This window comes from Akkermansia sp. 54_46, assembly GCF_001917295.1.
GTDB lineage: Bacteria > Verrucomicrobiota > Verrucomicrobiia > Verrucomicrobiales > Akkermansiaceae > Akkermansia > Akkermansia muciniphila.
Genome location: NZ_MNUD01000032.1, coordinates 57,335 through 115,005, shown reverse-complemented (window position 1 = coordinate 115,005; position 57,671 = coordinate 57,335). Strand labels below are relative to the sequence as shown.

Here is a 57,671-nt window from a genome sequence, read left to right as displayed (position 1 = left end):
CGCGCCCGCGTGACGGGAATTATTCAGGAACGCTGCTATCAGGAAGGGCAGACGGTCCGGCCGGGCGATCTTCTTTTTAAAATAGACCCGGCTCCGCTTCAGGCTGTCCTGGATGAATGCAAGGCTGCAGTGGCTCGTGCCAGGGCCGTTCTGTCGGATGCGGAGGACAAGGCCGCCCGGTATTCCTCCCTGGTCGCCAAGGGCGCCGTCAGCATACGTGAGCATAAGCAGGCCAGGGCGGAGGAAGAACGGGCCAGGGCGGAATATGCCGCCGCGGCCGCCTCTCTGGAGCAGGCGCGCCTGAATCTGGAATATACCCGGGTGGAGGCGCCCATCTCCGGTCGCGTGCGCCGTGCCCTGGTGACGGAAGGGGCGTTTGCCAACCAGAACGAATTCACCCACCTGACCACCATTGAACAGATTGACCCCATTTATGTCCGCTTCAGCCAGCCGGCCTCCCAGTACAGCAGCCTGCGCCGCGCCGTCGTATCCGGATTGTGGAAGGGTGTGCCGCTGGGCGAAATCAAGGTGCGCCTGCTGCTCTCCAATGGGGAGGAATACCCCCATTCCGGCAGGATCATTTTTTCCGACATGGCGGTGGACCCGAATACGGATACTATTGAAATGCGGGCCCTGTTCCCCAACCCGGACCATGAACTGCTGCCCGGCGCCTATGTGCGCGTGGTATTTGACAGGGCGGTGCGGGACAACGTCTTCGCCATTCCCCGGGATGCCGTCATCCGCACCGCGCAGGGCGCTTCCGTCTTTGTTGTGGGGCCGGAAGGAGTGCTGGAAGCGCGCCCCGTCAGGGCGGATACGCTGAACGGCCGGGAATGGCTGGTTTCAGAAGGCCTCCGGGATGGGGACAGGGTTGCCGTCAGCCACACGATGTCCCTCCGCCCCGGCATGAAAGTCCGCAGCGCCGCCGCCCGGCCGCAACCCCATGCCCAGCAATAAACCGCCATGCCTGATTTCTTCATACGCCGCCCCATTTTTGCCTGGGTAGTCGCACTCCTGATTTCCCTGATGGGCCTTCTGGCCATCCCCAGCCTGCCCATTGCCCAGTATCCGGACATTGCTCCCCCGGTCATCACCCTGCGCACCACATATCCGGGGGCTTCCGCCCAGGATACGGAGGAAGCCGTGACCGCCGTCATTGAAAAGGAAATCAACGGAGCGCCCGGCCTGATGTACATGTCCGCCACCAGCAGCTCCGACGGAGCCGTGGAAATAGCCGCTACGTTCACGCAGGGCACGGATCCGGATATTGCCGCCGTAGAAGTGCAGAACAGGCTGAAAATCGTGGAATCCCGCCTGCCGGAATCCGTCCGGAGAGAAGGCGTGTTCGTGGAAAAATCATCCAACAATATTCAGGCGATGATCTCTCTCTCTTCTACAGGCAGCCTGAATGATACGGAGCTGGGGGAATGGGCTTCCGCCCGCATCATCCCGGAACTGAAGCGTGTGAAAGGCGTCGGGCGTGTGGAGCTTTTCGGTGCGGAGACATCCATGCGCATCTGGCCGGCCCCGGAAAAACTGGAGGCGCTGGGCCTGACCCCCACGGATATTGTCAATGCCGTGGCTGCCCAGAGCGAGCGCATCATCATCGGGGACATCGGGGGGGCGTCCGTTCCCGAATCCGCCCCCATCAACGCCGGCGTGGTAGCGGAGGACGCTTTCCGTACGCCGGAGGAATTCGCCTCCATTGCGTTGAGGACGCTTTCAGACGGTTCCTCCGTCAAACTGGGGGACGTGGCGAGGGTGGAGCTGGGCGCCAACAGCTACGCGTTCTTTTCCCGCTGCAACGGCCAGACGGCCACCGGAATGGCCATCAAGATGGCTCCCGGCTCCAATGCCGTGGAAACCATGGGCCTCCTCAAGGCCAAGATGGATGAACTGTCCAGGGATTTCCCGCCCGGAGTCTCCTACCAGATTCCCTATGAAACCACCCACTTCGTGGAAATCTCCATCCAGAAAGTCATCTCAACCCTGCTGGAAGCCGTCCTGCTGGTGTTCCTGGTCATGTTCCTGTTCCTCCAGAACTTCCGGGCCACCCTGATTCCCACGCTCGTCGTTCCCGTAGCCCTGCTGGGAACTTTTGCCGTGATGTGGCTCTCCGGGTTCTCCATCAACATGCTTACCATGTTCGGCATGGTGCTCAGCATCGGGATTCTGGTGGATGACGCCATCGTGGTGGTGGAAAATGTGGAACGCATCATGATGGAGGAAGGCCTGGATGCCCGGCGCGCCACGGTGAAAGCCATGAAGCAGATCGGCGGGGCCATCGTGGGCATCACCGCCGTGCTCGTGGCGGTTTTCGTGCCTATGGCCTTTTTCAGCGGAGCGGTGGGAAACATCTACCGGCAGTTTGCCGTAACGCTCATTGTGTCCATCTCCTTCTCCGCGTTTCTGGCCCTTTCCCTGACTCCGGCGCTGTGCGCCGCCATGCTGAAACCCTCCTCCGTGGAGCACCAGGAGAAAAAAGGGTTTTTCGGATGGTTCAACCGGACGATACACCGGTCCACGGACCGGTACGGCCGTGCCGTATCCGGAATGATCCGCCGCCCTGTGCGCTCCCTGTTCCTGTATGCCCTCATTATTGCAGGGGCCGGCTATTTGTACCTGACGCTGCCCACTTCCTTCCTTCCGGAAGAAGACCAGGGCAACTTCATGGTGACAGTGTCCCTTCCTGCCGGCTCTCTTCAGAAGGAAACCAGCACGCGGCTGCGGGAAGTGGAGAACTACCTGATGCGGCATGAGCCGGTGGAATACGCCTATTCCGTGGGCGGCTTCAGCTTCATGGGCACCGGCGCCAACATGGCGATGCTGTTTGTCAGCCTGAAAAACTGGGATGAGCGGTCCGGTGAAGACAATTCCGCCCAGGCGATTATTGACCGCGTCAACGCCCGCTTTGCCGGAGACCGCCAGATGATGGTCATGGCTCTGAACGCGCCGGCCCTGCCGGAGCTGGGCAATTCGTCCGGATTTGATTTCCGCCTTCAGGACAAGGGCGGCCTGGGGTATGACCGCATGGCGGAAGCCCGGGACGAACTCCTGGCCCGCGCCAATGCAGACCCCAATCTGGCGGGCGTTTATTTCTCCGGCCAGGCGGATACGCCGCGGCTGCATGTCTCCATTGACCGGGAAAAAGCCTTTTCCATGGGAGTGCCCATGGCGGAGATCAGCAATTCGCTGGCCGTCATGTTCGGGTCCAGCTATGTGGGGGATTTCATGCATGACGGCCAGGTGCGCCGCATCATGGTGCAGGCGGACGGAAAAAGCCGCCTGAACGGAAACGACATTGAGGACCTTCATGTCCGCAATGGCCAGGGGAAACTTCTGCCCCTTTCCTCCTTCGTCCGGCTGGGGTGGACGGCGGGGCCTCCGCAGCTCACGCGCTACAATAACTATACCTCCTTCACTATCAACGGTTCTTCCGCGCCTGGCAAAAGCAGCGGAGACGCCATGAACGCTTTGGAACAGATTACCGCCTCCCTGCCGCAGGGCGTGGGGTTCGAATGGACGGGGCAATCTTATGAAGAAAAGCTGGCCGGTTCCCAGGCCACGCTGCTTTTCGCTCTGTCCATCCTGATTGTTTTCCTGGTGCTGGCGGCCCTGTATGAAAGCTGGTCCATTCCGTTGGCGGTTATTCTGGTCGTGCCCCTGGGGCTGCTTGGCGCCCTGCTGGCCGTCTTCCTGCGCGACATGCCCAATGACATCTACTTCAAAGTGGGCCTGATTACGACCATTGGCCTTTCCGCCAAGAATACCATTCTGATTGTGGAAGTGGCCAGGGAATTTTACCGGGAAGGCATGAATGCGGCGGAAGCTGCCGTCGCCGCCGCCAAACTGCGCCTGCGGCCCATCCTGATGACCTCCCTGGCGTTCGGGGCGGGCGTCGTTCCGCTGGCGTTCGCCCATGGGGCGGCGTCCGGTGCGCAGCGCGCCGTGGGCACCGGGGTGCTGGGCGGCATCATTACGGCCACGCTGCTGGCCATCTTCCTGGTGCCCCTCTTCTTCCGCCTGACGGCCGGAAAGAGGAACCCGGCTCATCCGGAAGAGGCCCAGGGCCGGATTCCCGCCGAGGGAAACTTTTCGTGAACGCCGCCGGAATAGGGGGGCGGAGCACGCTTGTTTTCCCCATGGCAGGGGCCGTGAAAGGCTCCTGCCGCCTTGTTGCGGTAGGAGTTCCCGCATGCCGTGCACGAGGGTTATTGACGGGCGTATTTCGAATCCGCTATTTAGCGGGCCTTCCGATATTAATGATTCTTTTTAAAAGATATGAGACTTATTCTTCCATTGCCGTTGCGCCGCTTCCTGCTGGGGCGTCTTCTGTTTTCCGTAACGATGGCGACTGCCGCTTCCGGCGCGGAATTTGTGGTGGACGCCGCCCAGGCAGCCAACCCGGGGCAGCATGTGTATAACACGCTTCAGGAACTGGCTGATTCCGGAGCGCTGTCTTCCGGGGATACCGTCATTCTGCATAATGACGATTCCTCGCTGACCGCCGGCTTGCCGGTAGCCGTCAATTTCCGTTCCAATGATCCGGGTATTTTCCGTACCATTGATTTGGCAGGATTGGGAGAAAGGGAGGTCCTTTATGATTTTTCCGGGGCAGGGTTAAATGACATAACATTGGAAATGAATTCCATCATCCTGAGTGGTTCCGTAAACCAGCTAACTCGGAGTATGACCTTTTCTTCGTTAATGATAGAAGGTAAGGTACAATTTGACCGTAACTGCGTAGAAAACAGAAGAGATAATGTCGATAGAATTGCCATTGCTCTGTTATATAGTTCTCATCGTGGAGAGATTTTGAAGTTAGGAGACGGCGTTATTTTTTCCAACAACTGTGTGCTAGGCGTTGATAACAGGTCGGCCCGTGGCGGGGTATTGTTAAACAGTTCAATTTCGCCGATCACCATAGGAGATCATGCTGTCTTCTCTGGCAATTATGCTTTCAGTAATTTGAATAGAGCTGAAGGAGGGGTTATTTATAGTAACGATAATACAATAACCGTAGGAGACAATTCCTTCTTTATCGGCAATTATGCTTCCAGCGTTTCCAAGTCAGCTATCGGAGGAGTTATTACCTCCAACAAAGCAAAATCTACTGTGGGAGCCAATGCAACCTTTATCGGCAATTATGCTTTCAGTAATTTGAATGGAGCTTTTGGCGGCGTATTCTACTCCGCGCGCCATCGCTCTGTTGGCATGGGATTTCATGAAGAAATAGCTGTAGGAGCCAATGCTACATTCATCAACAATTATGCTTTCAGCAATTCCACTACAGCTTCGGGGGGCGTGATTTGCTCTAGTGGGGATATCTCTTTCAGCGATGGGGCAACATTCATCAACAACTATGCCAAGACCTCAGGAGGAGCCATTGAATTAGCAGGGAAACTCGACCTTCTCGCCCTGACGAAAGACGTGCTTTTCAGCGGCAACATGACCGGGGGAGTCTTCACCCGCCATGACGACGGCACCTTCTCTGTGGAAAACGGCGTCGCCAATGCTATTCACCTTACTACGGGTGCAACAATCCCCGAAAGTGCTATAGAGACACAGGGCAGTCTCGCCTTAGCCGCGGAGGAGGGGCGCGAAATCCGCTTCAACGACCCGATTACCAGCCGGAGCGAAAACTCCGACTGCCCCATGACCCTCACGCTCAACCGCTGCACGGATGAGGAAGGGAACATTCACGACACGGACGGAACCATCATCTTCAGCAGCGAACTCTACCAGGGGGAAGAAGCCCACCTCGTTGCCAGCCGGTACAACAACTTCGTGGCCGACACCACCCTCTATGGAGGAACCCTCCTGCTGGAACACGGCGCCGTCTTCGGCAGGAATCTTGAAGACATGCGGAATCTGGGTAATGACTCTTCTTCCCTGACGGTGGAAAAAGGTACGCTGGAAATCATCGGAGGAAGCACGGCCAACGCCGCCGCCTTCTCCCTCTCCGGCAGGGACGCCGTGCTGCGCCCGGGTGACAGCGCCTTCATCAACGCCAACACCGCCGACTTCTCCCGCGGCTTCACCTTCGACATGCGCCACCAGCTCCAGTCCGGGCCGGGCTCCGGGCCGGGCCTGACGCTCTCCGCGGCTCAATCCTTCACGGCCGGAGGCCTCATCGGCGTGGCGGACACGGGCTCCAACGCCCCGTACTTCTATGCGGACCGCTCCTGGAAACAGGACCGCGTCTTCCACGTGCTGACGGACGCGGAACACACCCTTCAGGGAAACTTTGACGGAGTCGTCTTACACGGGAACCTGGAGCCACCGGTGGACGGACGCCGACGGAGACGGCTACGCCGAACAGCTCCAGCTGGTCTGGAAGGCGGACGGAACCCCCATCAGCAGCATTGACCCGGAACTGGTTGGGGAACTGGCCTTCAACTCCCTCTGGAGCTCAGCCTCCAACGCGGCGGCCCTGGGCGGCAATGTCCTTTCCCGCCTGAACGTCTTCCGCCTGGCCGACAAGCATGCCCGCGACCTGTGGGGCATGGGCCTGGGAGACTTCGCCCGGCAGCGCAGCCGGGGAGGCGCGGACGGCTACGACTACAGCGGAGGCGGCTACTCCGTGGGGGCGGACAGCGGGTTCGGCCATGACAACGGCATCTGGGGGATCGCCTTCGGCCAGCTCTACGGGCATGCCAAAAGCCGGGGCTTCCAGGGCCGGAACACGCAGGACACCCGGATGGGCTCCCTGTACTGGGGCCGTCTGCTGGAAGAAAGCAGGCGCGCCCGCTGGACCTTCAAGGGAAGCCTCACGTGGGCGGAGACGAACAACAAAATGACCAGCCGCCTAAGCGGAGCTCCGGCTTCTACGGGCAAATGGAACAATGAGACGTGGCTGGCGCAGGCGGAAGTGTCCCGGACGGCGGACTATGCCGGGGGATGGAGGCTGACGCCCTTCCTGAGGGTGGAATTCACGCATGGCCGGCAGGACGCTTTCCGGGAACAGGGAGGGTATGGGCGTGATTTCGGAGGGGCGGCGCTGAAGCGCCTGTCCATTCCCGTGGGGCTGGAAATAGGCAGGACGGACGAATGGAAGGGAAGGCCGTGGGCGCAGGCCCTGCGCGTATCCTACGTGGGAGACGTCTTGCAGGACGTGCCGGAAGGAACGGTGTACAGCCCGTACAGCGACATGAGCTGGAGGGGGAGGGCGGTGAGCCCGGAACGGCACGGTTTCCGCGCGGAGTACAACACGTCCCTGCAGTGCAATGAGCGCTGGAGCGTGTACGGAGGCTACAGCCTGGAAGCGAGGGGGAACTCCCTGTACCACCGCGTCAACGCCGGCGTGGCCCGGAGTTTTTAGAAGGCTCTTCGAGGAACTCAACTATAAACATCATCCTATTATTTCAGCATGAATATACGCAAGAAAGTGATATTTGCCGTCATGGCGCTGGCTATTCCTTCATCATGGGCGGATATTCCGGAATCCTCCGTACCCGTCGCGGCCGTCTCTGCCGTTAAAGGCGCCTGGCCCAGGGCCGGCTTCATTGAATGGGACGCCAGCGGGTCAGGAAAACTTTATGAGGCCGAGTTCAAAATCAACGGTTTTGAATTTGACGTCAAAGTGACTCCTGAAGGAAAGATTGTCCGGGTGAAGGAAGAAATAGCGGTATCTTCCCTTCCTGAGCCGGTTCGCGCGGCCGCCCTGAAACCGTACCCCGGCGGCAGAATCAGGGAGGCGGACAAAGTGACGCAGGGAGAACTCATCCGTTACAAGGTGGAGGTAATGGACAATCTGGACGATTACGATATTCTGCTGACTCCGGACGGCACGATCCTTTACATTGACCAATAAATGGCTCCGCCCATAAGGGAACTCCGTGTCCTGCCGGGTGAATGCCGGTGTGGCCCGGAGTTTCCGAGAACAATTCTTCAGTAATAACCTGAAGTCATCAAGGAAGTAAGGAGAGGGGCGTTTTCCGCGCGGGCCGCGGGAGACGCCCCTTTCTGATTGATGGGCGATCGTCGGGACGATGACGATATTTTGCCGGCCCCGGATGGCGCTCTCTTCTTGACGTGGAATATGAAACGGCTCTGGCCATACAGCCGGAAACCGGCACCGCCCTGTCAGGTAAAAAGCCCTGACAGGGCGGCGCTTTTTTGAAAAAATCCCATCGCCTCACGGGGGCGCTGGCATTTGTTTTTTCCATTTTCCCTGTGCGCGGTGCGGCATGCGCCCAAGTGGAGTTTGTGGGCTGGCGGCCGGGCCAGGCAGTCCGGACAGTTCCGGACGGAACGCCTCGGGGTTTCCCTCCGCAGCAGGGCACGGGATTATTCCCTGCCGCGGGCGTTCAGGAAAATGAACACGTAATACAGCAGCATGGCCAGGGAGGAAAGCGCGCCTACCACATAAGTCATGGCGGCCCAGAACAGGGCGCTCTTGGCCCTTCCATGGTCGAAATAGTTCATCAGGTGGGAGCGGTCCAGCCATTTCAGGGCCCTGGCGGAGGCGTCAAATTCCACGGGAAGCGTGATGAACGCGAAGGCAGTGGTCACGGCAAACAGGCCAATGCCCAGCCCCAGCACCCACGGAGAGCCGCCCATGGCCAGCAGCACAATGCCGATCATCAGCACAATGCCCACCAGATTGGAGGAGAGCTGGACGATGGGAACCAGCGCGGACCGCAAGCCCAGCCAGTGGTAAGCCTGGGCATGCTGTACGGCATGCCCTACTTCATGGGCGGCGACGGCAGCGGCGGCAATGCTGTTGGAATTGTAAACGGACTCGCTCAGGTTGACGGTTTTATCTGCCGGATTGTAATGGTCCGTCAGATGGCCGGGCGTGGAAATCACTTTCACGTCCGTAATATGGTTGTCCTTCAGCATCTGCTCCGCCACCTGCCTCCCTGTTACGGGAATGGAAATCTGGGAATATTCGCTGAAGCGGCTCTTCATGCGCGCGCTGACCAGCCAGCTCAGAAGCATGGAGCCCAGCAGAATCAACCAGTAAATGGTATAGGAATGCGTTGGGGCGGTTTCCGCCGTCTGTACCGTATAGGAAAGGAGATCGATATTGAATAACTCAATCATTGCAAATTTGACCTTATATCATCAGGCTTTGTTGAATCCAGAGGGCGCCGTGTCAGCCTCCGGGGGGAGTTCCCCGGCTTCTGTCATACGGAAATGTGCGGAAAAACGGCGAATTCAATCATCCGTTTTTTGAGAGAGGAGCTTGCCGTCCGGAGAATAATAAAGCTCCACTTTGCGCACGGCGGGGGATTCGGACCGGCAGTCCACCCGGTACTTTAGGACTCCTGTCCGTGATTTTCTTGTTGATGCGGAGAAGATATTTACAAAGTAGATTGATCGAAAAAATCCCATTTCCAGAACAGAGGATAGAATAGAAAATGAAATTATGACGGGAATGGTTATTGTTCCTTTTTAACCAAATCCGGGTACTTGGTGGAAGGACCATATTTATTGTCATCTATTTCGGAATCCTTACAAAGGATAACTAAATTGACAATTCCAAGAATGATGCACATCAATAAAGAGCACACACCAACAGCAGATGATGGCGAGGTGAATATGGCAAGAAATAACATTATTGTACTAATTACCGCCAGCCATACGGCTAAACTGCCGGAATACCCAGCATCATGGTAACGCTTTATTGTAATAGGCAAGGTGTAGAATATCTCGAACAACAATAGTAATATTACGGAGACAATAAATTCTGTCAGGTCAAATGCAGTTTCTATGAAACTATTACATATAATTCTACCTATCATGATAAATGTGAAATAGCGTACCCAGTATTGTTTTCTCGTCATACGCCCTCCATACAAAGATGGTTTGAAGAGGGTGCTTTTTTCTTTTTTGGTAGGCTCAACAAGAGTTACTGTCGGAGAATGCAAAGGATCCATATTTTTTCAAAATAGTTAAATAATTTTATTAAATAATGGGAAATACCCTCCTTATCAAGGCTAAAATGCAGTGAAGTTTTATAGCGGGGAGATATTTTTTATGAAAAGCAACATATATGGATGTTTTGTGACAATTCAGCCATCAATGAAATGAATCCGGGCATGGCGGGGTTTCTTGTCGCCAAAAAGCGGATGGTGGAGTTGAATGGCGGCATGCAACAGGGTATTGTCTATTTGCTTGGAGCGGGTCCCGGCGACCCCGGCCTGATAACCGTCCGCGGGCGGGAACTGGTGGGAATGGCGGAAGTGCTGGTATATGATGCGCTGAGTTCGGCGGAAATGCTGAACTGGGCTCCTGCTGCATGCGAAAGGATTTTTGTGGGCAAGCGGGCTTCCCGCCACGCCCTGCCGCAGGAGGAAATCAACGCCCTGCTGGTCAGGCTGGGCCGTGCCGGGAAAAAAGTGGTGCGCCTGAAAGGGGGCGACCCCTACGTCTTCGGGCGCGGGGGGGAGGAGGCGGACGCCCTGCATGAAGCGGGCATCCCTTTTGAAGTTGTTCCGGGCGTTACTTCCGCCATTGCGGGGCCTGCCTACGCAGGCATTCCGGTGACGCACCGCGGGTACTGCACGCAGTTTACCGTATTTACGGGCCATGAAGGCGAGAACAAGAAGGCGTCTTCCCTGGATTTGAGGGGAATAGCCGAGGCGCAGGGCACGAAAGTCATGCTGATGGGAATGCGGAAACTGGCGGATGTATGCGAAGCCCTGATCGGGTACGGGCAGGAACCGTCTGTGCCTGCCGCCGCCGTCCAGTGGGCCACCACGGGCATTCAGCGCACGGTTACGGGAACTGTGAAAACACTGCCCGCCAGGGTGCAGAAGGCCGGGTTGGGCGCTCCCGCAGTAGTTGTAATCGGGGATGTGGTGAAAGAACGCGAGTCCCTGAACTGGTTTGAAAAACTGCCCCTGTTCGGCAAGCGCATCGTGGTGACGCGCACCCGTGCCCAGGCCGGGGAATTGAGCGCGCGCCTGCGCCGCCTGGGGGCGGAAGTGCTGGAGATGCCTGTCATACGCATTGCCCCGCCCTCCAACAGGAGGGAATTTGCGGAAAGCGTGGTGCATGCCCACACATATGACTGGCTGGTGTTTTCCAGCCCCAACGGGGTGGAACGCTTCTTCCAGGCGTTTTTTGCCGTGTACAGGGACATCCGGAGCATTGGAGGAGCCAGGATTGCGGCCATCGGGCCAGGGACGGAGGCGAAGCTCCGGGAATACGGGCTGGCCGTGGATGTCATGCCTAAAAAGTTTGTGGCGGAGGGCCTCGTTAAAGCGTTCAGGGACGCACGCGAAGAAATAGGAACCATTGAACACAGCACATTCCTGTGGGTGCGCGGAGAAGAAGCGCGCCGCGTGATTTACGACGGGTTGAATGCGCTGGGCGCCATTGTGGACGAATGCATCGCCTACAAAACGGAAGCGGAAACGGAGGATGTGGCGGGAGCCCAGGCGGCTTTCCGCGAACGCGGAGCGGACATCGTGACGTTCACCAGTTCCTCCACGGCGGAGAACTTTTTCAAGCTGGGGCTTCCGTGGCCGGAGGGATGCAGGGCCGCCAGCATCGGTCCGGTAACCACGGCAACCCTCAAGGAGCTGGGGCATGCCCCTTCAATTACAGCGAAAACACACGATATCAACGGTCTGGTGGAAGCCATCGTCAAGGCCGCCGGCAAATAGGGAAAACGGCGCGGACGGCGTGAAACGCCGGGCCGGGCAGATGGGAAATACAAGGCGGGGAACGCCGTTTAAAAGCCATTGACGGCTTCCCAGCCGATGACCTTCCCGTCTTCAAACAGGACATTGCAGGAGACGGGCGGGCGGCTGCCCAGGGGCATCGTGACGCCTATCCCGGTGCCTATGCCGGAATCCCTGCCCCGGAATCCTCCTCCGCCCAGGCCCAGGGACCAGCCCGTGCCGCTCCGCGTGTAAATCCACCGTTCCGTATTCTTCCCGTTCATCCTGCCCGCCATTTTCTGTTCGGGTTCCCCCCATGCCAGCAGAACCGCCATGGGAGACATTCCTTTTTCCAGCTCCCCGCGCGCCACTTTGGCCTGATGCTCCTTCGGGAGCTGTTCATAAGCCGGCATATTCTTCGCAATGCGGTCGGACGGTGCAGGGGAGCAGGCTGCCAGCAGCACGAGGCAGGAAGGAAGAAGAACGAAAGAAAAACCAGTTTTCATCATCCCGTAAATAGCACGGCAGCGGATGGCAGGCAAGGTGGCAGAGCGGCTTTTCGGAAAAATGGAGATAAGGGAATCCGTTATTTTGACATAAAAGCGCGCTTTTCCCGTAAATACATAATTGGTTATTGACAAGCATGGGGGGTAGGGGAGTAGGAATTCAGCTCCAAATGCAACGCCCCCTTTCCCGTGCGGGCAGCGTCGCTTTTATTGTTCAGCACTTTTTTCCGAGCCGCCGATATGTCCAAAACGTTAATTATAGCAGAAAAGCCGAGCGTCGCCACTGATTTGGCGAGAGTGCTCGGCAAAGAGCTTGGAAAATTCACCCGGGACAAGTCCGGGGCATTTTACCAGAATGACCGGGCCATCATCACCTCTGCCGTAGGTCATCTGCTGGAACAGAAAAAACCCATGACGGAAGAAGGAAAGTCCCTGCCGTGGAAATTCGACTATCTGCCCGTCATCCCCAGGAAGTTTGAACTGGAACCTATCAAGCAGTCGGAAGACCGTTTGAAAAAGGTTCTTCAGCTTGCCAGGAGCAAGGACGTCACGGAAATCGTCAACGCATGCGATGCCGGGCGTGAAGGGGAACTGATCTTTCACAATCTGGTGCGTTACGGAAAATGGACCAAGCCTACGCGGCGCTTATGGATGCAGTCCATGACGGATGAGGCCATCCTCAACGCATGGCATGGCATGCGCAGCGAAGCTGACATGAAGCCCCTGACGAATGCCGCCGTCTGCCGTTCCGAATCAGACTGGCTGGTGGGGCTGAACAGCACCCGCGCCCTGACGATCCTGCAATCCCGCGGCGGCTTCAACGTCACCCCCGCCGGGCGCGTGCAGACGCCCACGCTGGCTATTCTGACGCAGAGGGAATTGGAAATCCAGGCGTTTGAACCGGAGCCCTATTCGGAAGTATGGGCCGAATTCGACGTTCAGTCCGGCTCTTACTCCGGCCGCTGGATTGACCGTGACTGGAAGAAAAACGATCATCCCCACTCCCGCGCGGAGCGCATCTGGGATCCGGAACAGGCGGCCGTCATCCGCGACCGCTGCCGTGGAAAAGCCGGCACGGTGACGGAAGAAAAGAAACCGGTCACGACGGTCGCTCCGCTGTTGTATGACCTGACTTCCCTTCAGCGGGAAGCCGCCAACCGCTACGGTTTTTCCGCCAAGCGCACGCTGCAGCTGGCCCAGGAATGCTATGAAAAGCACAAGGTGCTCACTTATCCGCGTACGGACTCCCGCTACCTGCCGGAAGATTATCTGGGCAAGGTTTACGGCATCGTAGGCACGGTGGCGGAGCAGAACCCGGAATTCGCCCCCTTTGCCAGGGACATTTTGGACAACAAGCGCATCAAGCCCAACCGGCGCGTGTTTGATACAAAAAAGGTGAGCGACCACTTTGCCATCATCCCGACCGGGAAGATGGAGAAGCTTACCGGGGACGCGCAGAAACTCTTGGAAATGGTCATGGCCCGTTTCCTGGCCGTCTTCTTCCCCGCTGCCGTGTTTGAAGACACGCGGAGAACCACGCTCATTACCCACCAGGACGGCGTGACGGACGCTTTCCTGACCACGGGCCGGGTGCTTGTGGAGCCGGGCTGGCAGGCCGTTTACGGACGGAAGGCCGGCACTTCCTCCAAGGAGGAGCTGGTGCCCGTCCGCGACGGGGAGCAGGCCGCCTTGCGTGAGATTGAAATCCGCAACGCCATGACCAAGCCGCCCGCCCGGTACAACGAAGCCACGCTGCTGGCTGCCATGGAGGGGGCAGGAAAACTGGTGCATGACGAAGAACTGGCTGCCGCCATGAGCGAACGCGGCCTGGGCACTCCCGCCACCCGCGCCTCCATCATTGAAGGGCTGATTTCCCAGGAATACATCGTCCGGGACGGCCGCGAACTTCTGGCGACGCGCCGCGGGATTGAACTGATTGCCCTGCTGGAACGCATCGGCCTGAAAACGCTCACCTCCCCCAGCCTGACCGGGGAATGGGAATACAAGCTCAAGCAGATGGAACAGGCCGCCCTGCCGAGGGATTCCTTCATGGAGGGCATTAAGACCCTGACCGGGGAAATCGTGAAGAGGGTGAAGGATTTCCGGGAAGCCCAGCAGCAGGTGGAACTGCCGGAAATGGAATTGGACTGCCCTTCCTGCCATGCCCACGGCCTGAAAAACACGCTGGACGCCGTTTCCTGCCGTTCCTGCAAGTTCAGCATCCGCAAAGTTATCTCCGGCCGCGACATGACGGATGAAGAATTGAAGACCCTTATTGTGGACGGCAGGACGGGAATTCTCCACGGATTTACCTCCCGGTTCGGCAAGCCCTTTGAGGCGGGGCTGGAACTCAACGACAAATTCCGGGCCACGCTTTACTTCCCGGCGCGGGAGGAAGATGAAGCCGCAGGGGTGGAGGAAGCCGTGAAAGTGGCTTCCGTCGCCATTCCGGACATGGGAGAGCATGATGTGATGGAAACGGCCAAGGCTTGGAAAATTCCTTCCCTGACCCTTGGAAAGGAACATGCCGCCGTCTCCGTTTCCCGGACTATCTTGGGACGTGAAATCCCGCTGGACCAGGTATTGAAGATTTTGGCGGAAGGAAAATCCGATCTGATGAAGGGGTTCATTTCGCAGCGTACCAAGCGTCCGTTTGACGCTTATCTGGTCTTCAATGCAAAGACGGGGAAAATAGGTTTTGAATTCCCGCCGCGGGAAAGGAAATATCCCGCTAAAAACGCTGCCGGAAAAACGGAAGGCAAGGCGGAGAAGACGGGCCGGACCGCCGCCAAAACTGCCGGGAAAGACTCCAAATCCGGGGGGGCTGCCAAAAAGGGGCGCAAGCAATAACGGCAGCGGAAACATTCCGCCGGGAACGAAGATTGGGAAAAGAGCCGGGAAAAAGCTTCTTCCCGGCTGTTCCCGTATGTTAGCTTGAAAGCGCACCCCTGGATTCCTGACGATGAAATGCCTTTTATTTGCTGTGCTGGCGTGGTGCGGCGCGGTTTGTGCGCCGGCGGAGGAATATGCCTTTCCGGGGGAACGGGAATGGATTTCCAAATTTGGAGATGTGGTGAAGGGCAGTTTCCATTCCTGCACAGGGGCCGGGGCAGTTCTGAAAATAGGGCGAAGGCATGTGGAAATTCCGTTAACCCGTCTGGATGAGGAAGACGCTGCGCTTGCGGCTTCTCTGACGGGAGCGGAGGCGCGCCGGAACCTGAAACTGGCCGCGATGCTTTGGCCTTTCCTGATGAAGGAACTGCAGAAGGTGACGTGGACGCCGGCAGAAAAGAATATCTCGCCCCGGTATCATGAAATGGCCCGGAAGAAGAATGCCGGAGCTTTAACGGGAACCAGAAAAGTGGATGGACTGGTTTGTGCCACATCGCTTTCCATCATTCAGGGGCCTCCGTTCCGTATCCGGGAATACTTCCGTCCGCAGGCGCGTCCGGAAAGCGGCAGGGGGCAGAAGAATTTCGATGTGGTTCTGGAGCAGGGGAGCCGCTGCGCTTATTATGATATGGATAAGGGTGTTCTTATTCCCTCCAAATGCCTGTCTGAGGAACGGACGGAAATGCGCGCTCCCGTTTCCTCTCTGCTCCCTCCGGCAGAACAGCTTGCCGCGAGAGAATCAAAAAATTACAGGAATGCGGATTACTCCCTGCTTGTGGAAAACCGCCCCGTCAAGGGAGCCTATGAAACGTGCAAGCCCAATTCCCTGGGAAGAAAAAAGTTGGTCATGTACTGGAATACGGAGGGTGAAATGGTTTGCGGCGTCATGAAGCTGGACTACGACAACATGCGCGTGGCCGCATTATTCGATGGACGGCGGAAGCTGATGAACGCCCCTGGGCTTGGATATGCCGTGATTCTTTCCCGGCTGGATAAAAAAGGCAGGGGCTTGAAGGAGAAAGGCCGTTACTACCATGTGGCGCTGGCTGCAGACGGCCTGCCCGTGTATTATCATGAGGGCCCGGAAGATGAGGCCGCCATGAACCCGCTGCTTTACGGGAAACTACGCGATTCCGAGAAAAAGGCGGCTCTGGCGGAGGAGAAAAGACGTGAACAGGCATTCCGGGCCAGGCGGGAAGCCCGGCGGCGCCTGGTGGAATCCGCCAGGAAGCGTAATACCTGAAAATAGTTCCTGTCTTTTCGCGACGGGTATCCTTCTTTTCTGGAAAGCGCCCGTGAATGTTCTTCTCAGGAGCGCAGCCCTGGCGTATTTCCGGATTTTCCAGTCTTTCAGAAAGGCTGATTATTTATTCCTGCCGGGGAATTTTTCAGAACTATCCGAAATAATTAAAAAACGCTGTTGTTATCCGTTATCTGAGAGTTCCACGGTGCGGAACAAACCCATCACACGGATTCGGCTGGCTCTTTTTCCAGCGGTTTGTGATCTTCTATCAATCTTTTGATATCTTTTCTTGTTTTTTTATCTCTCGATTTTCCTAGCTTTCTGTAAATATCGGTCATGTCAAAGTAGATTAATTTTTCCTGACCCTGATCATTTCTAATAGAAATAATCTGAATATATTTGCCATCATGCATGGTATATATGTACCCTAGTATGCCATATCCCTCATAGTGTTTCCTGATATATTCCTTCTGAGATTCCCTGATATCGTCTGTTTTCTTGATTCCTGTAAGAATAATAGGATTGATGATTGAATTTTCCCTGTCAATTTTCTGACTGCCGGGAATTACATCCTCCGAACCGGCGGCATTATTAATGCAAAAACAGGGAAAGCAGGCTATCGACAAAAAGGCAATTTTCAGTAATGGTTTCATATCAGTTTATTTATTAATCAGTTTTATTTATTTATGTTGTCATTGCAGCCGACGCAGGTGCAGCCTACTTCGTTGCAGTTGCCGCATTGCAAACCGCATTCTTCTGTCAAACGCAGCCGGGCCATTGCGATGACTGTGCTTTCTCCTTCTGCATATGCCTCGGCTTTGCCCTCTTTTTCATCATCTGTACCGGTTACTACCGGGGTAATTGTCTTTCGCAGCGGTATTGGCCCCCCTGTCTCACCCGTGTGATGAACGCTTGTATACTTACAGGATATATAGACTGTGTAAGTGCGTTTGGCGTTGGCTACCCTGACTGGCTCTATGTTTAAATTTTTTAATTCGTATTCACATTTTAATTCCTTTGCATTCCCATAATTGCAAATAACAAAGGTCAAAATGCCCAATAACTGCAATATCTTATTCATCCTAAAATTATGGGACAATTTTGATATATGTAAACATATTTTTAATATGTTTTATATAATGATTGCTTGATAGATAGTTACAAAAATATCTAACAAAATAATGATTATCCGGGAAAGACCCCGGGGAGGATGAGGCGCTGAATAGGAGTGTCCGGCGTTCCAACGGAGAAACAACGCCTTCGCATCTCGGGAGAAGTTGAAAATGCCCGGATTGGCTTTAATTCCGCCCGAAGGCGTGGATTTTACCGGGGGCATGCCGCCATGCTGCGGCGTTCAGCAAAGGCACAGTTGAGCTGCGGGCCCTTTATATTTATCCGCCATACGGGATAAAATGGGAGATTCTGGTATGCCGAGGGGCCGGGATTCCACTAAAATGCCATGTTTCTGGCATGAGGAGGCTGTTTTCTCTGGAGCCTTTCAGTTTGAGTTCCTGCTGGTTTTCCATGAACATGGTGCCGGATTGTTCCCTCAATGCTTCCATATGGCGGGTAAGAAGCTGCTGGCTTCGATGGTCCGCATCTGAGCATCCTGTGAAAGCGCTTCATGGTTTTCAAGTTTCCCTGTTGATGTTGAGTCTCCCGCAGTCTTTTTCGATCCATCCGGAGAGGATGGGACCGGTGAATCGGATTCAGGTCAAATAACCTGTTCCGGGGTGGTTCAGGAGGCATCAAAAGCTTTCAGCACTATTTCTTATTCCCGGTCCGTGTTCCGGATTTTGATGTTGATGAAGATTGTTCCCGGACGGGTGTTATTTGCCGTCTTTTACGGCCGTGTACATTAGCCGTATCAATGGAGGCGGATCCTGCTTTCCGCGAGCCGGAAATGCGGTGAATTCCCGGTGTTCAGCCAATGCATATTTTCAGGGAAAGAAGTGATTCCTGTTCTTTCCTGAAACATTTCCTGCCTTCTTTATGCCGGAAGCGGCAAAGGGGCGTGCGGCATATGCGGCAGTATTATCTTCCTGCCTGGAGGCAGCGGTAGTAATAATCCACGCGGGAAATGAACCAGCTCCATTTGTACCCGGGGCGCCCATTAGTCATCAGCGGGGCGGGGCAATTCTTGCCGGACCAGTAGTTGTGAGGCACTACGTTGCGCAGGGGGACGTTGTAGCGCATCATCAGCAGCGCCGCCAGCTTGGCCGTCTTGTTGTAGATGACGACAGGGTTATGCGTGGTGCATTCACACATTTCAATGGCTACGGAGTATTGGTCTCCCGGTCCGGAATGGTCCGCATGGTGGCCGGTTTCCGTAGTGGGGATGTGCTGGTAGGCGCCGAATTGGTCCACAGTGAAGTGCCAGTTCAGGCTGCGGGACTTGCCGCTGTTCAGGTAACGGGAGTGGGCATTGGCGTCTCCTTTGGGGTTGGCGGTGCTGTGGATGGTGATGAAGCGGGGGCGCATGGAGGATGCGCGCTTGCGGGCATACGTGTTTTTGGGCATGTAGGAAACTTTAATGCCTACTTCACGGCCCATCTGGCCGGGTGTGCGGGGAACTACCGGCGCCTTTTGAATTTTAAAGGAGACGGCCGGCGGCCTCATTTTGTCGTTCTGCGAACAGCTGCAGAACGTCAGGGCGGCGAATACGGCAAAAAAGCCCGTCCAGACAAATCTATATTCCATGCGTTTGTTCTAGGAACAGCCTGGAAGGATTGCAAGAAGAATTTGGAATTAGTTCGGATGAACTAATCAGGCCGTGTTGTGAAGTTGCAGGTATATCCGGTGCGGATGAGACGGACGGGGCCGCGCCTTCGGGAGGAAGGGGCCCGTCCGCGAGGGGAAGCCGTACCGGGAACGCCCGGTACATATCCCGTTATCTGAGGATTTGGGTAAGGACATATTGCAGGATGCCGCCCGCCAGATAGTATTCTTTTTCAATAGGCGTATCAATGCGGACGATGACAGGCACGTCAAATGCTTCCGCATCCGCGGGCTGTACGCGCAGGGTGACCTGCTGGCGCGGAGCGATGCCGTTGTTCAGGCCCAGGATGGAGAAGGTGGCGTCCTTCAACGGAGTGATGCGGTCATAATCCGCCTTGTCGGCGAAGTTGAGGGGCAGGACGCCCATGCCGATAAGGTTGGAGCGGTGGATACGCTCAAAACTCTTGGTGATGACGGCTTTGACGCCCAGCAAATTCGTGCCCTTGGCCGCCCAGTCGCGGGAAGAGCCCATGCCGTAGTCTTCTCCGCCGATGACGATGAGCGGAACGCCGTCCTGAGCGTAGGCCATGGCCGCATCATAGATGAAGGCGGGCGTTCCCGCGGCAGGGATTATTTCCTTGTCCGGGGCGGGAACGGCGCGGTTGCCGAAATACAGTGTGTAACCGCCTTCCGTGCCGTCTACCATCAGGTTTTTAATGCGGACATTGGCGAAGGTACCGCGGGTCATCACGCGGTCGTTTCCGCGGCGGGAGCCGAAGGAGTTGAAATCTTTTCTGTCCACTCCCATGCCCTGCAGGTACAGCCCTGCGGGCCCTGTTTCCCGGATGGCTCCGGCAGGGGAGATGTGGTCCGTGGTTACGGAATCGCCGAAAATGCCCAGGGGGCGGGCATCCGTGATATCCGCCAGTGTGCGGGGCTGGCCGTTGAAGCCGCTGAAGAAAGGAGGGTCCTGAATGTAGGTGGATTGTTCATTCCACTGGAAGACAGAGCCTTCCGGCGCGTATACGGCCGCCCAGCGGGGATTCTTGTCCGGCGTGATGGTGTAAAGCTCCCGGTATGCTTCCGGGTTGCGGGATTTGGCAACGGCTTCCGCAATTTCCCCGGAGCTGGGCCAGATGTCCTTCAGAAATACGGGGTTCCCGCTGCGGTCCGTGCCCAGCGGTTCCGTCTGGAAGTCGATGTCCACGCGGCCGGCCAGCGCAAAGGCGGCGACCAGGGGAGGGGACATCAGGAAGTTGGTCTTGATGGAGGCATGGATGCGGGCTTCAAAGTTGCGGTTGCCGGACAGGACGGAAGCCGCTACAATGTCATTGTCCCGGACGGCCTGTTCCAGCTCCGGATTTAACGGCCCGGAGTTGCCGATGCAGGTGGTGCAGCCGTAGCCGACGGTTTCAAAGCCCAGAGCGTCCAGGGATTCCTGGAGGCTGTTGGTTGCAAAGTAATCGGAGGCGATACGGGAACCCGGAGCAATGGACGTTTTCACGTGCGGAGGCACGTTCAGCCCCCGTTCAACCGCTTTTTTGGCGAGCAGCCCGGCGGCAAGCATCAGCGCCGGGTTGGACGTGTTGGTGCAAGAGGTGATGGCGGCGATGAGGATGCTGCCGTCTTTCAGCTTCGCTTCCTGGCTGAAACCGTCCACCGGAACGGGGACGCCCGCCGGGGAGTGCATGGAAACCGTGACCTCCGGAGATTCCTTCTTGCCGTAACCTCCTTCCGCCACGGGCATGCTGACAAGCTTGCGGAAGCTGTCCCTGATAGAGTTCAGGCGAATGTGGTCCTGCGGGCGTCTGGGGCCGGAGACGGCTGGTTCCACGGCAGACAGGTCCAGTTCCAGCTGGTCCGTGTAGTCCAGATCTCCGTTACGGGGCATTCCCCACAGGTTCTGTGCCTTGAAGTAGTTTTCGTACGTAGTGATGGCTTCTTCGCTCCTGCCTGTCTGGCGCAGATAGTCGGAGCAGCGTTCATCCATGGGGAAGAAGCCCATGGTGGCGCCGTATTCCGGGGCCATGTTTGCTACGGTAGCCCGGTCTGCCAGAGGCAGGGCCGCCGCCCCGTCTCCGAAGAATTCCACAAATTTGCCTACGACTCCGTGGCTGCGCAGCATCTGGGTGACATGCAGCGCCAGGTCCGTGGCGGTCACTCCTTCGCGGAGTTCTCCCGTCATATGGACGCCTACTACTTCCGGCACCAGGAACGTGACGGGCTGGCCGAGCATCCCGGCTTCCGCCTCAATGCCGCCAACACCCCAGCCCACAACGCCTATGCCGTTAATCATCGTGGTATGGGAATCCGTTCCCACCAGGGTATCCGGGAAGTAAACGCCATCCTTTTCCATCACGCCCTGCGCCAGGTATTCCAGATTGACCTGGTGGACAATGCCCACGGACGGAGGAACCACGGAAAAAGTCTGAAAGGCCTGCTGGCCCCATTTGAGGAATTCGTAGCGTTCCGCATTGCGCTGGAATTCAATGTCCAGGTTCTTTTCCAGAGCATCCGTGCATCCTGCCCAGTCCACCTGGACGGAGTGGTCCACCACCAGGTCCACGGGGACCAGAGGTTCAATGACGGAGGCGTCTTTTCCCAATCCTGCTACGGCGGAGCGCATGGCCGCCAGATCCACCAGAAGAGGGACGCCCGTCAGGTCCTGCAGGACAATGCGGGCTACCGTAAACGGGATTTCATAGGAACCGGGATTGTTGGCATTCCAGGAAGCCAGGTTGTCCACGTCCTTTTCAGTCACTTTCAGGCCGTCGCAATTGCGGAGCAGGGATTCCAGAACGATCCGGATGGAAACGGGAAGGCGGTTCAGGCGGGGATAGCCGTTTTCCGCCAAGGCTGGCAGTGAATAAAACTGTCCCGGGGTTCCGGCTCCCGTGATGAACGTACTCTTGGCAATCTTGGTCATGATGCGGAATAGAGGGTTAACTGTAAACAGGCGGCTGCCCTCCTGGCAGTCGCGGGTACTATACAGGCCAAATGTGATAAGGCAAGGACTCTGTGTGACGGAGGGCGGATTTTTCCCCCCCCTTCCGAAGCCGGGGAAATTTTTCTCTGAACCGGGGCGGCCGCTTTTTCCGGCATTTTTTCTCCATGCACGCCGCAGGAATCATGGAGTGCGTCATGGAACATTGAAAATGAGTTCGCAGTATTGTCCAACCCTGTGAAAGGTTTCAAGATGATGAACGCAAAAAACATCTTATCAATCATAGCGGGAGCGTTGGCGCTGGCTGCCTGTTCTGGCCCGCAGGAAGAGAATTTGCGCATGGTGCCCCTGACCGTGCCTGCAACCGTACCCATGACCTCCTACGGACCGCACGCGAGGGTGGTTGTAGCAGGAATTGATTATACGGAGGTGCACGACGAATGGATGAATCCCGATATCATGAAAAAGGCTACCCCGGGCAATACGCGCGTGGTGATCAGTCGCGGTCGCCAAAGGGGCCAGTTGATGGTGGGGGATGAGGTAGCCATGGATTTTCCCGTTTGCGTGGGTAAGGCTTCCCACCGCACGCCCGTGGGCCATTTCCGCATTACGGAAAAGGCAGTGCATCATGTTTCCAATTTGTATGATGCCTCCATGCCTTACTTCATGCGGCTGACGGACAGCGGAATTGGGATGCACGTAGGCCCTGTTTTCCAGACGCCGCAGTCCCATGGGTGCATCCGCATGACCCGCTCTTCCTGCGTGCCGCTTTTCAAAACCGTTAAGGTAGGCACGCCCGTTACGATTGTACAGTAATGCCCGGAAAATTTCCGGGCGCTTTTCCGGAAGAAAAATTCCCCGCATTTTTTAAAAACTCATTTTTTTAAACAAAAAAACGTCATCCGCCGCTATTTTAATAAACGACATGTAGATAAACGGTACTTGCCGCAAGTCGCATTGCCTTAGCAACCCGAACCCTCCATGCCGCTGCCGATGAATGAATACGATACAGTCGGCAGCGGCATGGAGGGAAGCCGTCTGCTTGACCGCAGAACTTGGGGAATGAACGGGCTGCCCGTATTTCGTGAAGAGGACATGGTGCTTGTTCTCCCGGGGCCGCATTTGTTCCTCCGTGTTGTAAAAGATTAATGGAGAAGAAGGATTGGCCTCCCCTGCTTTTTCTCCGGATTATTTTTCCGCAGCTTTCCTGTCTGTTCCTTCCCGGTGCAGCAGGGGAAGGTATTTTCCATAACCCTGTGCTTCCATGTCCTGTTCAGGAATGAATTTCAGGGAGGCGCTGTTGATGCAGTAGCGCAGTCCGCCCTGTTCCTTCGGGCCGTCTGTGAAAACGTGGCCCAGGTGGGCGTCTCCCGTTTTGCTGCGGACTTCCGTGCGCCTCATACCGTGGGAGAAATCCTGTTTTTCCTGAATCAGTTCTTCTTTGATGGGGCGGGAGAAGCTGGGCCAGCCGCAGCCTGAATCAAACTTGTCCGTGGACAGGAATAAAGGTTCGCCTGTCGTGACGTCCACATAAATGCCGGGTCTGTCGTTATTGAAATATTCATTGCGGAAGGGAGGTTCCGTCGCGTTATTCCGCGTGACGGCAAATTGCTCGCGTGTCAGGACGCGGCGCAGCTCTTCGTCCGATTTTTTCCGGTAAACAGGTTCGTTTTCGCGGGCCTGGGACGCTTCCCGGAATTTGGCGGGTGGAATATGGCAGTATCCGCCAGGGTTTTTATCCAGATAGCGCTGATGATATTTTTCCGCCCGTGAAAATTGGCGGAGGGGCTGAACTTCAATTGCCAGAGGCTGCCTGAAGTGCTGCTGGAGCCTTTTCAGGGACGTTTCTATAACAGGTTTGTCCTTCTCATCCGCGTAATAAATGCCCGTGCGGTATTGAATTCCCCTGTCGTTTCCCTGTTTGTTGACGGAAACAGGATCAATAATGGAGTAATACCGTTCCAGAAGAAAGGGCAGACTGAGTTCTTCCGGGTCAAATACTACTTTTACCGTTTCCGCATGGCCCGTTTTCCCGCTGCATACTTCTTCATACGTGGGAGAAGCCGTGGAGCCGTTGGCATATCCCACTTCCGTTTCCTTAACGCCGGGCATCAGGGAGAAGTATTTTTCCACTCCCCAGAAACAGCCTCCCGCCAGGTAAATCGTTTTTAAATCCTTGTTGTCCATATGAGGTTTGTCATTACTGCTTGCCTGGCCTTTTTCCCCGCAGGAAAAAAAGGAGAGCATGGCGACTGCGGCCAAAATGGCGCATGCCAGTCCGGCCAGTGTCCATGGTCCGTGGTAAATACGCTTCATAAACGCTGTATGGAGTCGCCTTCCGGTGCGGGAGCAGCGGCTCCCTGGGCCGGGCAACTGCTGTCCCCCGGCTTTTCCGGAAAGGTAAATGATTAGACAACAGCGGGTTCATTCCGTTCGATACCTGTGTCCATATTTCCTTATTTCTCCCGTTTTTCCGCCTTCATCCTGTTTTTCAGCCACTGGTAAATAGCCCGGTCGGAGGCGTCCGGTTTTCTGCTTGTCTGCATGCTGAATCCGTATTTGGTTCGGAAGTTGAAAACGGCCAGAGAAGGGCTCAGGCCGATGGAAAGCCCCTCCATCCGTATTTCCACCTCTTGCGGGACATGGCTGGAGAAGTCGAGGCGTCCGGCATTGGTGACGGTTTCCACATAGTGTTTCAGGAAAGGCTGGATGCTGGCCAGGAAGGAGGGTTCCAGAGCCATGCGGCAGCGTTCCGGGGAAGAATTTTCCCTGACAAGAATGGCGGAAGGAGCTGCGATGGCGTGGGCGGGCCTTAACGTATTCAGCGGAACATTCCATAAAAAGGAAAACAGCCCCGTGCCCAGGAGAAAAAGAAGGACGGCCAGAGCGCCAAGCCATTTGACCCGTTTGTTTACTGATTGATGACAGGGCCGGCCTTCGTTCATGGAGAGAAGCATGGCATAATATTCCATGGTGATCCATGAAAGAATTTGCCAGGAAGCAGATGGGAATTCCCGTCCCCGCATGAGGGAATTTTTGTACTATAACATGAAAAGCATGAAAAAAAACGCTGGAAATCATGTATAGTATCATTAAATATTAATGTAGTGTATGAGAAAAGATTCCATTTTTCTTTCCATTTTTTTATTTTTCCTTTTTCTGACAATCTCCGTAAATAAATCCCTCGCGGCAAAATATCCTTCGCTGGATGTTCCGAAAGACATTTTGCTCCACGTGAAAGAAGCTGCTTCCTCCCAGTCCCCCTATTCCGGCAATCATTCCGTAAAGCAGGCTGTGGACGGCTCTATGGAATCCGCCAACTGGCATGTTCCCGGAGTGCATCATGTGGAGGGGGAATTTGTGTTTGAAGTGCCGGAGACCATTCATTACATCATTTTTTCCGGAGCCGATTTCAATGAAATTGCCGTGTCCGCCATGTCCGGCTCGTCTTGGAAGGACCTTGGAAAATTCGATATCGGCGGCTCCAGGATGATCAGATTTAAAAAGCCTCTTCAAAAGGTTCGGAAAATCAGATTGACGGTTGATTATCCCGAAGGTTCCTCTCCGTCTTTTACCGTACGGGAAATCAGCTTTTACAAAAGGGTGGAGTCCGTACTTAACCGGAAATTGCTGAAAGTATTTAAGGACACGAGCTGCTCCTCCATCAATCCCAGGTGTACCTTGACGGACCTCAAGGCTCTTCCGGAGTTTTTGCAGATGATTGCGAAGAAAATAAAATCCGGCGATTATGAAGACAAAGAATTCCGCATTGCTTCCTATAAGGCTTACAGCCATCCGGAGTTTGCTGCGAAGGTGAGAAATATCAACGCCCTGAACAAATTTGACAATCCTACCGGAATTGTCGCGGAGAAAGGAGATGAAATTCTTGTGTTCGTAGGACCTACCCATGGAGAAGATATTGGGTTGGCCTCCGTTTCTCCAGCGGGAATAGAGTCTTCCTCCTATCCTTTGAACGAAGGGGTAAACAAAATTAGAATCAACCGTTCGGGATTGCTTTACGTGATGTATCACACCGATATCAGCACGCCCAAGAAGCCGATAACGGTGCATATTCCTGTGGGAAGCGGCATAGTGAATGGATATTTTGACGTGACGAGGCACACGGATAAGGACTGGAAGCGTATGATCAGCAACGCCCCGCATAGCATGTTCGATATCGTTGGGCGGAATTCCATGATGATTCTTCACACAAAGTACCTGAAAGATTACAGTCCGGATTCCATTACGAAATCCGTCAGGGTATGGGATGAAAGCGTCAAGGCCATGTGGAAAATCATGGGATTTGACAAGTATCCCCAGCCGCACAATAACCGGCAGCTTGGCGTTTCCGTAGAAGGAGGAGCCCATATGTTTGCAACCTGGTATTACTGCGGCTACAGTATTGGAGATCAGGGAAATACGCTGAAAAATGAAGTGCTCGCTCCTGGAGTTCTTCAGGGAAACCGCCTTTGGGGAATCGGGCATGAAATCGGTCATTGCTACCAGCATCCGTTCAACTGGCGCAGCATGTCGGAAAGTTCCAACAATTTTTTTGCCCAGCTGATTCTGGACCAGGTGACCAATGCCATTAATGGCAATGAGCAGGCCTCCGATATGGAAAACCCGTGCAAATACCTGCTTTCAGAAGCGGTAAAGGGCATGCCGTTCCATGATTTGAACGGCTGGGCCAAATGGGGTTTTGCTCAATATTCCTTTTATCTGTATTTCCATAAGCTGGGAATCAATCCCGAATTTTATCCTAGGCTGTTTGAATCATTGCGGCGCAAGCCGCTTTCCAGGCAGGCGTATGAGGTTTCCGAAGCCCATTTGGCCTTGTATGAACGCATTTGCAATATCAGCAGGACGGACTTTACCGATGACTTTGAAATTTTTAATTGGTTTGTCCCGATTGACCGCAAGGGGCATCAATATGGGGATTACAGTTTTAAAATGACAGAGGAAATGGCCCGGGCATCCAAGGCCCGCATTGCCGCCAAACGGTACCCCAAACCGAAATTCCGCATTGCCTTCCTGCATCAGCATGGAAAGACGGTCAATTTGTGGGGGCAGAATCTGCATGGGTCCCAGCTCAACGGCTATTGGACCAAATACAAGCAGAACGCAAAACTCAGCCCGTCTGTAAGCGCCTCCAAAAAGGATAACATGATTATTGTGCGGAATGGGGAAAATGCAGCCGCTTTCTGTGTAGTGACCAATGGAAAGGTGGTAGGTTATTATGACCGTCAGAAGTTTGACGTTTCCGGCGTGGAATGGAATGATACCTCTAAAGTGTACGCCATCCCGATTCAGACGGCGGAACCTTATAAGTTGATTTATGCTGCCGGGCGTTCCTGACCGTGTTTTGAAGGTTTGGGAAAAGCCTCCCGGAAAATCATATTCCGGGAGGGGCGGGTATTGGGCCGCCTGCTATTCGGGTGCCTTGAAGTTATATACGGGCCTGATGCGTTCCACGATTTCCGCCGTTTCATGGATGTTGTCCAGCACGCTCTCGCCATCCTTGTAGGCCATTGGCGCTTCATCCAGCGTAGCGCGGGAAACGCAGGTGGAGAAAATACCCTGCATGGAAGCCTCGAATTCCTCCAGGGAAAGATTGGCTTTAGCCTTTTTGCGGGACATGCTGCGGCCTGCGCCGTGCGGAGATGAGGAATTGAATTCTTCATTTCCTTTGCCGATGCAGATGACGGAGCCGTCACGCATATTCAGGGGAACGATGAGTTTTTCTCCGCGTCCGGCCCGGACGGCTCCCTTGCGGATGATTTGGTCTTCCGCAATGTAGTTGTGCACGGTGTCGAAACTTTCCAGATCATCTGCATCATCCAGCAGTTCATGCAGTATCACGCGGCGGTTCAGGGCTGCGAAGCGCTGAGCCACCTTCATATCCCGCATGTAGTTCAGCGTATTTTCTCCCTGAAGGTAGCAGAGTCCTTTTTTGCGTTCTTTAAGATAGGCGTCCGGACAAGTATCCACGGCGATTTTCTGGTAGCGTTCCGCAATCTTCAGACCGAAATTGCGGGAACCGGAGTGGATGCACAGGAAAGCGTGCTCTTTCCCTTGCGCTATTTCAATGAAGTGGTTGCCTCCTCCCAGAGACCCTACGGAGCGGCGGTGCCTGTCTTTGTCCGTTCTCAGCACGTCCATGCAGATGCGGGAGATTTCTTCATCCAGTTCCGGGTCGTCCAGCAAGGCTTGATGAACGGAGGGACGGGCATGCATCCCGGACGGGACGCGCTCGCGCAGGCGTGCGTCAAAGCTGGAAAAATCCGGCAGTCCGGACAGTCTGGCGGTAAGCACTCCGCAGCCGATATCCACGCCGATCAGGTTGGGAATTACCTTATCCGTTTTCAATTCCGCCGTGAACCCGATGACGCAGCCGGCTCCGGCGTGCACGTCCGGCATGATGCGCACCCGGCTTCCTTCAAAGGCGGGGTGGTTGCAGACGTCCCTGATCTGGGTGCGGGCCAGGTCTTCCAGTTCATCCGTGAACACGCGGGCTTCCGTGTATTTTCCGTCAATGGTGATCATGGTTTTATTCTTTTGGTTGAGGGGCGCGGAGATATGCGGAAAGCGCCTTCGCGCCCTGTGACCTTGTCACCATAACGCATTTGTTGACTCTTGCATTATATAAGTATTCATATTATATAACTATAAAGTTATGTTTGAGCATCTTTTCGCAGAACGGGGACTGTCCCTGGACCGATTGAAAACCTTGATAGAAGTGGCCAAGGCCGGGAGCATTGCCGCTGCCGCCCGGGGGGATAGTGCGCGGCAGAGCCTGTATTCCCGGCAGATTAAGGAATTGGAGGAATTCTTCGGTGTGGAACTGGCGAGCCGCCGCGGGAAAGTGCTGGCTCTTACCGGAGCCGGGTGGGAGCTGGTGAGGCTGGCCAGTGAAAGCCTGTGCCTGCTGGATGATTTTAAAAGCCGGAGCCGGAATCTGCCCTACCGGTTCACTATCGGAGCCGGGGACAGCCTGCATGCTTGGGTGGTGGCTCCCGTGCTGGCGAGTATCCAGAAACGGGGGCTGCCGTGGCTTTTCGCGCTGGAGAACCTCCGCAACAGTGAGATTCCCTCTAAGCTCCAGAATATGGATATAGACTTCGGTATTGTGCGTACCAGCGCGCTGGAGGCGGAAGGGTTGGAAAGCCGGGTCATTTGCTCCATGGATTATGCGCTGTACGTTCCTGCAGCCCTGGCCGGGAAAAAGGCGCGGGGGAAGAAGGAGGATTTTCTCCGCCTGCTGGAAATGTTCCCCCTAGCAACGCTGGGGAGCGGTTCCGGGTTTCATGCGTTGCTGAAAAGGAATTGCGCTGAGTTCGGCATCAGGCTGCGGGTGCACTGTGAAACGCAATCTTTTCCTTTTGCGGCCCGCATGTTGAAGAGCGGAGCGTTCATGGCAATCCTGCCCTGCATGGCGGAAAAAGAACTGGGGGAAGGGTTTGTCAAGGTTACTCATCCGGCGCTGGACGGGCTGTCCCGCAGTATTTCCCTGGCCTGGAATCCGCGGTTGCTGCGCGTGAGGCCTTCAGCCAAACGGGTAATTGATGTTTTTTCCATCCCGGAACGGGAGTGATGGAAGGAAAATCAATCAGAATCCACGCCCAATTTATTTTTACGGTAGTGGTCCAGGGAGATGCGGTAAAAATATACGATCGCCAGCAAATTCAGCAGGGCTCCCGCTCCGAAGGCCCAGTTCAGGTTCAGGTACGCGTAAATTTTGCCTCCCAGGAACATGCCTGTTCCCACCCCGATGTCAAAAGCGGTGAAAAATGTGGAATTGACGGCTCCCCGGTGGCCGCGGTCCGCCATGTTCAGTTTCATGGTTTGGAACGTGGGGATGAAAATGCCGAAACCGAAGCCGATGAGGATGGCGGAAGCGTAATAAATCCATTCCAGCGGCGCCAGCGCCAGCGCGCCGAAGCTGACGGTCAGGATGCCCAGGGAGATGACGGAAAGCTCCGCCACGCGTCCGCGGTCGATTTGCCTGCCTACCATGAACCTGGAGACCAGCATGCCCAGCCCCATCAGCGCGTAAAACAGCCCGGCGTATTTGAACCCGTGCATTTCTCCGTACAGGGCGGAATACACGGCCACCACGCCATAGGAGAAGGTGGCGATCATCACGTTCACCGCCAGCGGAATGCCCACGCGCAGCACCAGACGGTCCAGTACCTTTTTAGGCGTTTCATACACGGGCTCCTGAACAGGGCTCCCGGGAACGCGGATGAGAGATGCAATGCCCGCCCCGGCCAGGCACAGGAGCAGGGAACTCCAGGTAATCACGTAAAAGCCGTACTGCTGGTATACCTGAAGGCCGATGACGGGGCCCAGGCACATGCCCAGCGTCATTGTCATGCCGAAGAAGCCCAGGCCTTCCCCGCGGCGGGCAGGGGGGATGATATCTACTGCCATTGTCGGGCCGGAGGTGGTCATGCCTCCCCAGATCAGGCCCTGTATGAAGCGCGTCAGGAAAAACGCCAGGGCGGTGGCGGCCGCAGCATACCCTGAAAAGGACAGGGCCAGCATAATGTAAACCGTGATGTAAATCTTCTTGCGGTCTCCGGTATCCACCCGGTGTGCGAACCAGGGGCGGGAGATAATGGCGGCCAGAACATAAATGGACATAATCCAGCCCAGCCAGCCGGAGGAGACCTGCAATTGCCCCGTCAGATACAGCGGGAGAACGGGCACCAGTTCATAGAAGGCCAGCCCCGTCATCAAGTTGGCGCAGCAGGCCAGGATGTAGTCTCGCGTCCAGAGAGGCGCTTTGACGGATGGTGCGGTTTCCGCCGCCAATTCATCTCTTGTCCGAGTCATGCAGGGGTTGTACAGCCGTTGGGAAAAGTTTCAAACGGCCTGACGTGTCATGATGATGAGCGGGGGGAAGAAGGCCCTGATGAATCCTTGTTGGGAGAAGTTATTCATTTTCACGGGAAAAGGTTACGCCCACCAGCGTATCTCTCCCGTCAATGGCATTCAGATAATCGAATACTTCTCCGCAGGGTGTTTCGTTCTCAATGAAGAAAATGAATGCTCTGCGCTGGTTGATATGTTCATTTGCCATATTGGCGAAAGCCTGAAGGTCGTTTTTCCGGGATGGACCGGATGGTTTTTTCTGGATACGCCAGTAAACAAGCTGGTAGTTCCCTCTTTCCGGGTAAGGGGACCGGATAAATTTCACGATGGGATAAACGGGTTTCCGGGAAGGTGTTTTGCTGAAAACAAGAAAATCATTTTCACGGAAAGGATGTTCCAGAACGGCACCGTCGGGAAGGCAGGGAGTGTCCGGGTTCATGTCTTTTTCAGATTCCGGATCAGATTCCGGGGCCATATCCGTGGAGACGGGAAGATCCCAGCAAATTCCATTTCCAAAGGCGGACGCGATGGCATCCCCTCTTTTCAAACGGAGATTATTCACGCCATGCGCATAAGCCTCCGATATGCCCTCAGCGATGCGGAACCAGGGAAGGGACGGATTGTCCAGATTGATGGTCAGGCATCTTTCACAGGCCAAATCCGTCTTCCATTCCTGTATGGGGCCGGGCAGTTCCGATGCGTTCACGATTATTTCTCCGGGCAGCAGGGCGCTTCCCTGTTTAGAGCATGCCTCAAAGAGGAAGCTGATGAAGAGAGGGAGGAAAACGGCGAGAAGACGAAGCATTTATTCATTCTTCTTATATGGTTTTTATTGCATGTCAAAAGAATAGAGAGTGCGGTACATGCCGGGAAAGATGGCGCTGGCTCCCGCTCCGGAATATGCCTTCTTTTTTGCGTGCAGGACGGCGCGGGCATGGTAGGGTACATGGTATGAGCGTAATCACCAAACGTGGAGACAGCGGCGAAACGGACCTGATGTTCGGCAGGCGGAGTCCCAAGACAGCGCCGCGCATTGAAGCTTACGGAACGGTGGATGAATTAAATTCCCTGATTGGCGTGGTGCGCCATTCCGGGGTAAGCTCCCGGACGGTGGAGATGTTGGACGGCGTCCAGGCGCGCCTGGTGGGGGCCATGGGGGAACTGGCCACGATGGAGGAAGATTTGCCCAAATATGACGCCAAGGGGTACGCCCGCATTACGGCGGAAGATGTGGCATGGCTGGAGGAACAGGCCCATTTGCTGGAAAAGGAATGCGACATCCGTTTCAAAGGCTGGGCCCGCCCGGGCAAGGAAGGATCGCTGGGCTCCGCGTATTTGGACCTGGCCCGTTCCGTCTGCCGCCGTGCGGAACGCCGTGTGGTGGCGTTGAGGCTGGATCATGCCCTGAGCAACGTGAACACGGCCTTGTTCCTGAACCGCCTTTCCGATCTTTGCTGGGTGCTGGCCCGTTTTGAGGCGCTGGCCGCAGGAGAAAAGGCCCAGGCCTGAGCAGGCCGTTTCCGCCCGTCCTCCTGTTCCGGCATGTTGCGTATCTGCGTGATTCCCGTGTCAGGAGAAGCCTGGAAAGAATGGTTTTGCCGCAGATCCATGTCCAGGTGGCAATTCCCCGGAATGGTTCTTCGTTATTTTCAGGGGAGGGCTTCCCGGTCAGTCCAGCGGCAGGATGGAAGTAACCAGCATTTTGAACCGTTCCCGGGCAATGACGGAATGAGGCACTCCGGCGGGAATCAGGAGGCTCTTTCCCTGGGGCAGAATAACTTCTTCATTGCCCACGGTGAAGTACGCCGTCCCGTCCAGAATCTGTATCAGTGCAGGACCGGGCGTCTGGTGAGTGGGAAGGAGCTGTTCGCTGTCAAAGGCCAGAATGGTCATGTTGACTCCTTTGGAGCGAATAAGGGCCAGACTGGTGATTTGCCCTTCGCGGTAATCGGTCAGATCGGCGTAATTAAAGGGAGTGCGTTCGGGGAGGCGCTGAATGGCTGTCATGTAAATTGGACACCCTTGTTGGCCCTTCCCGTTTCTTCATGACAGGCTTCCGGGAAAAAGGTCCGCTCCAGCCCCGGGAGCGGACCTTGGCATTCAGCATTCATATGGTGCTTACTTACGGAGTCAGCGTCCTGAATTCATAGGCGTGAGGTCGGATTCACAAGTAAACAACAGCTATTCTATACATGAAAAATACAATTTACTTCAAGAAAAATTGTGTAGGATAATGCAGATTTGATTCTGCTGCAGGGAGAATCGGATTTGACTCCCGTATGGGATTGTTTCCATATACGGGCGTATGCCGTCAGCGGTTCCGCCGCCCGTGGCCGGATGTGCCCTTCTCCTGTTTGGCGGGGAAGGCCGTTTTTCCCGTTTGCCGCGGTTTCTCCCGTGAGACGATGGCGAAATCCGCCCACTGCTGCTCCCTGTCCACTTTCACGGGAATGACGGGAACGCGCAGCCCCGCGCACAGCACGGAACCATGGTCGTTCTTCCAGCGGCTGGCGAACGCCTCATACACCCAGCGGCCGCCGGGAAGCTTGTCCGGCTTGACCAGCCCCTTAATCTGGAAGCGCGGTATTTCCAGCAGCACGCCGAAGTGGCGCGTTTCCGTAACCAGAGCTTCGTGCACTTCCGGATGCTCCGTGTAGCACTGGCCTTCCAGCCATTCGAAGAGTTTCATCCGGTTCGCGTCCTTTTCCGCGCTGGCGGAAATGCGTTCCGTCTCTGAAATGTGTTCCGCGTCTTCCTCCAGCCTGCCTGCGCTGCCTGCTCCTTTGGCTCCTTTGGGAGGATTGGCCAGCAGGGGATTCAGGGAGCGGTGAACCACCAGGTCCGCGTAACGGCGAATGGGGCTGGTGAAGTGGCAGTAATTGGGAGTGGCCAGGCCGTAGTGGCCCAGGGGCTCCGTGTCGTACCTGGCCCTCATCAGGCTTTTCAGGAGCGCCAGCTTAAGCAATTGCTCGTCCGGGGAACCCTTGATGGACTTCATCAGTTCATTCAGGTACTGGCGTTGTCCGATATCGTGGACGGGATACCCGTACAATTTGCACAACTGGCCGAATTCAAACAGTTTGGAGGAATCCGGCTCTTCGTGGACACGGTAGATGGTGGGACGGTTCCCGTTTTTCAGGGCCAGGGCCACGGCTTCGTTGGCGGCCAGCATGCACTCCTCAATAAGCTGGTGGCTTTCATCGTACTCTTCCGTGATGATGCCCGTCACGCGGCCGTCCTTGTCCATAACGGCTCTCACTTCCGGGAAGTCCAGATCCAGGGCTCCCTTGGCGTAGCGGTTGCGGCGCAGGATGGAGGCCAGATTCCAGGCTTCCCGCACCGTGGAGGGAACTTCCCCCTTGTCGTTTCCCTTCAGCATGGCGAAGGCCTCCTGATAGGTCAGGCGCGCCTTGCTGCGGATGAAAGCGTCCGCAAAGCGTGCACGGAGCATCTTCCCCTTTTGATCAAATTTCATTTCGCATACTTTTGTCAGGCGCACGACATCCGGCCGCAGGCTGCACAAATCGTCGGAAAGGCGGGGCGGGAGCATTGGAAGGACGCGGTCCGGCAGGTACGTGGAATTGCCGCGGCGCAGGGCTTCCCCATCCAACGCGCCGCCGGGCCTGACGAAATGGGAGACATCCGCAATGTGAACGGCCAGCGTCCAGCCGGACGGAGTGGCCGTGATGGAAATGGCGTCGTCAAAATCCCGGGCGCTTGCCGGGTCAATGGTGATGACGGTACGGTCCGTCCAGTTTTCCCGGCGGGCGAGTTCCCCGGGGGAAGGGTTTTGAGGCAGCGTTTCCAGTTCCCGGAGCACGGAGGCGGGAAATTCCGCGGAAAGGCCATATTTTCTGATAACGGCTTCCATGTCCACGTGGGGCTCGTCCGGATAGCCGAGCACCTCCACGATTTTCCCGCGCGGGGCTTTCTTTTCCTCACCGCAGGTTACGGGTTCCACGGAAACCAGTTGGCCGGGAAGCACCTCCATGGCGGGTTTTTCCGCCAGTTCAATGGATGACGGAGAGCTTACGCCGTCTCCCAGCACGCGGCCCGGCTTGTTCTTTCCGGTGCGGAAGACGCCAAGCCAGCGGGAGCGCGCGCGTTCCGTCACTTCCTCCACGCGGGCTTTCATGCCGGCATCCGGGGAAGAAAAGCGGTCCCTGCGGATATTCCTCCGGCCCCTGGCCGCCTTGCGTTCCACGCGCACGGCCACCCGGTCCCCGTCCAGGGCAGTACCCAGACGGTTGGGTTTAAGTTCCAGCTCCGGAATGGCTTCCGTGTCCCATCCCAGGGCCGCAGCGGCGGGATCCCCTTTTCTGGGGAGAAAAAGAATCTTGCCGGAGCGCAGGATGCGGATCATGCCATGCACCAGGTTCCGGCGTTCCCGCTTTAAAGCGTATCTGCCCTTTTGCAGCCGCACGAGTTTTCCTTCCTCCTCCATCTGGTCCACCAGGGCGCGGAAATCCAGCTTCTGCCGGGAATCCACGTTCAGGGCGCGGGCCAGTTCGGATTTGCTCTGGGGTTCGTAACGTCCGTCTTCCATGTGACGGATCAGGCGGTCTTTAAGGGAATGATTCATTTTGCGGAAGTTCCGGGAAAAGGTGTCTCCCATTCCCATGGAAACCATCATAGGGCGGTTTGCGCGCCGCTTCAAGGCGCGGGCGGTGCATGCCGCGTTCGTCAGCGGTTTTTGGCCTGCTGCCGGGCATGCCGTTGTGCGGGACCGCAGTCCGTCTAGGAATTTTTTTAATTATGTGGCATATGGATTGACAATGATCTGTTTTTTGGATTTAACGATGTTTGGTCGTTTCTTATGAAAACATTTATTTTCCCGTTTTTGGCCTGTTGTTTCCTGGCGTTCAACGCGCTGGCGTCCAAGGGCGTTGAAATACGGCATAAAACCCAGTTCTGCGCGGCGGAAGTATATTTCAGGTATCCCGATCGCAACCCTCCCCAGGAGGAGATAGACAAAAGCAACAGAGAAAGAACGACCGTCACCCTCCGGGAATACATCACCCTGACCGCCACGCTGGACGGCAAAGAGCTTCCCGAAGGCACCCGGTGCGACTGGTCCGCCGTGGAAGGAGGGGAATATTTCAAACTTGCAATTGATAATGATAAACCGGATCAAGCTACCGTCGATATCAATACCCTGGCCAAAACGCGTCAGACGCTCAAGGTGAAGGCGGAGGTGGACGGAGTGGAGCAGGTGGTGGAATTCACCCTCATCCCGCCCCAGGGGCTGATGTACGCGGGGGCGGAGAGCCCTTTCCGGCAGGCGGAGGAAGAAGCGGCCAAGGTGGGATGCACCGCGGGGCTGAGCGCCCTCCGCATCCTGCGCGTGTATCCCTTGAACGTCAGCTTCACCAATCTTTACTCCCTGGAGCAGCATGCCGGTTATGATCCCGACCCTCTTCCGGACCATCCCCTGGTCAGCGAGCATGCGCCTTTGCCGGAGCCCGCACGGGTTTCCGTCACCAATGAAGTCTATGACAGCACCAACTGCCTGTATCCGCCGGCGCTCATTGACGCGTTCTCGGGGTCCATCGGCTGGACGTGGAAGTGCCGCTGGCAGATATTCGGATGCGCGGATAAACCCCAAGGCGGCAGGTACACGAAAGAAAAAGTGCTCTGGGATTTCAACACGGATCAGGTTTTCTCCATCAGGCGCGATCCCGATACGGGAACGGTGCACTACCGGATCCAGAAGTTCAAGGGATTGAACAAAAATGACCCGGGCATCGTCACCGCAACAAGCAACTGATTTTCTTTATGAACTATTACCTTTCCCTCTGTCTTTCCGTGTTTCTCTTCTTTTCCGTCGGGAGCCGTGCGGATGAAGCCGCTGTGTACGACGATTTGCCCTCCTTCATGGACATCCGGATTGAACGGCTGAGCGGGGACGCGCGGCATCTGAAAGACCTGCTGGACCAGGGGAAGCTGGGCGACTTTTACCAGCCGGAGGAGCTGGAAAACGCCCTGTTCATCAACAACATGGTCGTCAAGGCCCCCTATCAGGACTACCGGCTGGACAACTTTTCCATCTGGATCAACGGAGGTGAGCTGGAAACCAAATTTAAGGCTGGGATTAATTTTTCTAAAATCTGTAAATATATTCAAGACAACAAAAAACTAAAACATGGAAAAGAGCTCGCGAGGTTCTGTCTGGAGGCGAAGTTCGAATACCTCAGGCGGATGATTCTCCAAGGCTCCGCCGGGCTGGAGGCGGAGCACGGGAAGTTCCATCCCGTGAGGCCGGTCGACACGCTGCCCTACTGGCGCTACCGGGAGACGAAAAACCTCGCCGCCTGCGGTGCGGAAGAGGAACGGCGCAGGAAGAGCCTGTACGAGCGGAACGTGGACGAGCTGGTGCGCCTCCGGCAGTCCTTCCGCTGGTATATTGAGAACAGCGAGGGTATCCTGTTGAATATCGTTCTGAAGCTTCACCCCGGGAATAGGGGCCGCGCGCTGGAAAGGCTGAGGGAATGCGGCTACAAGACGGACCGGGAGCTGGTGGAGTTTCTGGAGAGGACCGGCGGCATGAGAAAGAGAGTTCAATTCCTGTACTCTCCCGGGATGCTCCGGGAACACAGAAAACTCGGGAAGGAGGATTAGCCGCCATGGCCGCGAATATCCTGTCGGGGATGGTTCCCCTCTGTCTTTCCGTGTTTCTTTTCTTTTCCGTCGGGAGCCGCGCGGATGAAGCCGCTGTGTACGACGATTTGCCCTCCTTCATGGACATCCGGATTGAACGGCTGAGCGGGGACGCGCGGCATCTGAAGGGCCTGCTGGACCAGGGAAAGCTGGGCGACTTTTACCCCGGAGGAGCTGGAAAACGCCCTGTTCATCAACAACATGGTCGTCAAGGCCCCCTATCAGGACTACCGGCTGGACAACTTTTCCATCTGGATCAACGGAAGTGAGCTGGAAACCAAATTTAAAGCATGTTGTAATCTTTCCAAAATTCAAACCTATGTCAGGGAGAACAAGAGGCTCAGGCAAGGGAAGGAGCTCGCGAGGTTCTGCCTGGACGCCGGGCTGGAGGCGGAGCACGGGAAGTTCCATCCCGTGAGGCCGGTCGACACGCTGCCCTACTGGCGCTACCGGGAGACGAAAAACCTCGCCGCCTGTGGTGCGGAAGAGGAACGGCGCAGGAAGGCCCTGTACGAGCGGAACGTGGACGAACTGGTCCGCCTCCGGCAGTCCTTCCGCTGGTATATTAAACACAGGGAGGGTGCACTGTTGAATATCGTTCTGGAGCTTCACCCCGGGAATAGGGGCCGCGCGCTGGAAAGGCTGAGGGAATGCGGCTACAAGACGGACCGGGAGCTGGTGGAGTTTCTGGAAAGGACCGGGGGTATGGACAAGGACACTCGTTTCCTGTACTCTCCCGGGATGCTCCGGGAACACAGAAAACTCGGGAAGGAGGATTAGCCGCCATGGCCGCGAACGCCCTGCTGAGAATGCTGTTGTGCTGCGTCCTGTTACTGGTATCTGGTGTTTCCCGGGCCCGGGATACCGCCGCCGTGGAGAGTTTGCTGAGGGCGGATTATTCTTCAGTCATCATTGACGGCGTACGGAATCAACTCCGGAAACAGCTTGATTCCGGTACTCTTTCACCGGAAAAAATCCGGCGGATAGTACATCATCCGGAATTGGAGCAACTGTGCCATATCGGACAATTTTTCCGTTATGCCAGCCAGGAAAAGACGTTTCCAACAAGAGAGCTCCGGGACCGGACGTTTACCAGGTGGCTTGTCTCCCATCCGGAAGTTTTCCGGAAACTGGCCCATGCTGGGTATGCTCAGCAGAACAGTCTGGCTATTCTTTACCGTCTGTGGAATAGCGCAGACAGGGACTTGTGCGGAGTTGACCTTAACATCGCCCTGGGGGCCTGTCTCATCGCCGATGTTTTCACGGCAGAGGAATGTATAGCCAGGTATGGATTTTACCATGATTCCCATCATCATGGCAGGTGTTATCCGCAGGCCGACAGCCTTGAACCGTGGGAGTGGGCCGTAGTTCTGAGAGGAAAAGAGAGTCTGGAAGATCTGGCATGGGCCCAGCAATTTATTGAAGGGAAAAACATCAAACCCGAGCAGGCAGGGGGTAAATTTACCGGATTTATTCCCTACCGTAAAAAGAATCACAGAGGAATCAGCGTCCATGCCGGGGCCGCGTTTTACGATAACAAGCCCATCACTCTTCAGCTTTATACGGAATATGGAGGCGTGTGCGGAGCCGTTTCCAAGGGGGCCGCAGGTTTTTTAAGAGCCAAAGGCGTCCCGGCGTACCCCATCGGGCAGCCGGGGCATTGCGCTTTTATTTGGAAGCACCCCAAAGGGCAATGGCTGATCGGCAACAACATTGGAGGATGGAACTGGGCCAATGGTGGAAATAAACTGCCGTGGAAAGGCCCCGTGCAGATTATCTCCGCCCTCTGCGCTTTCTGGCAGGGTCCCCAGGCCCGTGAATCTTCCTTGATGTACGATTTATCTTTTTATTCCCGGAATCCGCAGCATGTGGAACTGCTGCTTCAGGAGGCGTGCCGGGCCAATCCTTACAATTATCCGGCCTGGGCGCGTTATTTGGGCATCAAGGCGGGAGGTGCGGCCGATAAGAAGAAGCTGGAGTACCTCATCCAGTTCAGCAAGGCGATGCCCCGTGAACATAACCTGATTGATTACGTGGCGGGTCATGTTTTGAAGATTAACCCTGAAAAGGTGAATCCCTATGAATTATACGCCTGCGGGGTCAGCCCGGACAGTACGCCCGAAGCAGAAGAACTTTTCATCCGGCAATTTTGGAAAAAGCTGATTGCCGACTGCCCTGAGGTTAAACTCCATGCTATTTACAAGGAAGGGACTACCGGTAATTTCTTAAATTTATGGCTGGAAAAATCAAAAAATGTCAAATGGAATTCCAAAATGAAGAGCAAAACCAGCAAAGCTTTTCAACAGGCGTTGCTGGTTTTGACCGGCAAGGAAAAAACTTTCATTAAAATGATGAAAAGCTACCGCCGGTTTCTCATCATGTGGAATGATGAGAAATATATGATGCAGGCACATGAATTTGTGCAGGACCATTTAAAAGGCATTACCAGCGACCAGGTGAAAAAGGAAATGGCCGGCATGGGTAGAAAAATGGGTATCCTTTTAAAGAATGATAAAATATTGAACATGTATGGTCAAAACCGGGAATCCGAATAGGGATTGACCATTGTTCAAAGGGACATTATCTGGGCCGGAGCGTACCTTCCGTGGTGCCGAGCTGTTCCGCGACATCCAGTTCCCGGATGAGCCGGGCCGCCGTGCAGGAGCCGTCCAGCAATTCCCGGTAGCGGGACACCAGAAGGCGTATTTTTTCCGGGGGATCATCCAGCAGTTCCAGACGGAAGCGGGAAAGACCCAGGCGGCGGAAGCCCCGGAGGAAGCCGGCTCCCGTCTGAGCGCGTCCGTTGAACAGCGTGTTCCGGCACCCGGCGTCCGCCAGCAGGGGATGAAGCTGGCCTACGCGGTCACGCAGCTGCACATGATGCCGTTCGCAGGGGCGTCCGCAATTCTTATAACTGGTGCCGTCCGACAGGAAGGTGCAGAACACGCAATGCTCCATGTGAAACATGGGCATATGCTGGTGCAGAGTCAGTTCAAACCATTCCGGCGGCGTGGCGCGGAGCAGGTCCGCCACCTGTTCCGCGTTCAGGTCGTAAGAGAGGGTGAGATATTCCAGCCTCCCCCGTTCTTTCAGGATAGCCGCGCTATACGGATTGGCGACATTCAGGGAAAAATCCCCAATGCGGCGCAGGGGGGAATGACGGAAGTATTGCGCCGCGCCCAGGTTGCGGATGAGGATGCCGTCCGGCTCCGCCCGTTCCATGAGCTTAAAGTAACCGGTTTCAGACGGCTTCTGGATGCGGGGCGTCGCCAGAAAGACGGGGATGCTGTCCGCGTGCTGCCGAACCGCTTTCACTCCCGCCGCATAGTCCCGGAGGTCTTCAAAGTCCAGATAAACGGCATCCGCCCCGGCATCCAGAACGGAAGGTATCTGTTCCGGTCTGCGGCACAGCACAGACAGGTGCGGCGGCGCGTCCGGAGCTGCCGCCCCCGCCGGAAGCGCGGAAGGGGTGAAAGCCGCAGAAAGACGGGAGGGAACGGGGGCTTCCCTCTCCTGCCGGACCGTTTGAATTTGTTCCACGAGGGCGCGCCTTGCCTGGTTGAGGATGCTGAGCGGGAGCATCAACCCGTTCGGCAGCCGGCATTCGCAGGAAGCCAGGCGGAACCCCGTTCCTCCCAGTCTGCCAAGCTGCTGTTTCAGCGCTTCAGGAGTCAGCGGGCGTTTTTCCGCCGTTTGCAGGGGCTGTGCGGACTGCACGGAACACCCGTATTCCGGGCAGGAAACCGTCAGAGGCTCCCCGGCGGATCCGGTGCATGTCAAATGGAGGGGTACGGAGGCTTCCAGCAGGTGTTCCCGCATTTTTTTCAACTCCGCGTTCAGGGCCGGATCATCCGTTTTCCAGAGCTTCTGCCCCGGCCTGACCCTGCTCCAGTCAATGCGGGATGCTTTTCCATGAAAGAAAAGGCGGTTTCTCTGCACTTTCCAGATACGACCGCCCTGTTCTTCATTGCGGTCTTCCCCTGCATCAATGACGAAGCCGTCACCGGGCGCGAGCGGAATGCCTCCTTCCGGTCTGATATCCAGCCAGCCCTGACCGCTGTTCATGATGACGCCTGCGTAAGCGCCCCTCTTTTTACCGTAGCGGCCGTGGGTCAGACGCGGGTGGTCCGTTCCGTCCAGCCAGCCTGTGGAGAAGCCGCGTGAAAATACCATTTGCAGTGCGTAGCGGTCGCGTACGGTCACCATTTCATCCACAGGTATTCCAGCGCAGGCGGCGTCCAGGGCTTTTCTATAGGCCGCCGTCACCGCCGCAACGTATTCCGGGCTTTTCAGGCGACCCTCTATCTTATAGCTTTTTACGCCCATGCGGACCAGGTCCGGGATGCGGTCAATGGCGCACAGGTCCTGGGGGCTGAGCAGGTAGCGCCGTTCTCCCAGGGGAACGGCTTTGCCGGCTACAACCAGGGAATAGGGCAGGCGGCAGGCCTGCGCGCATTCCCCCCTGTTGGCGCTGCGCTGGCCCAGGCTTTCCGATGTAAGGCACTGGCCGGAGTAGGCCACGCAGAGCGCCCCGTGAACAAATACTTCCAGGGGTATGTCCGTATGCCGTACGCATTGCCCGATTTCCTTCAGGCTCAGTTCCCGGGCCAGGACGGCCTGCTTCAGGTCCAGGAATCCGGAGGCGAATTCCAGCCCGTCCGGAGAGGAAAGCGTCATCTGGGTGGAGGCGTGCAGTTCCAGCTTCATGCCGGGAACCTGCCTTCCCCATTCCGTCAGGCAGCGGGCAAGTCCGATGTCCTGCACGATGACCCCGTCCGCGCCGGCGGCATTCAGGTGGCCCAGGTAGGAGAGGGCGTCCGCCAGCTCGGAGGTGAAAATGAGCGTATTCATGGTCACGTACCCCTTCACGCCGTGCGCGTGAAGGAAACGCATCAGTTCCGGAAGGGAATCCAGCGTGAAGTTGTTTGCGCGCAGACGGGCGTTGAAACGGTCCAGACCGAAATAAATGGCGTCTGCGCCATTGGCTACGGCGGCGCGGGCGCAGTCCATGTCCCCGGCGGGAGCCAGCAGTTCGGGACGCAGGTCTCCGGGCCGGAGGGCGGAAAGGGTCATGTCGTCGGAAGTCACGGGGAAAAGCAAAGAGGCTGTAGGGGTTATTGGGCGGTACTGCGTTTTTCCGCATGGCGGAGCAATGCTTTCAAATCTCCCAGAAGGAACAGGGAACCTGCCGCCAGAGCGGGGAACGGGGAAGCCAGCGCCGCCTGCAGCCCGTCCGGAAGCGTGGAATGAATGAAAACGGGGCCGGTTTCCTGCCCGGCCAGCAGGGCAGCCATTTCTTGCGCCGGCATGATGCGGGGGGAAGTGCAGGGAACCAGGTGCCATTCTCCGGCAATTTCCCGCAAAACCGGAATCATTTCCCGGATATGCTTGTCTGCGGATGCGGCAAAAACCAGCGCCGCCTTCCGTCCCGGGAATTCCTCTTTCCACGTGGCCGCGAGCACGCGCGCCGCATGTTCGTTATGAGCGCCGTCCAGTACCAGAGGGGGCGTCTCAAGGCGTTCGAACCGTCCGGGCCACTGTACCCTGGCCAGGGCAGCGGCGGCTGCGGCAGGGGAGGGAAGGGCATGGAGCCGTCTCATGGTTTCCAGCGCCAGGGCTGCGTTTTCCCGCTGATGGGCTCCGGGCAGGCATGGGCGGGGCGTGTTCCGGTCCGCCCGGGCAATCGTGAGGGGAGAACGGCGGTTCCGCGCCGTCCGTTCCATGACGGCCATGACGTCCGGGTGCTGCACGGCGGTTACGGACGGTTTGCCGGGGGCGATGATGGCCGCTTTTTCCGCGGCGATTTCTTCCAGGGTATCTCCCAGATACTGCTGGTGGTCCAGACCGATGGGGGCCAGTACGGCAATGTCTTTGGGCACGGCGTTAGTGGCGTCCAGCCTTCCGCCTAGCCCTGTTTCCAGAATGATGAAGTTCACGTTGTTTTTACGGAAATGGCGCAGGGCGACGGCCAGAGCCAGCTCAAAAAAGGTGGGCGGCTGTTCCCAGCCTTCCGCCAGCTGTTTCAGGAAGGAAATTTCCTCCGCCAGGGCATCCGGAGTAATCATGTTCCCATTGACGCGGATGCGTTCGGAAAAATCTACCAGATGGGGGGAGGTGAACAGGCCCGTGACATAACCCTGTGCCCTGGCCAGGGCCTCAATCATGGCGCAGGTGGAGCCTTTGCCATTGGTGCCGGCCACATGGACCACGGTGGCGTTGATACGGTCCGCCCCGGCTGCCGCCAACAGTTTTTCTGTGTTGTCAAGCCCCAGCTTGATCCCGAAAAATTGGGTGGAAAAGAGCCAGTCAAGGGCGGCGGATACGTTCATGGGCGGTATTCTACCACGGGAAAACTCCCGTTCAACTCCGGTATGGCGGGGAGAGCCATAAAATACCGCCGGGAACAGACGCGGCAAACACGAACAAGCTACCGTTGCTACCTCTCGGTCCTGGCGGGGTTTGCCAGTCGTGCCTCCACGGGGTTCCCGGCGGCCCACCCAGTAAACTAGGTTTGCAGTGCAGTGTCAACCTTCAAAGACATCATCTCCTTCTGGCGAAAGAGAGCAGAATGGAGATCAGCAATATTACGCCGATGACGGTTGCCGCCGTGAAAAAAATCTCTTCTTCCTGTCTGAGCCGGCTGCGCTCTTCTTCGATTTTCGCGTCTCTGACGCGTTGCAGCCCGTGCAGGGCTTTGGCCTTTTCCTCTACATCCGCCTCCGTTCGCATGACAATCGTTTCCTCATGGCTGACGGCCTGGTCGTAAGGAGCAATCATTGTGCGGAATTCGGGGTCTTCCGAAAGTATTTCCGTCTCATCATAATCTTCCGCCAGAGGGGAATTCATGGAGTCCCGAAGGCTGGCGATCTGCCGGTCCACGTTGTTTTGGAACAGGCCCAGCTCCCTTTTGGCCTTTTCGTAAGCTTCCGTCTGGTCGCGCAGAGCGGCTTCCCCCTGGTCGGTAATGCGTTCCAGTTCCTGCGGAAGGCTGGCCTGAAGTTTGAGCAGATCCGCCCGGTTCTCCGTCACTTTAAAATCCCCGCTTTTCTTGTTGGATGCCTCCGCGCGCTGGATGCGGTTGATGTCCAGACGGGTCTCCACCTGGCGTATTTGTTCCTGAATCCGGTTTCGGGCGCTGTCCAATTGTTGTCTGGTGGCGTTCCGCCTGCTTTTGAGTTTTTCCACTTCTGCAACGCGGCGGTCATATTGTTCCAGCAGATAGGCTATTCGGGCTTCCGCGCTTCGGGCATTGGGCCTTCCGTTCACGGGGGAGGGCGTCTTTTTCCCGTCTTTTTCCTGGTCGGCTTGTTTGATTCGGGAATCCCAGTATTTGCGGACGGCTTCTTCCTTCCGTTGAACAGCTTTCTGGAGACGCACCGCCTGCTGTTCGTGAAGTTCCGCGGCTTCATCAAAACGGGCTTGGGCCGCATCCAGCTCCGGGCAGGGTTCCTGCTCCATGGCTTTGAGGGCTTCATGCCTGGGTGCGAGGCCGTTTTGATAATAATCCCAGCCGTAGTATCCCCCGGCGAGCAACAGGATGAGAAGTAGGTAACGCATCAATGAAAAAAAGGGTAGAGGCAGAAGCAAATCTCATAGTGGGAGTTCCGCCGGATTTTGCAAACTCTAAAATCAGCCATCCGGAGCTTTTCCCCTCAATAGGGAGAATGATGATAAATTCACTCCGGAGGGGGCGTAGTTTTCCTTGAAGCCATACTTTCAAGCCATGTCTATTTTCTCATCACGCAGACAATTTCTCAAATCTTTGGGGCTTGCGGCCGGAGCGGCTGCCGCCGGAAATGCCCTCCCTGGGAAGGCTGTGGAAATCCCTGCCGGAGACCATCTCTGGAAATCCGCCTCTCCGGCGGCTCCGAGGCCTTCCGGTTCCACATACATGGGAGGGTTCAAGGCTCCCCGGCTGGGTCGCATCAGGCTGGCCTTCATCGGCGTGGGAGGGCGCGGGTTCTCCCACCTGGCGCAAATGTGCGTGATGGATGGAGTGGAAATCGTGGGCATATGTGATTTGAAGGAAGAGTTGACGAAACGCGGCGTGGATCGCGTGCTCTCCAGAATGGGGAAAAGCCCTTTGGGCTATTCCGGCGGCGATATGGAATACCTGACCATGCTGAAGGAGCTGAAGCCGGATGCCGTCATCATCAGTACGGATTGGAGTTCGCATGCCAGAATCGCCTGCGACAGCATGAAGCACGGCGCTCACGCCTTTGTGGAAGTTCCTCTGGCCGTCTCTCTGGAGGAGCTCTGGAGCCTGGTGGATACCAGCGAGGCCACCAGGAAACATTGCATGATGATGGAAAACGTCAACTATGGGCGGGATGAACTCATGTTCCTGAACATGGTCCGGCAGGGCGTCATCGGCGATTTGCTTCACGGGGAGGCCGCGTATATCCATTGCCTGGTGACGCAGCTGGGGGACACGCGCGGGGAAGGGGCCTGGCGGCCGGAATATCATACCAGAATCAATGGCAACCTGTACCCCACCCACGGGTTGGGGCCGGTGGCTCAATATATGAATTTGGAGCGTGGAGAGGACCGTTTCTGCCGTGTGGCGGCGTTCGCTTCTCCTGCTCTCGGGCGCAATGCCTACGCTAAAAAGCATCTTCCCGCCGATCACCGCTGGAACAATACTCCATTCATCTGCGGTGACATGAATACGGCTGTTGTCAAGACGCAGCTGGGGCGGACCATTCTTGTCCAGCTGGATGAGACGTCCCCCCGGCCTTACTCCCGCGCCAACCTGATCCAGGGAACGGAGGGCACGCTGGCTGGTTTCCCAACCCGCGTGGCGGGTGAAAAGCTGGGCAACGGCAATTATCATGAATGGATTGAAGGCAGGGAAAAACTGGCCGCTATTTATGAAAAATACGATCATCCCCTCTGGAAACGCATCGGGGAGCTGGCCACGAAAATGGGCGGTCACGGCGGTATGGACTTTGTGATGCTTTCCCGCATCGTGGAATGCCTCCGGAACGGAGAGCCAATGGATCAGAACGTTTACGAAGGAGCTTCCTGGTCTTCCCTGCTGCCTTTGACAGCCCGTTCCATCGCCCAGGGCGGGTTGCCCGTGGAATTTCCGGATTTTACCCGCGGAGACTGGAAAACCACCATGCCGCTGGCCGTGGTTTCATGAATAACGCCGGGGATGAAGGGGCGCTGTTCTCTTCCGGGGAGTTCAGGAAGGAATCCGTTCTTACGCAGGGTGTTCAGCAAGGACTGCCGGAAAACAAATTGTTTAATTCTTCCGCGCTCATGTTCATGAGCCATTGTTCGGGGCCTCCGGAGAACAGGTCGTCCGCCATGCGGCGCTTGTCCTTGAGCATGGCGTCAATGCGGTCCTCAATGGTGCCCCGGCAGATCAGGCGGTGCACGAGTACGTTCCGGTGCTGCCCGATGCGGTAGGCCCGGTCCGTGGCCTGGTTTTCTACAGCGGGGTTCCACCAGCGGTCCACATGGATGACGTGGGATGCCTGGGTCAGCGTCAGGCCGGTGCCGGCGGCTTTCAGGGACAGGATGCAGAAGGGAGGGCCGGATTCCTTCTGGAAGGCGGTGACGATGTTCTGGCGTTCCGGAATAGGCGTTCCCCCGTGCAGGGTAAGCCCGGAACGGCCGAAGACTCCGGACAGGAGATCGTGCAGATGGGGAATGATGGAGCGGAACTGGGTAAAGAGAATGGTTTTTTCCTGCCTGGCGGCAATGGAGGCGCACAGTTCCTGAAGCCGCCGGAATTTTCCGGAGCGTTCCGGCGCATAATCGTCCGTGCCCTGGAACTGGGCGGGGTGGTTGCAGATCTGCTTGAGGCGTGCCAGAATGGGTAAAATCAGCATCAGGCGGGCAGCCGGGTCCGGTTCGTCCAATACGGCATGCAGCATGTCTATCTGTGTCTGGTACAGGGCGGCCTGTTCCGGCGTGAGGGAGCAATAGGCCGGTATTTCCGTTTTGTCCGGCAGGTCGGGAACCAGCGCCGGATCTGTCTTCATTCTGCGCAGGATGAAGGGGCGCACCAGGCGTCGCAGCGGGGCATAGCCGCGTTCCAGGGAACGGGTGAAGGATTCGAAGCTTTTTCTGCTGCCCAGCAGCCCCGGATTCAGAAATTCCATCAGGCTCCAGAGTTCATTCAGGTTATTTTCCACCGGCGTGCCGGACAGGGCTATGCGTCGTTCTCCATGCAGGGAACGAATGGCGCGGGAACGGGCGGAGCCTGCGTTTTTAATAGCCTGGGCTTCATCCAGAATAATGGCCGGGAAATGCAGGTCGGCCAGGGCGGACGTGCGTGCAGCCATGCCATACGTAGTGATGACGGCGTGGCAGTCTTTCCGGCGCAGGGTTTTTTCCGGCTGCCACGGGTTCGGGGAGGAAGGGTGCATGATGCGCAGGATAAGCTCCGGGGCGAAGCGTTGCGCTTCTTCTTTCCAGTTGGACAGGAGGGAGGCCGGAGCCACAATCAGAGCCGGCAGGCCCTCCAGCCGGCCTTTTCTCCGCAATGTGTCCAGCCACGCAATAGCCTGAAGGGTTTTTCCCAGCCCCATATCATCCGCCAGGCAGGCGCCAAAACCCTGTTCCGTAATCCGGTAAAGGAAAGAGAACCCTTCTTTCTGGTAAGGGCGCATCAGGGCGTCCAGCCGGGAAGGAAGCTCCGGTATGGAGACTGGGACTTTCCCCGCCAGGATGTCCAGGGTCTGCCGGAGGTTTTGTCCCGGTTCCATGACACAGTCTTCGTCCGGTTCCGGAATCTGTACAAGCTGGCCGGAAGGGCCGTTAACCAGCATTCTCAGACCCTGGACCAGAGGAATGCCGAGGGAGCTCATCATACGTGCCGCTTGAGTCCACCGGTCCATTAAGTCCCGGACCTTCCGGGCGTCCACGCGCACCCATTCCCCCTTGAAGCGGATCAGGCCGTCTCCGTTGCTGAGCAGTTCCCCCAGCTCCTCCGGGGTCAGGTCTTTGCCTCCCAGAGTGGCGGATACGGAAAATTTCAGCAGACTGCGGACGGAAAGCCCGGAAGAATGGACCGTTTTTTCACTTCCGGATGCGTCTGCCGTAACTTTTACCTGTAGTTTGGGAGGGGTTTTTTTCCATAGATTCACCATGCGCACAATGATGCCTGCGCGTTCGTAGAGCGGCGTGTCCTGCAGAAAATCCCGGGCCTCCGGAGCGCTCCAGGCCATCGGCGTATAAATTTTTCCGTTATCCAGCAGGCGCTTCAGCAGGGGGCTTTCCCGTGCCGCTTCTTTCAAGGGCTGGAGTACGGCCAGCAAGGCGGTGTAATTACCTTCATGAAGTTTCAGGGCGGTGGCAAGGGGGAGGTGGCGCACCTGGTTGTCCGCAGCGCTTTGATGCGCAAAGGTAGCCATGAAAGCAAAGGGGCGGGAGCCTGTGGCGTCATCCCGGTTTTCCGCAAGGTGGAAAAATACCTTGCCTATCTGGTTCCAGGGCGCGCCCAGGCTGTTCAACCATTCGGCGGGGGTAATGCCTCGGGCGCGGATTTCCTTTGCTATTGCCTTCCGCAAATCTTCAAACCATCCGGCAATGATGTCCGGAGTGGCATATTCCGCGCCCGGCACGGGGGGGAATTGCTCCGCCAGAAAGGCTTTTTCCGTAGCGGAGGCCAGCAGGTGGTCCAGAACGGCATCCACCTCGTCCGGCCTTTCTGCGGCAGCGTGCGCCATGCGGGTAAGCGCCTGGCGCGCCATGTTCTTGATAAAGAAGGCGCCCGGATCCGGAACGGTTTCCCAGTTGGATACCGCCAGGGCATACAGCCCGTTTCCGGTTCCTTCTTCAAACAGACGGTCGAAAGGCGGCGTGTTCGTCACCAAAGCACCGGAGGGGAGGATGCGGAAACCATTGATATTCCGTTTCTCTTCCGGTACTGCATGATAGGGGGCCGGCTGCATGGCGGGCAGGAATGTAGCGTGTGCTTGCGGCCGTAGTTCACAGGGCGAACGTCGTATCTCTGATGATGGGCAGCTTGGACGGCGGAGGATTGAGCAGCTTCTTGATTTGTTTCAGGTAATCAATCAGGGCTTTGCGGACATCTATTCCCGTCGGTTTGCCGTTTCCCCGTTGGGGAAATATGAAATTGCTGCACAGGTAGTCTCCCATCGCGACAGTATAAATGACCCCGTTTTTCAAAGTGCTGGTAATGCTGGGCGTAACACCGTCCATGATCTGGTAGGAGAATCCGGAGCAGTACACTTCCAGAATACCTCCTTCGTCATCGGTCGGAGACATGAATTTGGACAGGATCAGTTGCTCAATGTCCGCTTTACTCATGGAGCAGGTGACGATCTTTTCCCGGAAGGGTTCCAGCTCGTAAATGTCCCTGATGGTAACGGGTCCTTTGTTAAGATGGTTTTTGGACCGTACTCCGCCGCGGTTGTAAATGGCAATGTCCGAATGGGAGGCCTGCTGAATGACCTTGCAGAAAAGGGTGCCTATGGTGACGTGCGTGATTTCTTCTCCGGCGACGCCCACCTGCTGGTTGAAAAGCGGATTTCCGGAAAACCGGCGGACAATTTCCTTTACTTCCGGGTCATTGGGAATTTCCTCATTCAAAGAAACGGCCCTGGTGGATTTGGAAAGGATGGAGACGGGATGTTCCGTGGAGAAAATGATTTCCGTAACTCCTACGTGGCTCAAACTATGTCCCGTGTGGCTGAGCAGCGTGCCTGTTCTGAGATGACCGCTGGGAAGCATGACATGGGTATGGCCTTCGAGAATGACGTCGATATTCGGCGAATACTTCATCATTTTCAGATCATTGCCGTATCCCAGATGGCTGAGGATGACGTTAATGGTGTTGTGGTGAAGCCGGAACCTGTCCGTGATGCCCTTGTAATCTTCTTCATCCGGCAGCGTCCATGAGATGCCGGCCATCTTCCTCACATCCGTGGTTTGAAGGTCCGCCAGACCTATGAACCCTACGGAAACGGACGTGCCTTCAATCGGGATGCTGACATACGGAGAGAAACAGTTTTCCAGAGTAGGGGAAAGATTGGCGTTGGTAATGACAAACTTGGTGGAAGGCATTCCCTTGATATGGTCGCGCAGGGCCTCCTGCCCGTAGTCCAGGTCATGGTTTCCGATGGTCACTACGTCATACCCCAGTTTATTCATCAGGATGGTAAGGGGTTCGCCCCGTTTTTCACAGTCGTCCACATAGGGATTACCTATGAAATAATCGCCTGAATCCACCAGCAGCACGTGCGGATATTTAGCGCGGTATTGTTTTACCAGTGTGGCCAGTCTTGGGAAATTGTCCAGATTGCCGTGGATATCGCTGGTAGAAATGATAATCAGCGTTTTATCGGGATCCGATTTAGGCTCCTGAGCCAGAGAGAACGGGCACAGGCATGCCAGGGAGGCAAGAACAATGCGTAGCGGAATCATGCAGGGTAAAATGATAAATATACGGAAAAGGATGAAATGGGATTAACGGGCGGAAACCTCATGCGGGCCGTCACCCACGGAGATGACTTCCAGACGGACCCTGGATACGCCGCGTCTATGCAGGCCGATGCGGCTTGCGGCGGCGGTGGTGAGGTCTATCAGGCGGTTGCTGTGAAAAGGCCCGCGGTTGTTGATTCTGACGACGGTTGATTTGCCGGTTTCCAGGCAGGTGACTTTCACCTTGCACGGCATCGGCAGGGTTTTGTGGGCCGCCGTCATGGAACGCTGGGGATTGATGTACTCTCCGGAAGATGTCTTCAGGCGGCGCGCTTTGCCGCCATACCAGGAGGCATAGCCGGTCTCATGGTATTGCAGGGCATCCGCCACGCTCATGGGAGTATACCTTTTTCCACGCACCCGGTAGGGCGCATTTTTGACATGCGCCTCTGCCTCCTGAACGGACGGCTCCGTTTTCTGAGCGCACTTCTCCGTAGTGGAGCAGCCCGGCATCAGAAAAAACAGCAGGACGGGGAAGAACCATTTCACGCTTTTTACGTTTAACACATATTGATGATTTTGTATAACAAAAAAGGAACAAGAGTTGAAATTTAAGGAATAGAGCAGGGCGGAACAATCTTTTCCCGGTTGCGGTTTACCAGTTGAGCGGCTCGGAAAAATGCAGTATGATCTCCCGCATGAATTCTTCCAAGGTAATCGGCCTGGTCGCGCTGGCGGAAAAACCGGGACTGGGGGAAGCGTTGCGCATCATGCGCCGGGAACTTTCCCGCCACGGGCTGGGCTCCTGCGTCATTGAAACGCCGGATGCCCTGGAACGGGCTATCGGGCGGTGCGGCATGCTGGTGACCTTCGGAGGGGACGGCACCATGCTGACCGTCTCTTCCCTGGCGGCCATGCACCGCGTTCCCCTGGCGGGAGTGAACCTGGGCCGGCTGGGATTCATGACCACCTGTTCCGTGCAGGAACTGCCGCTTCTGGCGTATGCCCTTCAGGAAGGTTCCTACCTGACGGATGAACGTTCCATGCTTGAAGTAGTACGGGCAGGGGAAGACGGCGTTGCGGCTCCTCCCCGCAAGCTGGCCTTGAATGAAGTTTCCCTGATCCGCGCCCAGTCCGGCAAGATGGTGGACCTGGATGCGGAGATAGACGGGGAATTGCTGAACCGCTACCATGCGGACGGCGTTCTGGTTTCCACTCCCACCGGCTCCACGGCATACTCCCTTTCCGCCGGGGGGCCTTTGGTCTGGCCCATGTCCCGTGTCGTATGCGTCACCCCCATTTGCCCGCACAGCCTGACCAATCGTTCCGTGGTGCTTCCTGACACCATGACCATACGCCTGCGGCCCCGCGAGCGCCGCGGCCGCTTTGACTCCATGGTTTATTCCCTGGACGGCCGTTCCGCCTATCCCATTGAAGTGGGAGAAAGCCTGGTAATCCGGAAGGCCCCGGAAACGCTTTCCCTGGTTCATCTCCGGAAGCAGAATTTCGGCGCCCTGCTGAGGGCCAAGCTGCGCTGGCAGGGGGCGGAGATCCCTTCCGATGATGAATAGACCGTCGCGGAAGCCCGGCTCCTGGCGGGCTGTTCCCTCCCTGCGGAATTCCCGCATCCGGGAACAGTCCTTCGTTCATCGTTCCGCATTGGCGCAGGGGCGGTAAAACGATTTTTTTAGGATGCGGGCTTGACGAAAAGGCCTATCCTATCATACTCTTCCTGCCCTGCCACCAAGGGGGTGGCAGATCTTAATCGCATAAACGCGTAAGAAATAGTCATATATGAAGACCCACGTGAAAAAAGGTGATGAAGTGGAAATCATCGCCGGACGTAACCACAAGGGCAAGCGCGGCACCGTTCTCGCCGTGAATGCTTCCAAAGGTACTGTCATCGTAGAAGGCGCCCGCACCCTGAAAAAGGCTGTGCGCCCGACCGAACAGAACCCGGAAGGCGGCATTCAGGAAATCAACGGCCCGATTCACATCTCCAACGTGAAAAAAGTAGGCTAGGCCATCCGGTCTGACCCTGCGCTTAAGCCATATCGATCATTAATAAAGAGCTGACCCGCTAAAACAATGAGTACACCAACACTGCAAACATACTACCGTGAAAAGGTCGTTCCCGGCCTTCAAGCGAAGCATGCATACAAGAACGTGCATCAGATTCCCCGCCTGGAGAAGATTGTTGTCACCTCCTGCATGGGCAAGCACCCGGACCGCAAGCAGGCCGTGGAAGATGCCGTTAATGAAATCGCCAAAATCACCGGACAAAAACCCTCCGTCACCTATGCCCGCAAGAGCGTGGCCAACTTCAAGGTGCGTGAAGGCGAACCTCTGGGAGCCCGCGTAACGCTGCGCGGCGCCCGCATGTGGGAATTCCTGGACCGCTTCATCAATATTACGGCTCCGAACATTCGCGACTTCCGCGGTCTTCCCTACAAGTCCTTTGACGGGAACGGGAACTATGCCGTCGGCATCTCCGACCAGTCCATCTTCCCCGAAATCGAACTTGACCAGATCAAGCGTCAGATCGGCTTCGATATCATTTTCGTGACTTCCGCTCCTACGGACGATGAAGGCCGCGACCTGCTTCGCGCCCTGGGCGTCCCCATGCGCGAACCGAAGAAGGCCGAAGAAACCCAAACTGCCAACGCCTAACTATTTCTTACCATGGCCGTATTAAGTGATCCCATTTCCGACTTCCTCACCCGCCTGAAAAACGCCAGCCTGGCCGGCAACGAGGAATTTACCGCTCCCTGCTCCAACATCAAGGTGGAAATCGCCCGGATTCTGCAGGAAGAAGGCTACATCTGGAACTATGAAGTGACCGGAGAAGGCTCCAAGAAGCAAATCAAGGTGAAGATCAAGTTTACCCCGCAGGGCAAGCCGGTCGTTACCGATGTGAAGCGCAGCTCCAAGCCGGGCCGCCGCCAGTACGTTTCTTCCGAGGACATTCCCCGCGTTCTCAGCGGGCTTGGCATTGCCATCGTCTCCACCTCCCGCGGTGTGATGACCGGTGCGCAGGCGCGCAAGCAGAGCATTGGCGGCGAACTTCTCGCCCTTGTATGGTAACCATTAACATTTCCTAAACATATGTCCCGAGTTGGTAAAAAATCCATCACATTGCCGGACAAGGTAACGGTAAAGGTTAACGGCTCTTCCGTTCAGGTGGAAGGCCCCAAAGGAAAGCTTTCCTGGACGCTTCCGGAAGGCATCACCGCTACCGTTGAAGGCAATCAGCTCTCCGTTGACCGCGTCGGCGAAAGCCGTCAGCTTCGCGCCCTGCACGGTACGAACCGTTCCCTGTTGAACAACATGGTCATCGGCGTGTCCGAAGGCTTCGTCAAGAACCTTGAAATCGTCGGCGTCGGTTTCCGCGCCGCCGTCAAGGGCAACATCCTGGATCTGAACCTGGGCAAATCCCATCCGATCAACCAGGTAATCCCGGAAGGCCTCAAGGTAACCGTGACTGAAAACACGAAAGTGACGGTCGAAGGCATCGACAAGCAGGTCGTGGGCCAGTTTGCCGCTGAAGTCCGTGCGTACTATCCCCCGGAACCCTACAAGGGCAAGGGTGTGCGTTTCGTCGGTGAAGTTATCCGCCGCAAGGAAGGCAAGAGCGTCGGTAAGTAATTCAGGTAATAACTATTACAACATATTTACACACGATGAGTACTATCAATCGCAAAGCCATCCGCGCCAAGGTTCGCCGCCGCATCCGCAGAAAGGTTTCCGGAACGGCTTCCCGCCCCCGCCTGGCTGTCTATTTCTCCAACCGCCACGTCTATGCCCAGATCATCGACGATACGGTGGGCAAGACTATCTGCTCCGCTTCCACGGCCGATGCTTCCATCGCCGATCCTTCCAAACTCGCCAACTGCGCTACCGCTACCAAGGTGGGCAATCTGATCGGCGAACGCGCGAAGGCTGCCAATGTCACTGAAGTCGTTTTCGACCGCGGTGGATTCAAGTTCTGCGGTAAGGTGAAGGCCCTGGCCGATGCCGCCCGCGAAACCGGTTTGAAATTCTAATTGAAAGATTCCCTAAATGAATAACGAAACGGAAAACACTGCTCCTGCTACGGAAGCCGCCGCTCCCGCTCAAGCGCAGCAACCCGCAACGGGCGGCCGCGGACCCCGCGGACCCCGCCGTGACGGCCAGAATGGCCGCGGACCCCGCGGACCCCGTCGTGACGGACGCCGTGGCCCTCAGGCTGAAGCTCCCGTGGAAGAAGGCCCCCAGCTCGCTGAAAAGGTTGTGTTCATCAACCGTTGCGCCAAGGTCGTCAAGGGCGGCCGCCGCTTCTCCTTCTCCGCCCTCGTCGTGAGCGGAGACATGGAAGGCCGCGTAGGCTTCGGCTTCGGCAAGGCCAATGAAGTGGCAGACGCCATCCGCAAGGCTACGGAAGCCGCCAAGCGCCAGCTTCGCCCGGTCTCCATCGCCAACGGCACGATTCCGCATGAAGTCTACTCCGAATTCGGCGGCGGCAAGGTGCTTCTGAAGCCCGCCTCCCCCGGTACCGGCCTGATTGCCGGCAACACCATCCGTGCCGTGCTGGAAGCAGCGGGCGTGCGTGACATTGTTGCCAAATCCCTCGGTTCCTCCAACCACGCCAACGTGGTGAAGGCAACCCTGCAGGCTCTCGCTTCCCTGCGCACGAGCGACCAGGTTCTTGCCGACCGCGGCAAGAAGAAGGAAAAGGCCATCTAATCTGATCAGGAGGCGGCGGCCCGGCGCCGCCGCCTCCACGAAATCCAACCATTGTAAATAACATGTTACAGCTTCATACGATTAAGCCCAATCCCGGAGCCAAGCACCGCAAGAAGCGCCTCGGCAACGGGGAAAGCTCCGGTCTCGGCAAGACCTGCGGCAAAGGCAACAAAGGCCAGAAGGCCCGCTCCGGCGGCACGATTCGGCCGGGCTTTGAAGGCGGCCAGATGCCCCTTCACCGCCGTCTGCCCAAGAAGGGGTTCAACAATACCCGCTTCCAGGATAAAATCCTCATTGTCAACCTCTCCCAGCTTGAACGCGTGTTTGAAGCCGGCGCTACGGTTGATGAAAACACCCTGCGTGCAGCCAAGCTCGTCCAAGGTCCCTGCGACGCCGTGAAGCTTCTCGGCAACGGCACCCTGACCAAGAACCTGAACGTAGTCGTGGACTTCGTGAGCGCCAGCGCCCGCGAGAAGGTAACCCAGGCCGGTGGCACCGTCACCGTGCTTAGCGAAGCCTAATCACATTTGGCGAACCGGGTCATGCAGCTTGACCCGGTTCGCATCATTGTGTTTACTGTTGCGGTTCCCATGGATGCCCCGGGTGCAAACCGCCGCGACATGCAAGCCAAGCTGCGCGCCAACTTTTATATTACAGGACCATGATATCCGCATTTGCAAACTCCATGAAAGTACCGGAGCTCAGGCGCCGGATTTTGTTCACACTGGCGATGATTGTCGTCGTCCGCCTGGGGGTACAGATTCCCCTGCCGGGCATTGACGTCATGGAGCTGCAGAAAGTGATTGAAGCCTCCGCGAACGCCAGCGGTCCCGGAGCGGGTCTGGCTACCGTGCTGACCATTTTCTCCGGCGGCGGCCTCCAGCAGTGCGGCATTTTTGCTCTGGGCATCATGCCCTACATTTCCGCTTCCATCATGACCCAGCTCCTTTCCGCGGTGGTTCCCCAGTGGGCCAAGATGGTGCGGGAAGAAGGCGGCCGCCAGAAAATGACCAAGTGGACGCGCGCCATCGCCATCGTCATTGCCCTTGTGCAGGGCTGGTTCCTGGTCGGCACGCTGGAACACCCGGAACGCCTGCAGGCCGTGGGTCTCAACATTCCTGCGGACTGCCAGCTTGTCATTGACCCCGGCATCCAGTTCGCCCTCATGACGGTGCTCATTATGGTGGCGGGCACCATGTTCCTGATGTGGATAGGCGACCAGATTACGGAACGCGGCGTCGGCAACGGTGTTTCCCTCATCATTTCCGTCAACATTATTCACGCCCTTCCGGGGGCAGTCACCCTGGCCTGGAAAACCCTGGTGTACAAGGACGGTACGGTTGTCCCCATGGGAGCCATGCTGCTCGTGGCCCTGATTGCTTTCCTGATTGTTGTGGTGGCGCTCGTCGTGACGGTGACGCAGGCCCAGCGGCGCATTCCCGTGCAGTACGCCAAACGGGTCATGGGCAATAAAATGTTCAACGGCGCCACTCAGTACCTGCCTCTCAAGCTTAACTACTCCGGCGTGATGCCCGTCATTTTCGCTACGGCCATCCTCTCCCTTCCGCAGGTCCTCTTCTCCCAGATCGCCCATTACAACACCACGCTGCAGTGGATCGCGACCAAGATGAATGACTGGCTGAATCCCGCTTCTTCCGGCTATTACATTATTTCCGGCCTCATGATTTTCTTCTTCTCCTACTTCTGGGTGGCGACCATGTTCCAGCCCTCCCAGATCGCGGAAGACCTGAAGCGCAACGGCGGCTATATTCCCGGCATTCGTCCCGGCCCCCCCACCGCCCTCTTCCTGGACCAGACCATGCAAAGGCTGACCTTTGCCGGTTCCGCATTCCTGACCCTCATTTACTTCCTGCCTTCCCTGCTGAATATCGGAGGCAATATCCCCTACCTGGTCACCCAGTTCTTCGGAGGCACCAGCCTTCTTATTCTGGTGGGCGTACTGCTTGACATGATGCGCCAGGTGGAAACGACTCTTCTTTCCCGCAATTACGACGGTTTCCTGAAAAAAGGCAAACTTAAGGGCAAATACGGGCACATCCAGGGTACCGGCGCCGCTGCGGGCAGCCGCACCGTTACCGTCA

At 56.5% G+C, this 57,671-nt stretch carries 48 protein-coding genes and 1 other RNA gene (2 of these 49 running past the window's edge); 27 read left to right on the top strand and 22 right to left on the bottom strand.

What is annotated here, in order from left to right:
- The 5 genes from BHW66_RS06895 to BHW66_RS06875 form a co-directional block, all read left to right on the top strand.
- Positions 1-957, top strand: partial view of an efflux RND transporter periplasmic adaptor subunit gene (locus tag BHW66_RS06895; RefSeq protein WP_046434379.1) — the 3' portion only. The gene continues 198 nt to the left of window position 1, outside the view; 957 of the gene's 1,155 nt are visible here — the last part of the coding sequence; the start codon falls outside the window, past its left edge; its stop codon occupies positions 955-957.
- 6 nt (positions 958-963) lie between these two features.
- Positions 964-4,101: an efflux RND transporter permease subunit gene (locus BHW66_RS06890; protein WP_046434381.1), complete on the top strand. Its 3,138-nt coding sequence runs from the start codon at positions 964-966 to the stop codon at positions 4,099-4,101.
- A gap of 180 nt (positions 4,102-4,281) precedes the next feature.
- Positions 4,282-6,369: a hypothetical protein gene (locus BHW66_RS06885; protein WP_286688981.1), complete on the top strand. Its 2,088-nt coding sequence runs from the start codon at positions 4,282-4,284 to the stop codon at positions 6,367-6,369.
- Complete coding sequence (locus BHW66_RS06880) at positions 6,329-7,321, top strand: autotransporter outer membrane beta-barrel domain-containing protein (RefSeq protein ID WP_286688984.1); 993 nt, start codon at positions 6,329-6,331, stop codon at positions 7,319-7,321. Before BHW66_RS06885 ends, BHW66_RS06880 begins: the two co-directional genes overlap by 41 nt.
- A gap of 48 nt (positions 7,322-7,369) precedes the next feature.
- Positions 7,370-7,813 carry a hypothetical protein gene (locus BHW66_RS06875; protein ID WP_046434387.1) on the top strand — a complete coding sequence of 148 codons (444 nt, stop codon included), beginning with the start codon at positions 7,370-7,372 and terminating at the stop codon, positions 7,811-7,813.
- Positions 7,814-8,289: 476 nt separating this feature from the next.
- Here the strand turns inward: BHW66_RS06875 and BHW66_RS06870 are convergent, their stop codons facing one another.
- Both BHW66_RS06870 and BHW66_RS06865 read right to left on the bottom strand, forming a co-directional pair.
- A complete protein-coding gene (locus BHW66_RS06870) occupies positions 8,290-8,970 on the bottom strand; it encodes a zinc metallopeptidase (RefSeq protein WP_094140722.1) in 681 nt (226 codons plus the stop codon).
- Between the two features lie 416 nt (positions 8,971-9,386).
- The gene (locus tag BHW66_RS06865) at positions 9,387-9,884 is read right to left on the bottom strand and encodes a DUF805 domain-containing protein (RefSeq protein WP_046434389.1); all 498 of its coding nucleotides are present in this window, start codon (positions 9,882-9,884) and stop codon (positions 9,387-9,389) included.
- A gap of 162 nt (positions 9,885-10,046) precedes the next feature.
- On the opposite strand from BHW66_RS06865, the gene cobA reads away from it, so the two are divergent.
- Entirely contained in the window at positions 10,047-11,618 is a 1,572-nt protein-coding gene (gene cobA / locus BHW66_RS06860) for a uroporphyrinogen-III C-methyltransferase (RefSeq protein ID WP_232051378.1), read from the top strand.
- Positions 11,619-11,686: 68 nt separating this feature from the next.
- Here the strand turns inward: cobA and BHW66_RS06855 are convergent, their stop codons facing one another.
- Entirely contained in the window at positions 11,687-12,124 is a 438-nt protein-coding gene (locus tag BHW66_RS06855; RefSeq protein ID WP_012419945.1) for a hypothetical protein, read from the bottom strand.
- 237 nt (positions 12,125-12,361) lie between these two features.
- Between BHW66_RS06855 and BHW66_RS06850 the strand changes: the two genes are divergently transcribed.
- Together BHW66_RS06850 and BHW66_RS06845 are read left to right on the top strand one after the other, a co-directional pair.
- Positions 12,362-14,971, top strand: coding sequence for a DNA topoisomerase (locus tag BHW66_RS06850; protein ID WP_046434613.1), 2,610 nt, complete (start codon positions 12,362-12,364; stop codon positions 14,969-14,971).
- Positions 14,972-15,083: 112 nt separating this feature from the next.
- On the top strand, positions 15,084-16,256 hold the full coding sequence (locus BHW66_RS06845; protein WP_046434390.1) for a hypothetical protein: 1,173 nt from the start codon (positions 15,084-15,086) through the stop codon (positions 16,254-16,256).
- Positions 16,257-16,477: 221 nt separating this feature from the next.
- Here BHW66_RS06845 and BHW66_RS06840 read toward each other — a convergent pair whose 3' ends face one another.
- From BHW66_RS06840 to acnA, 4 genes are all read right to left on the bottom strand, one after another.
- A complete protein-coding gene (locus BHW66_RS06840; RefSeq protein ID WP_012419948.1) occupies positions 16,478-16,909 on the bottom strand; it encodes a hypothetical protein in 432 nt (143 codons plus the stop codon).
- Positions 16,910-16,932: 23 nt separating this feature from the next.
- Positions 16,933-17,337, bottom strand: coding sequence for a hypothetical protein (locus BHW66_RS06835; protein ID WP_046434394.1), 405 nt, complete (start codon positions 17,335-17,337; stop codon positions 16,933-16,935).
- Positions 17,338-18,290: 953 nt separating this feature from the next.
- On the bottom strand, positions 18,291-18,956 hold the full coding sequence (locus BHW66_RS06830) for an N-acetylmuramoyl-L-alanine amidase (RefSeq protein WP_012419950.1): 666 nt from the start codon (positions 18,954-18,956) through the stop codon (positions 18,291-18,293).
- A gap of 190 nt (positions 18,957-19,146) precedes the next feature.
- Positions 19,147-21,900: an aconitate hydratase AcnA gene (gene acnA / locus BHW66_RS06825; protein ID WP_286688980.1), complete on the bottom strand. Its 2,754-nt coding sequence runs from the start codon at positions 21,898-21,900 to the stop codon at positions 19,147-19,149.
- Between the two features lie 270 nt (positions 21,901-22,170).
- On the opposite strand from acnA, the gene BHW66_RS06820 reads away from it, so the two are divergent.
- The gene (locus BHW66_RS06820; RefSeq protein WP_022197255.1) at positions 22,171-22,734 is read left to right on the top strand and encodes a L,D-transpeptidase; all 564 of its coding nucleotides are present in this window, start codon (positions 22,171-22,173) and stop codon (positions 22,732-22,734) included.
- A gap of 372 nt (positions 22,735-23,106) precedes the next feature.
- Here the strand turns inward: BHW66_RS06820 and msrB are convergent, their stop codons facing one another.
- Both msrB and BHW66_RS06810 read right to left on the bottom strand, forming a co-directional pair.
- Positions 23,107-24,105, bottom strand: coding sequence for a peptide-methionine (R)-S-oxide reductase MsrB (gene msrB / locus BHW66_RS06815; protein ID WP_343016029.1), 999 nt, complete (start codon positions 24,103-24,105; stop codon positions 23,107-23,109).
- Positions 24,106-24,374: 269 nt separating this feature from the next.
- Positions 24,375-24,890, bottom strand: a complete 516-nt coding sequence (locus BHW66_RS06810; RefSeq protein ID WP_046434402.1) for a hypothetical protein — start codon at positions 24,888-24,890, stop codon at positions 24,375-24,377.
- Between the two features lie 262 nt (positions 24,891-25,152).
- Between BHW66_RS06810 and BHW66_RS06805 the strand changes: the two genes are divergently transcribed.
- Complete coding sequence (locus tag BHW66_RS06805) at positions 25,153-27,273, top strand: M60 family metallopeptidase (RefSeq protein ID WP_161994147.1); 2,121 nt, start codon at positions 25,153-25,155, stop codon at positions 27,271-27,273.
- Positions 27,274-27,345: 72 nt separating this feature from the next.
- On the opposite strand, the gene BHW66_RS06800 is transcribed toward BHW66_RS06805, so the two are convergent.
- On the bottom strand, positions 27,346-28,461 hold the full coding sequence (locus BHW66_RS06800) for an RtcB family protein (protein WP_094140467.1): 1,116 nt from the start codon (positions 28,459-28,461) through the stop codon (positions 27,346-27,348).
- Between the two features lie 130 nt (positions 28,462-28,591).
- Between BHW66_RS06800 and BHW66_RS06795 the strand changes: the two genes are divergently transcribed.
- Positions 28,592-29,509 carry a LysR family transcriptional regulator gene (locus BHW66_RS06795; RefSeq protein ID WP_022197260.1) on the top strand — a complete coding sequence of 306 codons (918 nt, stop codon included), beginning with the start codon at positions 28,592-28,594 and terminating at the stop codon, positions 29,507-29,509.
- Between the two features lie 11 nt (positions 29,510-29,520).
- Here BHW66_RS06795 and BHW66_RS06790 read toward each other — a convergent pair whose 3' ends face one another.
- Together BHW66_RS06790 and BHW66_RS06785 are read right to left on the bottom strand one after the other, a co-directional pair.
- Positions 29,521-30,753: an MFS transporter gene (locus BHW66_RS06790; protein WP_102732908.1), complete on the bottom strand. Its 1,233-nt coding sequence runs from the start codon at positions 30,751-30,753 to the stop codon at positions 29,521-29,523.
- A 100-nt stretch (positions 30,754-30,853) separates the two neighbouring features.
- Positions 30,854-31,597, bottom strand: coding sequence for a hypothetical protein (locus tag BHW66_RS06785; RefSeq protein ID WP_102758643.1), 744 nt, complete (start codon positions 31,595-31,597; stop codon positions 30,854-30,856).
- Positions 31,598-31,743: 146 nt separating this feature from the next.
- On the opposite strand from BHW66_RS06785, the gene BHW66_RS06780 reads away from it, so the two are divergent.
- A complete protein-coding gene (locus BHW66_RS06780; protein WP_022197263.1) occupies positions 31,744-32,301 on the top strand; it encodes a cob(I)yrinic acid a,c-diamide adenosyltransferase in 558 nt (185 codons plus the stop codon).
- A gap of 159 nt (positions 32,302-32,460) precedes the next feature.
- On the opposite strand, the gene BHW66_RS06775 is transcribed toward BHW66_RS06780, so the two are convergent.
- Positions 32,461-32,799 (bottom strand): cupin domain-containing protein, encoded by a 339-nt coding sequence (locus BHW66_RS06775; protein ID WP_022197264.1) that lies wholly within the window; start codon positions 32,797-32,799, stop codon positions 32,461-32,463.
- A 304-nt stretch (positions 32,800-33,103) separates the two neighbouring features.
- Positions 33,104-35,374 carry a VacB/RNase II family 3'-5' exoribonuclease gene (locus BHW66_RS06770; RefSeq protein WP_286688979.1) on the bottom strand — a complete coding sequence of 757 codons (2,271 nt, stop codon included), beginning with the start codon at positions 35,372-35,374 and terminating at the stop codon, positions 33,104-33,106.
- 37 nt (positions 35,375-35,411) lie between these two features.
- On the opposite strand from BHW66_RS06770, the gene BHW66_RS06765 reads away from it, so the two are divergent.
- From BHW66_RS06765 to BHW66_RS06755, 3 genes are read left to right on the top strand one after another with little or no spacing between them, the layout of a single operon-like run.
- On the top strand, positions 35,412-35,612 hold the full coding sequence (locus BHW66_RS06765; protein ID WP_146023927.1) for a hypothetical protein: 201 nt from the start codon (positions 35,412-35,414) through the stop codon (positions 35,610-35,612).
- Positions 35,609-36,559 carry a hypothetical protein gene (locus tag BHW66_RS06760; RefSeq protein ID WP_102758641.1) on the top strand — a complete coding sequence of 317 codons (951 nt, stop codon included), beginning with the start codon at positions 35,609-35,611 and terminating at the stop codon, positions 36,557-36,559. Before BHW66_RS06765 ends, BHW66_RS06760 begins: the two co-directional genes overlap by 4 nt.
- A gap of 8 nt (positions 36,560-36,567) precedes the next feature.
- Positions 36,568-37,410: a hypothetical protein gene (locus BHW66_RS06755; protein WP_286688978.1), complete on the top strand. Its 843-nt coding sequence runs from the start codon at positions 36,568-36,570 to the stop codon at positions 37,408-37,410.
- On the opposite strand, the gene BHW66_RS06750 is transcribed toward BHW66_RS06755, so the two are convergent.
- The gene (locus BHW66_RS06750) at positions 37,407-37,661 is read right to left on the bottom strand and encodes a hypothetical protein (RefSeq protein ID WP_286688977.1); all 255 of its coding nucleotides are present in this window, start codon (positions 37,659-37,661) and stop codon (positions 37,407-37,409) included. The two genes, BHW66_RS06755 and BHW66_RS06750, sit on opposite strands and share 4 nt — an antisense overlap.
- Here BHW66_RS06750 and BHW66_RS06745 point away from each other — a divergent pair.
- Positions 37,651-38,229, top strand: coding sequence for a hypothetical protein (locus tag BHW66_RS06745; RefSeq protein ID WP_286688976.1), 579 nt, complete (start codon positions 37,651-37,653; stop codon positions 38,227-38,229). The two genes, BHW66_RS06750 and BHW66_RS06745, sit on opposite strands and share 11 nt — an antisense overlap.
- Before the next feature lie 5 nt (positions 38,230-38,234).
- On the top strand, positions 38,235-40,004 hold the full coding sequence (locus tag BHW66_RS06740) for a hypothetical protein (RefSeq protein WP_286688975.1): 1,770 nt from the start codon (positions 38,235-38,237) through the stop codon (positions 40,002-40,004).
- 25 nt (positions 40,005-40,029) lie between these two features.
- Here BHW66_RS06740 and BHW66_RS06735 read toward each other — a convergent pair whose 3' ends face one another.
- The 4 genes from BHW66_RS06735 to BHW66_RS06720 form a co-directional block, all read right to left on the bottom strand.
- A complete protein-coding gene (locus BHW66_RS06735; RefSeq protein WP_102758696.1) occupies positions 40,030-42,537 on the bottom strand; it encodes a U32 family peptidase in 2,508 nt (835 codons plus the stop codon).
- 26 nt (positions 42,538-42,563) lie between these two features.
- Positions 42,564-43,778, bottom strand: a complete 1,215-nt coding sequence (locus tag BHW66_RS06730) for a Mur ligase family protein (protein WP_102747676.1) — start codon at positions 43,776-43,778, stop codon at positions 42,564-42,566.
- Positions 43,779-43,843: 65 nt separating this feature from the next.
- Positions 43,844-43,938: signal recognition particle sRNA small type (gene ffs / locus BHW66_RS06725), an RNA gene on the bottom strand.
- Positions 43,939-43,989: 51 nt separating this feature from the next.
- Positions 43,990-45,006, bottom strand: coding sequence for a hypothetical protein (locus BHW66_RS06720; protein ID WP_215833672.1), 1,017 nt, complete (start codon positions 45,004-45,006; stop codon positions 43,990-43,992).
- 166 nt (positions 45,007-45,172) lie between these two features.
- Here BHW66_RS06720 and BHW66_RS06715 point away from each other — a divergent pair, with 166 nt between their 5' ends.
- Complete coding sequence (locus tag BHW66_RS06715; protein WP_046434426.1) at positions 45,173-46,594, top strand: Gfo/Idh/MocA family oxidoreductase; 1,422 nt, start codon at positions 45,173-45,175, stop codon at positions 46,592-46,594.
- Positions 46,595-46,667: 73 nt separating this feature from the next.
- On the opposite strand, the gene BHW66_RS06710 is transcribed toward BHW66_RS06715, so the two are convergent.
- From BHW66_RS06710 to BHW66_RS06700, 3 genes are read right to left on the bottom strand one after another with little or no spacing between them, the layout of a single operon-like run.
- The gene (locus tag BHW66_RS06710) at positions 46,668-49,355 is read right to left on the bottom strand and encodes a DEAD/DEAH box helicase (RefSeq protein ID WP_102732920.1); all 2,688 of its coding nucleotides are present in this window, start codon (positions 49,353-49,355) and stop codon (positions 46,668-46,670) included.
- A gap of 37 nt (positions 49,356-49,392) precedes the next feature.
- Positions 49,393-50,850, bottom strand: a complete 1,458-nt coding sequence (locus tag BHW66_RS06705) for a bifunctional UDP-sugar hydrolase/5'-nucleotidase (RefSeq protein ID WP_286688974.1) — start codon at positions 50,848-50,850, stop codon at positions 49,393-49,395.
- A 42-nt stretch (positions 50,851-50,892) separates the two neighbouring features.
- A complete protein-coding gene (locus tag BHW66_RS06700; RefSeq protein ID WP_102732922.1) occupies positions 50,893-51,396 on the bottom strand; it encodes a septal ring lytic transglycosylase RlpA family protein in 504 nt (167 codons plus the stop codon).
- A gap of 149 nt (positions 51,397-51,545) precedes the next feature.
- Here BHW66_RS06700 and BHW66_RS06695 point away from each other — a divergent pair, with 149 nt between their 5' ends.
- The 9 genes from BHW66_RS06695 to secY all read left to right on the top strand — a co-directional run.
- The gene (locus BHW66_RS06695) at positions 51,546-52,418 is read left to right on the top strand and encodes an NAD(+)/NADH kinase (protein WP_161994145.1); all 873 of its coding nucleotides are present in this window, start codon (positions 51,546-51,548) and stop codon (positions 52,416-52,418) included.
- Between the two features lie 223 nt (positions 52,419-52,641).
- Complete coding sequence (gene rplX, locus BHW66_RS06690) at positions 52,642-52,869, top strand: 50S ribosomal protein L24 (protein WP_012419972.1); 228 nt, start codon at positions 52,642-52,644, stop codon at positions 52,867-52,869.
- 66 nt (positions 52,870-52,935) lie between these two features.
- Entirely contained in the window at positions 52,936-53,517 is a 582-nt protein-coding gene (gene rplE, locus BHW66_RS06685; protein ID WP_012419973.1) for a 50S ribosomal protein L5, read from the top strand.
- 12 nt (positions 53,518-53,529) lie between these two features.
- Positions 53,530-53,931 carry a 30S ribosomal protein S8 gene (gene rpsH, locus BHW66_RS06680; RefSeq protein ID WP_012419974.1) on the top strand — a complete coding sequence of 134 codons (402 nt, stop codon included), beginning with the start codon at positions 53,530-53,532 and terminating at the stop codon, positions 53,929-53,931.
- A gap of 21 nt (positions 53,932-53,952) precedes the next feature.
- Positions 53,953-54,492, top strand: coding sequence for a 50S ribosomal protein L6 (rplF, locus tag BHW66_RS06675; protein ID WP_046434432.1), 540 nt, complete (start codon positions 53,953-53,955; stop codon positions 54,490-54,492).
- Between the two features lie 35 nt (positions 54,493-54,527).
- The gene (gene rplR, locus BHW66_RS06670; protein WP_046434433.1) at positions 54,528-54,890 is read left to right on the top strand and encodes a 50S ribosomal protein L18; all 363 of its coding nucleotides are present in this window, start codon (positions 54,528-54,530) and stop codon (positions 54,888-54,890) included.
- Between the two features lie 16 nt (positions 54,891-54,906).
- Entirely contained in the window at positions 54,907-55,569 is a 663-nt protein-coding gene (rpsE, locus tag BHW66_RS06665; RefSeq protein WP_031930630.1) for a 30S ribosomal protein S5, read from the top strand.
- A gap of 62 nt (positions 55,570-55,631) precedes the next feature.
- Positions 55,632-56,090, top strand: coding sequence for a 50S ribosomal protein L15 (gene rplO / locus BHW66_RS06660; RefSeq protein WP_012419978.1), 459 nt, complete (start codon positions 55,632-55,634; stop codon positions 56,088-56,090).
- A gap of 140 nt (positions 56,091-56,230) precedes the next feature.
- Positions 56,231-57,671: the 5' portion of a preprotein translocase subunit SecY gene (secY, locus tag BHW66_RS06655; protein WP_102732923.1), read on the top strand. The gene runs 62 nt beyond the window's last position; only the first 1,441 of its 1,503 coding nucleotides appear in the window; its start codon is at positions 56,231-56,233; its stop codon lies off the right edge, out of view.

Excerpts from the sequence above, each read along its gene's own strand:
- BHW66_RS06820 (WP_022197255.1), top strand. The coding sequence starts at position 22,171 with ATGATGAACGCAAAAAACATCTTATCAATCATAGCGGGAGCGTTGGCG.
- rplF (WP_046434432.1), top strand. The coding sequence starts at position 53,953 with ATGTCCCGAGTTGGTAAAAAATCCATCACATTGCCGGACAAGGTAACG.
- BHW66_RS06785 (WP_102758643.1), bottom strand. The coding sequence starts at position 31,597 with ATGCTTCGTCTTCTCGCCGTTTTCCTCCCTCTCTTCATCAGCTTCCTC.
- BHW66_RS06885 (WP_286688981.1), top strand. The coding sequence starts at position 4,282 with ATGAGACTTATTCTTCCATTGCCGTTGCGCCGCTTCCTGCTGGGGCGT.
- acnA (WP_286688980.1), bottom strand. The coding sequence starts at position 21,900 with ATGACCAAGATTGCCAAGAGTACGTTCATCACGGGAGCCGGAACCCCG.
- BHW66_RS06800 (WP_094140467.1), bottom strand. The coding sequence starts at position 28,461 with ATGATCACCATTGACGGAAAATACACGGAAGCCCGCGTGTTCACGGAT.
- BHW66_RS06745 (WP_286688976.1), top strand. The coding sequence starts at position 37,651 with ATGGTCGTCAAGGCCCCCTATCAGGACTACCGGCTGGACAACTTTTCC.
- BHW66_RS06695 (WP_161994145.1), top strand. The coding sequence starts at position 51,546 with ATGAATTCTTCCAAGGTAATCGGCCTGGTCGCGCTGGCGGAAAAACCG.
- rplO (WP_012419978.1), top strand. The coding sequence starts at position 55,632 with ATGTTACAGCTTCATACGATTAAGCCCAATCCCGGAGCCAAGCACCGC.
- BHW66_RS06740 (WP_286688975.1), top strand. The coding sequence starts at position 38,235 with ATGGCCGCGAACGCCCTGCTGAGAATGCTGTTGTGCTGCGTCCTGTTA.
- rplR (WP_046434433.1), top strand. The coding sequence starts at position 54,528 with ATGAGTACTATCAATCGCAAAGCCATCCGCGCCAAGGTTCGCCGCCGC.
- BHW66_RS06755 (WP_286688978.1), top strand. The coding sequence starts at position 36,568 with ATGAACTATTACCTTTCCCTCTGTCTTTCCGTGTTTCTCTTCTTTTCC.
- BHW66_RS06715 (WP_046434426.1), top strand. The coding sequence starts at position 45,173 with ATGTCTATTTTCTCATCACGCAGACAATTTCTCAAATCTTTGGGGCTT.
- BHW66_RS06890 (WP_046434381.1), top strand. The coding sequence starts at position 964 with ATGCCTGATTTCTTCATACGCCGCCCCATTTTTGCCTGGGTAGTCGCA.
- BHW66_RS06760 (WP_102758641.1), top strand. The coding sequence starts at position 35,609 with ATGAAAACATTTATTTTCCCGTTTTTGGCCTGTTGTTTCCTGGCGTTC.
- BHW66_RS06875 (WP_046434387.1), top strand. The coding sequence starts at position 7,370 with ATGAATATACGCAAGAAAGTGATATTTGCCGTCATGGCGCTGGCTATT.
- BHW66_RS06775 (WP_022197264.1), bottom strand. The coding sequence starts at position 32,799 with ATGACAGCCATTCAGCGCCTCCCCGAACGCACTCCCTTTAATTACGCC.
- BHW66_RS06835 (WP_046434394.1), bottom strand. The coding sequence starts at position 17,337 with ATGAATAAGATATTGCAGTTATTGGGCATTTTGACCTTTGTTATTTGC.
- BHW66_RS06770 (WP_286688979.1), bottom strand. The coding sequence starts at position 35,374 with ATGAATCATTCCCTTAAAGACCGCCTGATCCGTCACATGGAAGACGGA.
- rpsE (WP_031930630.1), top strand. The coding sequence starts at position 54,907 with ATGAATAACGAAACGGAAAACACTGCTCCTGCTACGGAAGCCGCCGCT.
- rplX (WP_012419972.1), top strand. The coding sequence starts at position 52,642 with ATGAAGACCCACGTGAAAAAAGGTGATGAAGTGGAAATCATCGCCGGA.
- BHW66_RS06845 (WP_046434390.1), top strand. The coding sequence starts at position 15,084 with ATGAAATGCCTTTTATTTGCTGTGCTGGCGTGGTGCGGCGCGGTTTGT.
- BHW66_RS06795 (WP_022197260.1), top strand. The coding sequence starts at position 28,592 with ATGTTTGAGCATCTTTTCGCAGAACGGGGACTGTCCCTGGACCGATTG.
- BHW66_RS06850 (WP_046434613.1), top strand. The coding sequence starts at position 12,362 with ATGTCCAAAACGTTAATTATAGCAGAAAAGCCGAGCGTCGCCACTGAT.
- BHW66_RS06710 (WP_102732920.1), bottom strand. The coding sequence starts at position 49,355 with ATGCAGCCGGCCCCCTATCATGCAGTACCGGAAGAGAAACGGAATATC.
- BHW66_RS06765 (WP_146023927.1), top strand. The coding sequence starts at position 35,412 with ATGGAAACCATCATAGGGCGGTTTGCGCGCCGCTTCAAGGCGCGGGCG.
- BHW66_RS06730 (WP_102747676.1), bottom strand. The coding sequence starts at position 43,778 with ATGAACGTATCCGCCGCCCTTGACTGGCTCTTTTCCACCCAATTTTTC.
- BHW66_RS06705 (WP_286688974.1), bottom strand. The coding sequence starts at position 50,850 with ATGATTCCGCTACGCATTGTTCTTGCCTCCCTGGCATGCCTGTGCCCG.
- cobA (WP_232051378.1), top strand. The coding sequence starts at position 10,047 with ATGGCGGGGTTTCTTGTCGCCAAAAAGCGGATGGTGGAGTTGAATGGC.
- BHW66_RS06865 (WP_046434389.1), bottom strand. The coding sequence starts at position 9,884 with ATGGATCCTTTGCATTCTCCGACAGTAACTCTTGTTGAGCCTACCAAA.
- rplE (WP_012419973.1), top strand. The coding sequence starts at position 52,936 with ATGAGTACACCAACACTGCAAACATACTACCGTGAAAAGGTCGTTCCC.
- BHW66_RS06855 (WP_012419945.1), bottom strand. The coding sequence starts at position 12,124 with ATGATGAAAACTGGTTTTTCTTTCGTTCTTCTTCCTTCCTGCCTCGTG.
- BHW66_RS06810 (WP_046434402.1), bottom strand. The coding sequence starts at position 24,890 with ATGGAATATTATGCCATGCTTCTCTCCATGAACGAAGGCCGGCCCTGT.
- BHW66_RS06840 (WP_012419948.1), bottom strand. The coding sequence starts at position 16,909 with ATGAAACCATTACTGAAAATTGCCTTTTTGTCGATAGCCTGCTTTCCC.
- msrB (WP_343016029.1), bottom strand. The coding sequence starts at position 24,105 with ATGGACAACAAGGATTTAAAAACGATTTACCTGGCGGGAGGCTGTTTC.
- BHW66_RS06790 (WP_102732908.1), bottom strand. The coding sequence starts at position 30,753 with ATGACTCGGACAAGAGATGAATTGGCGGCGGAAACCGCACCATCCGTC.
- BHW66_RS06720 (WP_215833672.1), bottom strand. The coding sequence starts at position 45,006 with ATGCGTTACCTACTTCTCATCCTGTTGCTCGCCGGGGGATACTACGGC.
- rpsH (WP_012419974.1), top strand. The coding sequence starts at position 53,530 with ATGGCCGTATTAAGTGATCCCATTTCCGACTTCCTCACCCGCCTGAAA.
- BHW66_RS06830 (WP_012419950.1), bottom strand. The coding sequence starts at position 18,956 with ATGGAATATAGATTTGTCTGGACGGGCTTTTTTGCCGTATTCGCCGCC.
- BHW66_RS06780 (WP_022197263.1), top strand. The coding sequence starts at position 31,744 with ATGAGCGTAATCACCAAACGTGGAGACAGCGGCGAAACGGACCTGATG.